General features: G+C 38.7%; 60 protein-coding genes (1 of these 60 running past the window's edge). 42 read left to right on the plus strand and 18 right to left on the minus strand.

From position 1 onward, the window contains the following. Nucleotides 1-210: 210 nt before the first annotated feature. The 4 genes from NST91_RS02415 to NST91_RS02430 are packed head-to-tail and all read left to right on the plus strand — an operon-like array spanning nt 211 to nt 4,320. The gene (locus NST91_RS02415; protein WP_341329855.1) at nt 211-1,221 is read left to right on the plus strand and encodes an ABC transporter ATP-binding protein; all 1,011 of its coding nucleotides are present in this window, start codon (nt 211-213) and stop codon (nt 1,219-1,221) included. Then, complete coding sequence (locus tag NST91_RS02420; protein WP_341329856.1) at nt 1,208-2,191, plus strand: ABC transporter ATP-binding protein; 984 nt, start codon at nt 1,208-1,210, stop codon at nt 2,189-2,191. Before NST91_RS02415 ends, NST91_RS02420 begins: the two co-directional genes overlap by 14 nt. 23 nt (nt 2,192-2,214) lie before the next feature. Further along, on the plus strand, nt 2,215-3,348 hold the full coding sequence (locus tag NST91_RS02425) for a M20 family metallopeptidase (RefSeq protein ID WP_341329857.1): 1,134 nt from the start codon (nt 2,215-2,217) through the stop codon (nt 3,346-3,348). Between the two features lie 33 nt (nt 3,349-3,381). After that, the gene (locus tag NST91_RS02430) at nt 3,382-4,320 is read left to right on the plus strand and encodes an ATP-grasp domain-containing protein (protein WP_341329858.1); all 939 of its coding nucleotides are present in this window, start codon (nt 3,382-3,384) and stop codon (nt 4,318-4,320) included. Nucleotides 4,321-4,348: 28 nt separating this feature from the next. Here the strand turns inward: NST91_RS02430 and NST91_RS02435 are convergent, their stop codons facing one another. The 3 genes from NST91_RS02435 to NST91_RS02445 form a co-directional block, all read right to left on the minus strand. Beyond that, nucleotides 4,349-5,530: an MFS transporter gene (locus tag NST91_RS02435; RefSeq protein ID WP_341329859.1), complete on the minus strand. Its 1,182-nt coding sequence runs from the start codon at nt 5,528-5,530 to the stop codon at nt 4,349-4,351. Between the two features lie 163 nt (nt 5,531-5,693). Continuing rightward, nucleotides 5,694-6,836, minus strand: coding sequence for a coiled-coil domain-containing protein (locus tag NST91_RS02440; RefSeq protein WP_341329860.1), 1,143 nt, complete (start codon nt 6,834-6,836; stop codon nt 5,694-5,696). A 412-nt stretch (nt 6,837-7,248) separates the two neighbouring features. Next, complete coding sequence (locus tag NST91_RS02445) at nt 7,249-7,668, minus strand: acyl-CoA thioesterase (protein ID WP_341329861.1); 420 nt, start codon at nt 7,666-7,668, stop codon at nt 7,249-7,251. A gap of 306 nt (nt 7,669-7,974) precedes the next feature. Between NST91_RS02445 and NST91_RS02450 the strand changes: the two genes are divergently transcribed. After that, nucleotides 7,975-9,030 (plus strand): AbrB family transcriptional regulator, encoded by a 1,056-nt coding sequence (locus NST91_RS02450; RefSeq protein WP_341329862.1) that lies wholly within the window; start codon nt 7,975-7,977, stop codon nt 9,028-9,030. Between the two features lie 751 nt (nt 9,031-9,781). On the opposite strand, the gene NST91_RS02455 is transcribed toward NST91_RS02450, so the two are convergent. After that, nucleotides 9,782-10,258, minus strand: coding sequence for a DinB family protein (locus NST91_RS02455; RefSeq protein ID WP_121446822.1), 477 nt, complete (start codon nt 10,256-10,258; stop codon nt 9,782-9,784). 162 nt (nt 10,259-10,420) lie between these two features. Here NST91_RS02455 and NST91_RS02460 point away from each other — a divergent pair, with 162 nt between their 5' ends. The 3 genes from NST91_RS02460 (at nt 10,421) to NST91_RS02470 (ending at nt 13,228) form a co-directional block, all read left to right on the plus strand. Next, on the plus strand, nt 10,421-11,065 hold the full coding sequence (locus NST91_RS02460) for a LytTR family DNA-binding domain-containing protein (protein WP_341329863.1): 645 nt from the start codon (nt 10,421-10,423) through the stop codon (nt 11,063-11,065). Nucleotides 11,066-11,292: 227 nt separating this feature from the next. Beyond that, nucleotides 11,293-12,804: a succinyl-CoA:acetate CoA-transferase ScpC gene (gene scpC / locus NST91_RS02465; RefSeq protein WP_341329864.1), complete on the plus strand. Its 1,512-nt coding sequence runs from the start codon at nt 11,293-11,295 to the stop codon at nt 12,802-12,804. 145 nt (nt 12,805-12,949) lie between these two features. Further along, the gene (locus tag NST91_RS02470) at nt 12,950-13,228 is read left to right on the plus strand and encodes a hypothetical protein (protein WP_341329865.1); all 279 of its coding nucleotides are present in this window, start codon (nt 12,950-12,952) and stop codon (nt 13,226-13,228) included. A 36-nt stretch (nt 13,229-13,264) separates the two neighbouring features. Here NST91_RS02470 and NST91_RS02475 read toward each other — a convergent pair whose 3' ends face one another. Continuing rightward, the gene (locus tag NST91_RS02475; RefSeq protein ID WP_341329866.1) at nt 13,265-13,720 is read right to left on the minus strand and encodes a DUF2269 family protein; all 456 of its coding nucleotides are present in this window, start codon (nt 13,718-13,720) and stop codon (nt 13,265-13,267) included. Nucleotides 13,721-13,900: 180 nt separating this feature from the next. On the opposite strand from NST91_RS02475, the gene NST91_RS02480 reads away from it, so the two are divergent. Then, on the plus strand, nt 13,901-14,329 hold the full coding sequence (locus NST91_RS02480) for a YbaN family protein (protein ID WP_341329867.1): 429 nt from the start codon (nt 13,901-13,903) through the stop codon (nt 14,327-14,329). A gap of 45 nt (nt 14,330-14,374) precedes the next feature. On the opposite strand, the gene NST91_RS02485 is transcribed toward NST91_RS02480, so the two are convergent. The 3 genes from NST91_RS02485 to NST91_RS02495 form a co-directional block, all read right to left on the minus strand. After that, complete coding sequence (locus tag NST91_RS02485; RefSeq protein ID WP_121446816.1) at nt 14,375-14,716, minus strand: ASCH domain-containing protein; 342 nt, start codon at nt 14,714-14,716, stop codon at nt 14,375-14,377. Nucleotides 14,717-14,979: 263 nt separating this feature from the next. Continuing rightward, complete coding sequence (locus NST91_RS02490; RefSeq protein ID WP_341329868.1) at nt 14,980-15,879, minus strand: ABC transporter permease; 900 nt, start codon at nt 15,877-15,879, stop codon at nt 14,980-14,982. Between the two features lie 9 nt (nt 15,880-15,888). Then, nucleotides 15,889-16,806 carry an ABC transporter permease subunit gene (locus NST91_RS02495; RefSeq protein ID WP_341329869.1) on the minus strand — a complete coding sequence of 306 codons (918 nt, stop codon included), beginning with the start codon at nt 16,804-16,806 and terminating at the stop codon, nt 15,889-15,891. 242 nt (nt 16,807-17,048) lie between these two features. On the opposite strand from NST91_RS02495, the gene NST91_RS02500 reads away from it, so the two are divergent. From NST91_RS02500 to NST91_RS02535, 8 genes are all read left to right on the plus strand, one after another. Beyond that, nucleotides 17,049-17,882 (plus strand): basic amino acid ABC transporter substrate-binding protein, encoded by an 834-nt coding sequence (locus tag NST91_RS02500; protein ID WP_341329870.1) that lies wholly within the window; start codon nt 17,049-17,051, stop codon nt 17,880-17,882. 70 nt (nt 17,883-17,952) lie between these two features. Beyond that, on the plus strand, nt 17,953-18,609 hold the full coding sequence (locus tag NST91_RS02505) for an amino acid ABC transporter permease (protein WP_341329871.1): 657 nt from the start codon (nt 17,953-17,955) through the stop codon (nt 18,607-18,609). Beyond that, entirely contained in the window at nt 18,606-19,328 is a 723-nt protein-coding gene (locus NST91_RS02510) for an amino acid ABC transporter ATP-binding protein (RefSeq protein ID WP_341329872.1), read from the plus strand. The genes NST91_RS02505 and NST91_RS02510 overlap by 4 nt, the downstream gene beginning before the upstream one ends. 171 nt (nt 19,329-19,499) lie before the next feature. Then, nucleotides 19,500-20,036, plus strand: coding sequence for an HD domain-containing protein (locus NST91_RS02515; protein ID WP_341329873.1), 537 nt, complete (start codon nt 19,500-19,502; stop codon nt 20,034-20,036). 115 nt (nt 20,037-20,151) lie between these two features. Then, nucleotides 20,152-20,775, plus strand: coding sequence for a TetR/AcrR family transcriptional regulator (locus NST91_RS02520; RefSeq protein ID WP_341329874.1), 624 nt, complete (start codon nt 20,152-20,154; stop codon nt 20,773-20,775). Nucleotides 20,776-20,794: 19 nt separating this feature from the next. Next, entirely contained in the window at nt 20,795-21,679 is an 885-nt protein-coding gene (locus NST91_RS02525; RefSeq protein WP_341329875.1) for an ABC transporter ATP-binding protein, read from the plus strand. A gap of 6 nt (nt 21,680-21,685) precedes the next feature. Beyond that, nucleotides 21,686-22,480 carry an ABC transporter permease subunit gene (locus tag NST91_RS02530; RefSeq protein ID WP_341329876.1) on the plus strand — a complete coding sequence of 265 codons (795 nt, stop codon included), beginning with the start codon at nt 21,686-21,688 and terminating at the stop codon, nt 22,478-22,480. A gap of 17 nt (nt 22,481-22,497) precedes the next feature. After that, nucleotides 22,498-23,283, plus strand: a complete 786-nt coding sequence (locus tag NST91_RS02535; protein WP_341329877.1) for a DUF2705 family protein — start codon at nt 22,498-22,500, stop codon at nt 23,281-23,283. Between the two features lie 29 nt (nt 23,284-23,312). Here NST91_RS02535 and NST91_RS02540 read toward each other — a convergent pair whose 3' ends face one another. Next, a complete protein-coding gene (locus NST91_RS02540; protein ID WP_341329878.1) occupies nt 23,313-24,479 on the minus strand; it encodes an ROK family protein in 1,167 nt (388 codons plus the stop codon). Nucleotides 24,480-24,805: 326 nt separating this feature from the next. Here NST91_RS02540 and tkt point away from each other — a divergent pair, with 326 nt between their 5' ends. Together tkt and fsa are read left to right on the plus strand one after the other, a co-directional pair. Continuing rightward, nucleotides 24,806-26,815, plus strand: coding sequence for a transketolase (gene tkt / locus NST91_RS02545; RefSeq protein WP_341329879.1), 2,010 nt, complete (start codon nt 24,806-24,808; stop codon nt 26,813-26,815). A 91-nt stretch (nt 26,816-26,906) separates the two neighbouring features. After that, complete coding sequence (gene fsa, locus NST91_RS02550) at nt 26,907-27,572, plus strand: fructose-6-phosphate aldolase (protein WP_121446803.1); 666 nt, start codon at nt 26,907-26,909, stop codon at nt 27,570-27,572. 773 nt (nt 27,573-28,345) lie between these two features. Here fsa and NST91_RS02555 read toward each other — a convergent pair. The 3 genes from NST91_RS02555 to NST91_RS02565 all read right to left on the minus strand — a co-directional run bounded on the left by NST91_RS02555 (nt 28,346) and on the right by NST91_RS02565 (nt 31,148). Then, nucleotides 28,346-29,251 carry a nuclease-related domain-containing protein gene (locus NST91_RS02555; protein ID WP_341329880.1) on the minus strand — a complete coding sequence of 302 codons (906 nt, stop codon included), beginning with the start codon at nt 29,249-29,251 and terminating at the stop codon, nt 28,346-28,348. A gap of 144 nt (nt 29,252-29,395) precedes the next feature. Beyond that, a complete protein-coding gene (locus tag NST91_RS02560; protein WP_341329881.1) occupies nt 29,396-30,502 on the minus strand; it encodes a PAS domain-containing sensor histidine kinase in 1,107 nt (368 codons plus the stop codon). Beyond that, nucleotides 30,495-31,148 (minus strand): response regulator, encoded by a 654-nt coding sequence (locus NST91_RS02565; protein ID WP_341329882.1) that lies wholly within the window; start codon nt 31,146-31,148, stop codon nt 30,495-30,497. Before NST91_RS02565 ends, NST91_RS02560 begins: the two co-directional genes overlap by 8 nt. A 210-nt stretch (nt 31,149-31,358) precedes the next feature. Between NST91_RS02565 and NST91_RS02570 the strand changes: the two genes are divergently transcribed. From NST91_RS02570 to NST91_RS02600, 7 genes are all read left to right on the plus strand, one after another. Next, nucleotides 31,359-32,444 carry a hypothetical protein gene (locus NST91_RS02570; RefSeq protein WP_341329883.1) on the plus strand — a complete coding sequence of 362 codons (1,086 nt, stop codon included), beginning with the start codon at nt 31,359-31,361 and terminating at the stop codon, nt 32,442-32,444. Then, nucleotides 32,431-34,599 (plus strand): molybdopterin oxidoreductase family protein, encoded by a 2,169-nt coding sequence (locus NST91_RS02575; RefSeq protein ID WP_341329884.1) that lies wholly within the window; start codon nt 32,431-32,433, stop codon nt 34,597-34,599. Before NST91_RS02570 ends, NST91_RS02575 begins: the two co-directional genes overlap by 14 nt. Further along, a complete protein-coding gene (locus tag NST91_RS02580) occupies nt 34,600-35,157 on the plus strand; it encodes a 4Fe-4S dicluster domain-containing protein (RefSeq protein ID WP_121446797.1) in 558 nt (185 codons plus the stop codon). 42 nt (nt 35,158-35,199) lie between these two features. Continuing rightward, complete coding sequence (locus NST91_RS02585) at nt 35,200-35,727, plus strand: Rieske (2Fe-2S) protein (RefSeq protein ID WP_341329885.1); 528 nt, start codon at nt 35,200-35,202, stop codon at nt 35,725-35,727. A gap of 180 nt (nt 35,728-35,907) precedes the next feature. Further along, the gene (locus NST91_RS02590; protein ID WP_121446794.1) at nt 35,908-36,219 is read left to right on the plus strand and encodes a hypothetical protein; all 312 of its coding nucleotides are present in this window, start codon (nt 35,908-35,910) and stop codon (nt 36,217-36,219) included. Continuing rightward, a complete protein-coding gene (locus NST91_RS02595) occupies nt 36,206-36,493 on the plus strand; it encodes a hypothetical protein (protein ID WP_341329886.1) in 288 nt (95 codons plus the stop codon). Before NST91_RS02590 ends, NST91_RS02595 begins: the two co-directional genes overlap by 14 nt. Then, nucleotides 36,486-37,991 (plus strand): nitrate/nitrite transporter, encoded by a 1,506-nt coding sequence (locus tag NST91_RS02600; RefSeq protein ID WP_341329887.1) that lies wholly within the window; start codon nt 36,486-36,488, stop codon nt 37,989-37,991. The genes NST91_RS02595 and NST91_RS02600 overlap by 8 nt, the downstream gene beginning before the upstream one ends. A 196-nt stretch (nt 37,992-38,187) precedes the next feature. Here the strand turns inward: NST91_RS02600 and NST91_RS02605 are convergent, their stop codons facing one another. Further along, complete coding sequence (locus NST91_RS02605; RefSeq protein WP_341329888.1) at nt 38,188-38,619, minus strand: GAF domain-containing protein; 432 nt, start codon at nt 38,617-38,619, stop codon at nt 38,188-38,190. 314 nt (nt 38,620-38,933) lie between these two features. Here NST91_RS02605 and NST91_RS02610 point away from each other — a divergent pair, with 314 nt between their 5' ends. The 4 genes from NST91_RS02610 to NST91_RS02625 all read left to right on the plus strand — a co-directional run bounded on the left by NST91_RS02610 (nt 38,934) and on the right by NST91_RS02625 (nt 43,395). Next, entirely contained in the window at nt 38,934-39,665 is a 732-nt protein-coding gene (locus NST91_RS02610) for a Crp/Fnr family transcriptional regulator (RefSeq protein WP_341329889.1), read from the plus strand. A 260-nt stretch (nt 39,666-39,925) separates the two neighbouring features. Then, entirely contained in the window at nt 39,926-40,060 is a 135-nt protein-coding gene (locus tag NST91_RS02615) for a hypothetical protein (protein WP_341329890.1), read from the plus strand. A gap of 17 nt (nt 40,061-40,077) precedes the next feature. After that, entirely contained in the window at nt 40,078-41,589 is a 1,512-nt protein-coding gene (locus NST91_RS02620) for a sodium:solute symporter family protein (RefSeq protein ID WP_341329891.1), read from the plus strand. 237 nt (nt 41,590-41,826) lie between these two features. Continuing rightward, nucleotides 41,827-43,395 carry an IS1182 family transposase gene (locus NST91_RS02625; RefSeq protein WP_341329892.1) on the plus strand — a complete coding sequence of 523 codons (1,569 nt, stop codon included), beginning with the start codon at nt 41,827-41,829 and terminating at the stop codon, nt 43,393-43,395. A gap of 172 nt (nt 43,396-43,567) precedes the next feature. Here NST91_RS02625 and NST91_RS02630 read toward each other — a convergent pair whose 3' ends face one another. Continuing rightward, nucleotides 43,568-43,891 (minus strand): DUF192 domain-containing protein, encoded by a 324-nt coding sequence (locus tag NST91_RS02630; protein WP_341329893.1) that lies wholly within the window; start codon nt 43,889-43,891, stop codon nt 43,568-43,570. Between the two features lie 241 nt (nt 43,892-44,132). On the opposite strand from NST91_RS02630, the gene NST91_RS02635 reads away from it, so the two are divergent. From NST91_RS02635 to NST91_RS02675, 9 genes are read left to right on the plus strand one after another with little or no spacing between them, the layout of a single operon-like run. Continuing rightward, entirely contained in the window at nt 44,133-44,318 is a 186-nt protein-coding gene (locus NST91_RS02635) for a Flp family type IVb pilin (protein ID WP_341329894.1), read from the plus strand. 55 nt (nt 44,319-44,373) lie between these two features. Then, nucleotides 44,374-44,883 (plus strand): A24 family peptidase, encoded by a 510-nt coding sequence (locus tag NST91_RS02640; RefSeq protein WP_341329895.1) that lies wholly within the window; start codon nt 44,374-44,376, stop codon nt 44,881-44,883. Continuing rightward, entirely contained in the window at nt 44,880-45,296 is a 417-nt protein-coding gene (locus NST91_RS02645; RefSeq protein WP_341329896.1) for a TadE/TadG family type IV pilus assembly protein, read from the plus strand. The genes NST91_RS02640 and NST91_RS02645 overlap by 4 nt, the downstream gene beginning before the upstream one ends. After that, a complete protein-coding gene (locus tag NST91_RS02650) occupies nt 45,297-46,283 on the plus strand; it encodes a TadE/TadG family type IV pilus assembly protein (protein WP_341329897.1) in 987 nt (328 codons plus the stop codon). A gap of 28 nt (nt 46,284-46,311) precedes the next feature. Then, entirely contained in the window at nt 46,312-46,905 is a 594-nt protein-coding gene (gene cpaB, locus NST91_RS02655) for a Flp pilus assembly protein CpaB (RefSeq protein WP_341329898.1), read from the plus strand. Further along, nucleotides 46,905-48,077 (plus strand): CpaE/TadZ family protein, encoded by a 1,173-nt coding sequence (locus NST91_RS02660; RefSeq protein ID WP_341329899.1) that lies wholly within the window; start codon nt 46,905-46,907, stop codon nt 48,075-48,077. Before cpaB ends, NST91_RS02660 begins: the two co-directional genes overlap by 1 nt. After that, complete coding sequence (locus NST91_RS02665; RefSeq protein ID WP_341329900.1) at nt 48,077-49,390, plus strand: TadA family conjugal transfer-associated ATPase; 1,314 nt, start codon at nt 48,077-48,079, stop codon at nt 49,388-49,390. The genes NST91_RS02660 and NST91_RS02665 overlap by 1 nt, the downstream gene beginning before the upstream one ends. Continuing rightward, the gene (locus NST91_RS02670) at nt 49,387-50,337 is read left to right on the plus strand and encodes a type II secretion system F family protein (protein WP_341329901.1); all 951 of its coding nucleotides are present in this window, start codon (nt 49,387-49,389) and stop codon (nt 50,335-50,337) included. Before NST91_RS02665 ends, NST91_RS02670 begins: the two co-directional genes overlap by 4 nt. A 6-nt stretch (nt 50,338-50,343) precedes the next feature. After that, nucleotides 50,344-51,255: a type II secretion system F family protein gene (locus tag NST91_RS02675; protein ID WP_341329902.1), complete on the plus strand. Its 912-nt coding sequence runs from the start codon at nt 50,344-50,346 to the stop codon at nt 51,253-51,255. Nucleotides 51,256-51,327: 72 nt separating this feature from the next. On the opposite strand, the gene NST91_RS02680 is transcribed toward NST91_RS02675, so the two are convergent. Continuing rightward, on the minus strand, nt 51,328-52,545 hold the full coding sequence (locus NST91_RS02680) for an MFS transporter (protein WP_494776423.1): 1,218 nt from the start codon (nt 52,543-52,545) through the stop codon (nt 51,328-51,330). A 184-nt stretch (nt 52,546-52,729) separates the two neighbouring features. On the opposite strand from NST91_RS02680, the gene NST91_RS02685 reads away from it, so the two are divergent. The 3 genes from NST91_RS02685 to NST91_RS02695 all read left to right on the plus strand — a co-directional run bounded on the left by NST91_RS02685 (nt 52,730) and on the right by NST91_RS02695 (nt 55,328). Beyond that, nucleotides 52,730-54,166 (plus strand): DEAD/DEAH box helicase, encoded by a 1,437-nt coding sequence (locus tag NST91_RS02685; protein WP_341329904.1) that lies wholly within the window; start codon nt 52,730-52,732, stop codon nt 54,164-54,166. Nucleotides 54,167-54,397: 231 nt separating this feature from the next. Further along, complete coding sequence (locus tag NST91_RS02690; RefSeq protein WP_341329905.1) at nt 54,398-54,739, plus strand: hypothetical protein; 342 nt, start codon at nt 54,398-54,400, stop codon at nt 54,737-54,739. A 139-nt stretch (nt 54,740-54,878) separates the two neighbouring features. Continuing rightward, on the plus strand, nt 54,879-55,328 hold the full coding sequence (locus NST91_RS02695; RefSeq protein ID WP_341329906.1) for a YueI family protein: 450 nt from the start codon (nt 54,879-54,881) through the stop codon (nt 55,326-55,328). Nucleotides 55,329-55,438: 110 nt separating this feature from the next. On the opposite strand, the gene NST91_RS02700 is transcribed toward NST91_RS02695, so the two are convergent. The 3 genes in view from NST91_RS02700 to NST91_RS02710 are tightly spaced (at most 5 nt apart) and all read right to left on the minus strand, a layout consistent with a single transcriptional unit that may run on beyond the window. Next, the gene (locus tag NST91_RS02700) at nt 55,439-56,041 is read right to left on the minus strand and encodes a response regulator transcription factor (protein WP_341329907.1); all 603 of its coding nucleotides are present in this window, start codon (nt 56,039-56,041) and stop codon (nt 55,439-55,441) included. Continuing rightward, nucleotides 56,038-57,174 (minus strand): sensor histidine kinase, encoded by a 1,137-nt coding sequence (locus tag NST91_RS02705; RefSeq protein WP_341329908.1) that lies wholly within the window; start codon nt 57,172-57,174, stop codon nt 56,038-56,040. The genes NST91_RS02700 and NST91_RS02705 overlap by 4 nt, the downstream gene beginning before the upstream one ends. A 5-nt stretch (nt 57,175-57,179) precedes the next feature. Further along, nucleotides 57,180-57,671, minus strand: the 3' portion of a protein-coding gene (locus NST91_RS02710) for an ABC transporter permease (RefSeq protein ID WP_341329909.1). Its footprint extends 249 nt past the window's final position; the window shows 492 of its 741 coding nt (coding positions 250-741); the start codon falls outside the window, past its right edge; its stop codon occupies nt 57,180-57,182.

Raw genomic sequence — 57,671 nt, forward strand, 5'->3', positions numbered from 1 at the left:
TGAGTACCGGAACGTATGCATTTAATACGTGAGGAACGCAAAAGCAAGCCAACGAGCTTCCACAGGATGTGGTGACTTCGACGTTCGACACAGGACGTGTCGGCACTTAGTCGAAGCTCCGATATAGCAGTGTCATCTTCACCGGACTTTTTAAACTTCTTCTTGTAAAAAAATAGAATTGTAGAATTTGTACCATTAGGAGGGGAGAGCATGAACAGCGACTATTTACTACAGATTGATAAATTAAGAGTTTCTTTCTGGACAGAGAAAGGGCGTTTAACGGCTGTTGAAGATGCTTCCTTTTATATAAAGCAGGGTGAAACACTAGGGGTTGTTGGTGAGTCAGGTTGCGGTAAGAGTGTTACTGCGGAGTCTATCCTGAAATTACACGATGACCAATTGACTGATTATGAAGGAACAATTTCCTATCATAATCAGAACCTTTTAACAGAATCTGAAAAATCCCTTAGAAAAATAAGAGGGAATGAAATTTCAATGATTTTTCAAGACCCAATGAGTTCACTAAACCCCGTCTATACAATTGGCGATCAAATTGTTGAATCGTTGAGATTACACAAAAAAATGTCAAAGAAGGACGCCTATCAAAAAGCGATTGAGGTCCTGCGATTAACAGGGATTCCTTCTCCTGAACAAAGAGTTCATGATTACCCTCATCAACTTTCAGGCGGAATGCGGCAAAGGGTTATGATAGCCCTTGCGATTTGTTGTGAGCCAACCCTGTTAATTGCGGATGAGCCAACGACTGCATTAGATGTAACGATTCAAGCGCAAATCTTGGATGTGATGAAAGATCTTCAAAAGAAAACAAGTATGGGGATTATGATGATTACCCATGATTTAGCGGTTGTTGCAGAGACATGTGATCGAGTTGTCGTTATGTATCTCGGTCAGGTTATCGAGGAAACAGATGTGAAGGATTTGTTCAATCAACCACTTCACCCATATACAATCGGCCTATTAAAATCAATGCCAAACATGGATAGTGATCGAACAAAAGAACTCCATGAAATCAATGGTTCTGTACCATCTCTTCATCAAATTCCACAAGGGTGTCGATTTGCGGGTAGATGTGAATTTGCAACAGAAAAATGTAGAAATGAAGCTCCAATACTTGAGGAAGTAACAGACTCACATAAGGTAAGATGCTGGCATTATCAAGAAATTTCCTTGAAGAGGGGGGCTTCAAATGGCGATTCCTAAAGAAAAAGAACCAATCATAAAAGTAAAAAATTTAAAGAAGTCCTTCACAGCGGCGTCTTCATCCTTTTTTAAGAAAAATGTAGTCAGGGCCGTAAATGATGTTTCCTTCGAGATCTATGAAGGTGAGACATTTGGAATTGTTGGAGAATCTGGTTGTGGTAAAAGTACGACGGGCCGAACAATCCTGAGACTGACTGAACCGTCAGGGGGAGAGGTTTTTTATCATAATCAAAATATCTTTGACATGAAAGAGAAGCAATTTCGGACAATTCGTCAGGATTTGCAGATGATATTTCAAGATCCCTATGCATCGCTAGATCCTAAAAAAAGAATAGGATATAGCCTTGAAGAATCGATGATTATTCAAAAAATCGGTACGAAAGCAGAGCGAAAGGAAAGAGTGCTAGACCTTCTTGAACAGGTTGGTTTCAGTAAAGAGCACTATGATAAGTTTCCACATGAATTCTCTGGTGGCCAAAGACAACGAATTGGAATTGCGCGTGCACTCGTGTTAAACCCTAAGTTTATCGTTTGTGATGAACCTGTTTCAGCACTTGATGTTTCGATTCAGTCACAAATTCTTAACTTGCTAAGAAAACTTCAAAACGACCTAAAGCTATCTTATTTATTTATCGGTCATGACTTGAGTGTGGTACGGTATATTGCGGACCGAATCGGAGTGATGTATCTCGGTGAAATGGTTGAAAAGGCACCAACTGATGAACTATTTAAAAATCCATTACACCCGTATACTCAATCTTTATTGTCAGCAGTTCCGATTCCTGACCCAGAAAGTAGAAGGGAACGGATTATTTTAAAAGGGGACGTTCCATCACCACTTTCCGTTCCGAGTGGGTGTGTGTTTCATACACGTTGTCCATATGCGACAGAACGATGCAGATTAGAAAAGCCAGTTAAAGTTCAAGTGGATGGTAATCATGAAGTACAATGCCATCTATATGATGAATAATTGATCTAAGGAAGTGTCTAAAAGTGAAGGATAACATTATTGGTAAAGAGGATAAGATGCTTGAGTTAATTGAAACTCTTGTCAATATTGACAGTGGTACATACGTCAAGCACGGTGTTGACAAGGTTGGAAAGGTTCTTCTTGAAGAATATAAATCTATCGGGTTTCAAGCGGAAATCGATGAACAAGAAATTGTCGGAAATAATCTTTTAATACGCCATCCAGAAGCTGTCAATCCTCAAATTGTGATTATTGCACATATGGATACTGTGTTTAAAGAAGGGACAGTTGCGGAAAGACCTTTCAGAAAGGAAGGAGAGTACGCCTATGGACCTGGTGTAATTGATATGAAGTCAAGCCAAGTTACGACCCTATTTGCTCTTAAGGCATTAATAGAAAGCGGAAGCAATGCCCATAAGAATGTAGAAATCATCCTAAATACGGATGAGGAAATTGGTTCTATCTACTCTAGAGAACTGATTGAAAGAATAGCTAAAGATAAAAAATATGCACTTATCCTTGAACCTGCGCAAAATGGAAATTTGGTAAGCGAGCGTAAAGGCGGGGGTAAGTACTTACTAAAAATTACAGGGAAGTCTTCACATGCAGGGGTTGCTCCTGAAAATGGAATTAGTGCAATTGAGGAACTAGGGAATAAAATCATAAAGTTGCACAAATTAACAAACCGAGATGAAGGAATCAATGTAAATGTCGGAATTGTAAAAGGTGGAACGTCCGTCAATACGATAGCACCTTATGCTGAAGCTTTTATAGATGTAAGAATCAATACTGCTGAACAAGGAGATGCCATTGACAAGGCGATCAAAGAAATTTGTAGCAAATCGGATGTGCCAGGTACAACACTTGAATTGACAGGAAAGATTACGAGACCGGCATGGGTGTTAACTGAGAAGTCGGAGAAGCTTATTGATATTATAGTAGATGAAGGGAAAAAGCTAGGTCTTGAACTTTCTCATGAAAAAAGTGGTGGAGGTTCAGACGGAAATTTAACTGGATATATGGGTATTCCATCGATAGATGGGCTTGGCCCCGAAGGTGGAAATGCCCATGAGGAATCAGAGTTTCTTTATATTCCTTCCCTTGCAGTAAGAACAAACCTGTTAGCAAATGTGATTCAGAGACTAAGTGATCAATAGGATCAATAGTTAATACGAAGGGAGACGTTCTATATGTCTAAAAAAATATATATTATCCATGAAAATGATGATTGGACTTCACATTTAACAAAACGATTGGATGAGTTAAATTTACCATATGAGGCATGGCATCTTGATAAAGGGGTCATTGATTTAACTGCAGAACCACCAGAAGGTGTTTTTTATAACCGTATGAGTGCTTCTTCACACACAAGGGATCACCGATTTGCTCCTGAATTAACAGGCGGGATTTTAGATTGGCTGGAATTCCATAACCGTACTGTTTTTAATGGTAGTAATGCCCTTCGCCTTGAATTAAGTAAAATCAAGCAATACACAGCACTTGAAAAAAATGGGGTACGCACTCCGAAAACAATTGGGGCCGTGGGCCGTGAGCAAATTATTGAAGCTGCGGAAAAACTAGGAACAGTACCTTTTATTACAAAACATAATCGAGCAGGTAAAGGGCTTGGTGTACAATTATTCCAAACCGTAGAGTCATTAAAGGCATACGTAAATAGCCCTGCATTTGAAGAGCCAGTTGACGGGATTACGCTCATTCAAGAGTATATCCAATCACCAGAATCCTATATTACAAGATCTGAATTTGTTGGCGGCAAGTATGTATATTCTGTACGGGTTGATACGTCAGAAGGATTTGAGCTTTGCCCTGCAGATGCATGTCAAATTGGCGATCTGTTTTGCCCAGTTGGGGAAGAGGTAGAAGTACGTCCTAAGTTCGAAATTATCGATGATGTAGACCCAGAACAGATTGCACGTTACGAAGCATTTCTGAAAGATGTTAACATTGATGTAGCAGGTATTGAGTTTGTGAAAAATGCAGATGGTGAAGTCTTCACCTATGACGTGAATACAAATACCAACTACAACTCCGATGCAGAAGCGAAAGCGGAAAAATACGGAATGCTTGAGCTTGCGAAATTTCTAGGCGAGGCACTAAATAGAATATAAGTTGAACAAACGAAGGGTAGCATGATTGCTACCCTTCGTTTGTTGTTGCCGTATGCATTTTCTTCGTTTTTGCTGTATACATTCTAAATAATATGAAAGCGACAGCGGATAGGAATATACCTGATATGTAGGGTAATCCCATTGAAATTGTATAAAGAAGACCACCTAAAATAGGTCCGAGAATTCGTCCAAGCGAATCGAAGGAGGACAATAATCCTGTGACGCTTCCATGTCCCGTCTTGGAACGCTTCGTAAGTAATGCCGAAACCGCAGGACGAATGATGCCATTTCCTACTCCAAAAATGGTTAAATAAATCGCAGCTGTAACGAAATCCTTTGTAAATAAAATAAGGAAAAAACCTACGGCTGACACGAAAATTCCGATTTGGATGACAAAACCTTCACCAAACTGTTTCGTAAGCCTTCCCACTAATCCACCTTGTACAATCGCTCCAGCGAGTCCCATAATCATAAAAATATAACCGAGCTCAGTAGTTCCCAATCCAGCTTTTTCAGCCGCAAAATAAGCAAACGTAGCTTCAAGCCCTGATAAGGATAATGTGATAAAAAGAGAAAGGAAAAACAGAACACTTTCAGGACCGTTAAGTGCTTTTAACAGACCCGTCCTTTTTCGGTCTTTCGGATGTCTTTGCTCTTTTGATAAAGATTCTTTAAGAACAATCATGACGAGGAAAAAAGTAAGTAAAGACAAAGTACCTGCAATGTAAAATGGCATGTGTAAGTTAGTTTTTGAGAAAATACCACCAATTGCTGGACCAAAGATAAATCCTAGACCAATCGATGCACCAATGACACCCATTCCTTTACCACGGTCTTCCTCAGAGGTAATATCGGCAGCATATGCCATTACGGTTGGCATATTTGCGGCTGAAAGAAAGCCACCAATGATTCTGGCTGCAAACAACATCCATAATTCTGTGGATAAAGCCATTAGAAAGAATGAAACCGCAAGTCCGAAAATACCAATCATAATAACAGGCTTACGTCCAATCCGATCGGAAATTCTTCCCCACATCGGTGCGAACAAGAATTGCATTAATGAATAAACAGCCATGAGTAGTCCTAATTCAGTGGGTGAAGCGCCAAGATCTTCTGCATAAAAGGGTATGACAGGAATAATGATCCCAAACCCAACATAAACCAAGAACATAACTGCAAATAATATAGGTAATGCTTTTTTTGTATTCAACGTATGTCACTCCAGTATGATAGCTTACTTTCCTATCATAAATTAAATGAAAACAATTTGAAAGTAATCAGAGAGAGAGTCACAAAAATATTTTTATAGGACGAATTTATCTCACAAAAAAGCATCTTCAAAGATGAAGATGCTTTAGTCTTGGGCTCGTCCATTACATAACTCGTCTTACGTGCCCCTTAAAATGGTTTTTCCAATAGCCGCTTGTCATATCAGCAATACCAACACCGGTAGAACTTTGTGAGCCGATAAATTTACCGCCACCTATATAAATTCCAACATGACCATCTTTTTTATAGGTGTCGAAGAATACCAAATCACCAGGTTTCATGTTACTAACTGATACTGCAGTACCTTGACCTCTTAAAACACTTGTACTAGAACCAACATTTACACCAGCTTGAGCGAATGCCCAATGTACAAATCCAGAGCAATCGAATCGACCGTTTGCAATATCATATGCACTTCTTCCGCCACCAAATACATAGACGGAGTTTCCTATGTATTTATATCCTGCATTAATTACAGTGTTAATTGAACCAGTAACCTTTGGAGTTGAGGTTGGAACTGATGCAGTAACTGTAGCTTTGGCTGTTTTTGTTGCAGGACTAGTTGAAGCAGTTGTGCTAACTGCAGGTGTTGCAGTAATCATACTAGCACGAAGGTCTTCAATGTCCGCTAATGTTTTTTGTTCTTTTGACTTTAGGGCAGCCTTTAAAGCGTCATTTTGTGCTTTTTGGTCTTCAATTTGACCTTGCATGGCTACCAATTCTTCTTTTTCGTCCGTTAATGCAGTAAGAGTCTCCTGAATCTTAGCTTGCTTTTCTTCAACCAGATTGATTGCTTTGGCTTGTTCATCAATTATTTCTTGGTCTGCTTGCATAATTGTAGAGACTGCACTCACACGATTAATAAAATCAGAGAAGCTTTGTGCACCAAAAATTACATCTAGGTAACTAATCGTTCCACCAGATTGTTGCATCATGCGGGCACGTTCTTTTAAAATCTCGTTACGAGCTTCAATTTCTTTTTCAAGCTTTTCAATCTCAGTTTCTAGAGTTTTTACTTCTTCTTCTGATTTCTTAATTTCCGCTTCTGTTTGAGCGATCATTTTACGGTTATCTTCAATCGCTTGGTCAACCTTTGCAATTTGAGCATTTAATTCTGCTAATGCTTTTTGTGTATCAGATAGCTCAGTTTGAAGTGAACTCATTGTTTCTGCACTAGTTGATATTACATATGGAGAAAAGGCACTTATCATTAAAGTGGCACTTAAGGTTACGAGTGTCTTTTTCAAGATAATTCCTACTTTCTTACTAATCTACTTAGTCTATATCCGAGTCTTTTACTCTATCATATTATCATAAGTTTCTATAAAATTCTCCATTTGTCGCGAAATTGTTACATATTATTAATATTGTAATGTTACAAAACCTAATAGAATCAAGGTTTCGTAAAATAGCGAATATGTCAATGTCGAAATATATTTGTAATATAAACGGAATATTATTCCTACTAAAGTAGGGTTTAGAGGTCATTGTGCCTTTGAGGAGATTGAAGGAAGTCGGTAACATGAACATGATAGGAGTATTTCGTTGATTTCTCAAATAGTTTGATTGAATGTGAAAACCCTTGGAAAAGAAGAGAAAAAGGCGCTAAACAAACATTTGTTTGAAAAATAGGATTCGACTAGCGCCTTCCTTTTTTGTCTATAAAGCTTCAAATTCCTGTATTCTATGTTTAATGTCATCAGGTATAGGTGTAGATGTTTTAGTAACATTGTTGTAATTTACTTGAATGGTTTCGGCTTCAACTAAGATTTCATCATCTCGTGTTATGATACTCTCAAGGGTGAGGCTGGAAGTACCCAATTTTTTTACCCGAACATAAATCGTGATGAGATCATCTAGTAATGCTGGTTTTTTGTACTCAACTGTACTTTTAACAAGAACGGGTTCAAATTGGGAAGAGTGTTGATTCGTAAGCCAATCCGGCCCAAGAATTTTACGCATGTATTCAGTGAAGCCGATATCGATATAGGTAAGATAATGTGCGTTAAAAACAATTTTTTGACCATCGATTTCAGAATACCTAACACGGATAGTATGTGAAAAATGAAAGTTTTCCAAGCTGTTCCCTCCTTTTTACAAAGTATATTCTGCAAAGAGGGGGTTTTTCCTGCATACTATAATAGAAGAACAATCAACTTTATTCAGTAGAAGTCTCTTTTTCTTTATGTGTTGAGATGGATGTAATCCCAGAAGAGAGGGTTCAATCCATTGCTGAATAGAGTGAATGCCTCCACTGAATGCCACTTTTTTCAAAGGGAAATTTTCGATCAGTAAGATCAAAGACTAAGAACGCCACGTCCTGTGGGCAAAAAAATCGGATGCAAATACGCCATGGCGCATTTGATTGAGAAAGGTCGAATATATATGAAATTTTCACAGAAGAAAGGCTTAATAGAGTCCTATATTGTAGCGGGTACGGGGGGAATGGTGTTTTATTTATTACATTTTCCGATCCCGTGGATACTCGGGCCGATGACCTTCATGATTCTATACAAAGCCATTACACATCGAACAATGGTTGTTTCAGTTCGCCTGTACAATGTTGGACTTGCGACACTAGGAATCTACTTCGGATTGTCGTTTACTAAAGAAACCTTTATTACGGTCTATCCATATATTATCCCGTTTTTAATAATGACGATATTGCTATTGACCGTCAGTGTGATAAACAGCATTTTTGTGACTCGATTTATTAAAATTGACCCAATGACAAGTGTATTTGGCTCGATTCCTGGGGGACTATCCGAAATGGTTGCCGCAAGTCATTCGTTAAAAGCAAATTCTGCAATGGTAACGATTTTTCAAACGGTTCGTTTGTTAACGGTCGTGTTCATGGTTCCATTTATTGTGACGCATTGGTTCATAGCAAGTGTTGGAAATCCATATGAAGTCACAAAAAATCTCAGCAGTGTACCTGTTTATGCATATTTATGGTTCAGCATAGCTTTAGTAGCAGGGTGGTTGCTTCGAAATAAGCTTCCAGCGGCGTTTGTTATTGGCCCACTTGCAGTAACGGTATTACTTGGTGTAGTGGGAGTAGGGTTACCACCCATTCCACCCTGGTTACTAATACTTGCTCAAATCACCGTTGGGATGAGAATGGGGAATAATATCAATCTAAGAGATTTAAAGATTGGTGGAAAGTATTGTGGAGTTTACTTCACTCTCACGCTTTTATTACTCGCATTCTCATTTGGATTTGGTTATCTATTTGCCATATTGTCAGATTTAGATATACCAACTGCTTTACTGAGCTTTTCACCTGGAGGATTAGTTGAAATGGTATTAACCGCAACCGCAATAGGTGCAGATCCAGCAGTGGTAAGCTCATTACAGCTTATTCGACTATTATTCATTATTTTAATCGTTCCGAGCTTTTTAAAATGGATGTTTAAAAGAAGGGAAAAAGTAGCTGCATGATAAAAGAGGCAATTCAAACAAACATTTGATTGAAGTTGGGAACCTTTGTGTACCAAGGGATGTAAGTTAAACGGGCGTTTGAAGAGGGAATTTGTAGTTTCTTGAAATTCTGTAAGCAAAAATTCAAACAAACGCTTGATTGAAAATTGAATCCTTTGTGCCCCAAGGAATAGACCGCTAAACAAACGTTTGATTGAAAAAGATTATGTCAACTAGAATGAGGTTTTACCACTGTAAGTGGAATATTGGAGAAGTGGTGCCTTTCAAAAAGGCATAGAACACTATGAATATCCTAGAAACTGGAAAGTGGTATCACTCGGAACGGCTTGGAGTATCATCACCGTCCTATAAACTGAAAATTGATATCACACCAAAAGACTTGGAGTACCACCAACGTCCTATTAACAGGAAAGTGATGTAACTCTGAAAGACTTGGAGCACCATCACCTTCCTAATAACTTGAAATTGGTATCGCTCCGAAATGCATGGAGCACCATCAACATCCCAAAACCCGAAATTTCATAGATTCAAAATTGCTTATGGTATCACCATTATCCAACTAACCGGAAACAGGTAGTCTCCAAAAGGGGTTAGAGTATCATCACCGTCGTAATTAATGGAAGGTGATGCCACTGTAAGAAGCAATAAAGTACCACAAGCATCCTGAAAATTGACCAACAACGGATCAGCCAAGTGCAGACCAAGACTAAAAAGCCACTAGGGTATCCTAGCGGCCAAACTTAATATTAGATTATGCGCCCCACTCTTCCTTAGATGGACCGTAAACACCAGGGACCCTTAATCCAGCTTGACGCATTAAAATGGTCATTTGTCCGCGGTGGTGAATTTGGTGGGTATTCGTCATTCCAAGTATTACGGCAACAGGCATTGTTTGACCAAACATTTCTTTCATTTCCTTCAATGTTTCATCGTTCCATTGTTCTTTAATCGCAGAAACTAGGTTTTCACTTGTTGTACGGTAGCTATCGGCCATTTCCTTTGCTGATGTTGGAACTGTCTCACCGGCTGCACCATCGAACTGAAGGCCAGTTTGTGAAATAATTTGATGGACGGAAGTCACAACATGCCAAGCAAGTTCACCTAAGGTACGGTGACCAGCTGCAACAGACTGTGATAATGACTCATCTGTTAAAGCATCAAGGATTTTTTGAGTGGCACTACCCTCATAATTCCAATCTTGTAAGAATTCTTCAAGTGTATGGTACATATGTATTCCTCCTATAATGTGATTACCAACATTATACTTGATTCACAAGTAAAAGCCATTTTAAACGCACATGATGATTTTTTTGAAGGATGATGTTTTATCTATGAATTACTTGTAAAATAGAAGAGGATACTAGATTTCTACTACAAAGGATGTTGACGTGTGAAGGATATAACAATTGGCTCACTCTTAGATGTGGTTGGGGAATTGTTCTCCGACGAGATATCAATTGCTGTCTCAAATACAAAAGAATATCTTTATTATCGACCAAGTAAACGCATTGATTTGAAAATTAAACCAGGTGATGAAGTAAAAGAGGGAACCATTGCGTATAAAGCCATTACGTCCAGACAAAAGGCTTCCGAATTTATAAATCGCGACGTATTTGGCATTCCTTATCATGGCATGGCCGTACCTTTTTTTCATGGGGATCAGTTGGAAGGTTGTGTAACGGCAATCTACCCAGCATTAACAGATGGAAAATCGGTCGTAACCGTAAAGTCTCCAGATGGCTGGAAACCCATTCCATTCTCAGAAGTGCTTTACCTTGAGGCAAAAGATAAAAAAACACATGTGTACACGGAAGATTTTTCGGGGACACATAAATATTCGCTTCAGGAATTTGAATATACGTTGCCAAAGGACTCTTTTATTCGCTGCCATCGCTCATTTATTGTGAATGTAAATCAAATCAAAGAAATCCATCCTGATACTCATTCTACATTTGTCTTAGAAATGAACAACGGCGCCAGGGTCCCTGTTAGTCAAAATTACTCAAGTTATTTTAGAAAGTTGCTGGGTTTCTAACTGTTATCCACCAAAAGATTGAATAGAAATTAGAGGCCTCTTAATTCTGGGAAAAAATATGCCAAAACATATTTGATAATCTAGAAAAAGAACAAATCTTCTGCTTTGGGGGTTTGTTCTTCTTTTTTATCGAAAATTTATGTTCTTTACTCCAGAAATTCCACCCTATGTGGAGATTATAGGTAAAATTATCTTAATATTCAATTTCATAAAGGGGATGGGAGAATATGACTAATAAACTAGATCGCATTAAGGACACCCGTCTACATGACCGTGTTGTAACTCCGGAAGAGGCAGCGGAGTGGATTCAGGATGGTATGACATTAGGCCTCAGTGGATTTACACGTGCGGGCGATGTGAAAGCGGTACCATTCGCGCTTGTAAAACGTGCTGAAACGGAAAGCTTAAAAGTAAACGTATATACAGGGGCGTCATTAGGCTCTGATGTTGATAAATTATTCGCTGAAGCGGGAATTCTAGGTAAGCGCTTACCATTCCAAGCTGATCCAACAATGAGAAAAGGTATTAACAATGGGGACTTTTTGTTTGTAGATCAGCATTTATCTCATACATCAGAATTAATTCGTTCAAATGTGATGGATGTCGATGTTGCAATTTTGGAAGCGATATCAATTGATGAAGATGGGTTAATCATTCCTACAACTTCAATCGGGAATTCTTTAACTTTTGCACAGCATGCTAAATCAATCATTGTTGAAATCAACCTTGCACAAACAACAGAGCTCAAAGGGGTTCATGATTTATATGCACCTGGTAAACAAGGCGAAAGAGAACCTATTCCGTTAACAAAGTCAGATGATCGAATTGGCTTACCTGGAATTAAAGTAGATATAGGAAAAATCAAGGGAATTGTGTTTACAGATCAAACAGATTCTCCGTCAACAATCGTACCACCAGATGAAGAAACAGAAATAATGGCACAGCATCTTTTAACCTTTTTACGAAAAGAAGTTGAAGCTGGCCGTTTAACAGAGAAGCTTGCACCACTACAGTCTGGAATTGGATCAGTGGCAAATGCGGTACTGCATGGTATGCTTGATTCTGATTTCACAGATTTAGAGGTTTATTCTGAAGTATTGCAGGATGCGGTATTTGACTTAATGGATGCCGGCAAAGTAAGCTTTGCTTCCTGCTGTTCCATAACCTTATCAGAAGAAAAAATGAAAAAAGTGTTTGGGAACTTTGATAAGTATCGTGAGCGTTTGATCATGCGACCACAGGAGATTTCAAATCATCCTGAAATTATCCGACGTCTCGGACTTATTTCAATAAACACAGCACTCGAACTGGATATTTACGGAAACGTCAATTCAACCCATGTGCTCGGTACCAAGATGATGAATGGAATCGGCGGTTCAGGTGACTTTGCTAGAAATGCACGCCTAGCGATTTTTGTTACAAAATCAATTGCAAAAGGTGGAGACATTTCAAGTATCGTTCCATTTGTCTCACATGTGGACCACACAGAGCATGATGTAGATGTCATCGTAACAGAACAAGGATATGCAGACTTACGAGGACTCGCACCAAGAGAACGTGTGGAGCTATTGATTGAAAACTGTGCACATCCAATGTATAAACAACAGCTTAGAGACTATTACCAAGAAGCACTTACACGAGGTGGCCAAACACCACATGTATTAGAAAAGGCATTCTCATGGCATACAAACTTTGCACAAAAAGGTACCATGCTAGAAAAAGAATTAGTAGAAGCGTAAACCATAGAGCCGTATAAAGAAGGAATTCTTTATGCGGCATTTTTTTGTGAGAAACCCAGTATCGAACATAGGTAAAAAGGATTATGTCCTACTGACTGTAATCATGGTACGATTAACCAAAAGTGTAACAGAGAAGAGGGGTAGAATGAATCATGTTAAGGCATTTGTGGGTTGCTTTTTCATCGCGGTGTCTGCTTTTTTGTATGCTACAAAACATGTTACGGCTGCGATCATATCTTCAAATATGAATCGTCCAGACGTGAATTATTATGAGGGGGCATTCAAGGTTGTTGGATTCGGCATTAACTTTTGGATAATCGTATCCTTAATTGTTGGGATTGTTATTTTAATAAGCCTCATTACACAAGGAGCTACCTTTCCATTCAAAAAGAAAAATGCACTCGAAGAAAATCCCCACCAATGAAGATGGGGATTTTTATAGAATAAACTGTTATATGATTTAAAAAGGTTTTAAAATCATTAATGCTATGATAATCAAAAAGAGTGTATTTTCGATATGCTCAACTCGAAAAAGCGCCTTTGCTAGAGGATAGTATTCGGCAGGAATATCTTCACCTTGATGTGATTCTAATAAAGCTTTTACTGGCTTTGATTTAGGTGTAAGGGCGAATGGTCCCATCGCTAGCGCAACAAGAAATAGCAATAAGCTTGTCACATACCAGCCCATAGTAAATAGATAAGGATTAATAGCCCCCATTAAAAGTCCAGAAACGAGCAGGAGTATGCCACCGACCATGACAAATATGTGTAATCTATGTCTAATTGCATACGAATGTCTAAGCTCTGTCATCGTATCTCCCGACTTCACAACCGTTGTTAAAATAAAGCCAGGTCCCATTCCGAGGATGGCTGAAAAAATATGTATGAAAACAAGTATTCGATAAACAACATCCATTTTATGGTCCCCCATTTACAACATATTCCACTAATAATGATAGCACTATAATAAAAAAGATAAGTGATGTAACTCACAATTCCATATTCATAATCTTACTATTTTGTGACAGTAGTTTGCCAGTAAAAGATACGTGGTATAATAGGAAAGAAGTCCTTAAATTCTTAGAAAGGGGACAATATGGTGAAAAGTATCACAAAATTTTTATATATTGTATTAGGTTTTATTTTCTTTGGCCTTGGGATAGTAGGAATCGTATTGCCCATCATCCCAACTACGCCCCTGTTACTACTAGCATCATTCTTTTTTGTAAAAGGATCGGAAAAATTTGATCGGTGGTTTAAAGGGACTAGTATCTATAAAAAGCATTTAGAAGGTTTTGTGAAGCGGCGGGAAATGACATTAAAACAAAAGTTAACCATTTTGTTAACCGCAGATGCGATGATCGCAATTCCGTTTATTATTTTGGACAATATTTGGTTGAAATTATTTTTGGTCGCAGTTGTTATTTATAAATACTATTATTTCATCACAAAAATAAAAACGGTAGCACCTGAAGATTATGCATTACACCAGCAAGCGTTTTTTGAAAAAACAGGTCATAAATAGAGAAAACCCTTGTCCACCTCATAATGACAAGGGTTTTTTATGTATTTAGTTCACTTTACTAAACTCATGGACCCAAACTTTCATGTGAGGGAGCCATGGCATGCCAGGATGATAGGAAAGAATTGATTCTTTGTATTCGTCAACAGTATCAAAGCCTTCTCTTTTCGCATCCGCGTCTGTCAACTCACCTAGGGATTGTTCATATACACGGTCAATTTTAAATTGCTGACCTTCGAGAGTCATGATTTCTCCAACATCTGCATATCTACCATTTCGGCGTGTAGCTGTCTTTTTACCTTCTAGTACTTTCTTTATGTCTGACTCCATTGTCACAAGACGATCAATGGTACATGTTTTAGCTGGTAATTCATTATTTGGTGTAGTCATTAACAAGCTCCTTTCAACTTACAGATCTTAATATTATTTACTATACACTTTAACAAGGAATACCATTCTTGACAACTTATGAGGTAGTTCAAAAAGTCGGCCGGAAATGACACATCGAATTTCAGCGTACCTTGCTGCGAAGATGTCAACTCAAGCAGTTGCCACGCTCCTGTACTCGGGAGCTCGCACAGCCTTAAATTACAATGCACAGGACGTGGCGTTTAGTCGACGCGGTCCTTTACACCCTCCGTTTTGAGCACGCATTAGTTTGTTTTTCGATCAAAATACCTTCTCAAGCCTTCCCCTAGAATGGTAAAAGTAAACATCGTAAAGGAAATAGCAACACAAGTCCAAAATGGAATCCAAATAGAGCTAATCATGTCTTTTCTAGCTTGTCCAAGTAACGTTGGCCAGTTAAGACTAGTGTTTATCATCTCACCAACACCATAACTGGTTTGAACAAACACTTGTGAAAGAAACACACCAAAAATACCTAATTGCGCTATTAATAGACAGGTTCTCCCGATATCAATAAAGAAATTGACCATAATTGCAGGATATGTATTGGGTAGAATGTTTCCTAATGCTAGTCGAAGTGGGGAAATGCCGACTGTAATTCCGGCCTCTATATACGGTTTTCTTACAATTCTTTGAGTTTCCTCACGAATAATGTGACTTACTTTTCCAACCTCAATTAATGCTAAAAGTAAAACCGACCACCATAAGCGATTTTCATTCATTACAAGGGCTGGAATAGCCAATAAGAGCAGTGCCGAAAAAATAATCGGAATACTAGAAAAGACATTGTTCCACGTCGTAACAATCCAAGAGAAAGGATTATTTTTACGTGTTGCTAGTAACCCAAGAGGGATGGCTAAACAATAGCGAATAATCACAATACCTAAGATGATTTTTAGTGTATCTTTCGCGCCGACGATGATCACACTTAATAAATCTCTACCTTCATGGTCAGAGCCAAAAGGAGGTTGTTGCCCTGGGGAAAAAGGTGCTTTAAGTAAACCTTTACCACCGTCTAAAAAACGAATTCTACCTTCTTCAATACCTTCTTTAACATACGGTATATGTGGCCCCACAAAAGTAACGAGAAGAAGAATACTTAACATAAATATGCCTGTGATTAAAAACCAATTTCGATTTAACATAAAACACCCCTATTTTGGATCTAATCTCATTTTGAGTACTTGGCTTATCATATGAGCCACCATCACAAGTATCAGAAAGCTTATACAAATCCCAATGATTAGACCACGTTCATCGGCACCGCCACCTGGAGGGATAAAGTTGGTATATCCAATTGCCGAAAACAATCGATAGGCAGCTCCTTGGTAACCTAGTAAATATTCAACAACCAATAGGTTTGATAGAACAAATACCATTATTGATTGCAAATGGCTGGAAACCGTGATTAAGCAGGATCTCATCATATGATTAAGCAACACTTTATTTTTTGTGAATCCCTTAGCAAATGCCACTTGAATGTACGGTTCGCGGTCCTGAGTAAGAAGTGAAACCGACGTGATTCTAGCTACATAAAGCATTGGCGCAATCGATACGAGAATACTAGGTGCGATAAACTTCCACCAGGCTTCCGTTCCCATGATGCTAAAGTCCGGTACATATAATAGTAGAAAATAGCTTAAACAAATGATAATAAAAAAGTCAGGAACTCCTGAGAAGAACCAGGTCGCACCACTTCCTAAAAAGCTCTTTTTTGTATTCGTCCATCGATAGTCAAGAATCCCTTTTATAATTCCGAACACGACACTAAGAATAAACCCAATCAAAATGATTTTAAGACTTCTCGGAAAAAACTTCGCAATTTCATCTTCTGCTGAGAGGGAGGCAAATTTCGTTCCTCCAAGACTTTTATTCTCATAAACATCTTTTAAAAATACACCTACATTCGTTGCATATTCTTTTAAATTAAAATGATAGGAATACTCAACAGTCATTGCCTTTCCGGAAAAATCAATACTAGGTTCGCGAGGGAAAAGTACAAATAATATCACACATAGAAATACACATAAATAAATCGCTAAAATCTTTCCGAACTCTTTCACAACCCCCACAAAAATGTCCTCCTTTTCGAAAATGGCTACTATTCTAAATATATTCGAAATTCCAGTCCGTGTCATCACCGATTTGTCGTTTAGTTAGTTCTATAGTTCTATATAAGGTTCATAAAATGTAACGATACACATTCATCAAAGGGGGAAAATCAATTCTATATTTCTTTTAGACTATCATTGTGATAATATAGTAAAAAAGTTAACTATTAAAAATTTTATAAAAAATGAAAGGGGTTACATATGTGAAGAAAATTACAGTTTTTTTAATCATGCTTGTATTTCTCTTCTTGGCAGCTTGTGGAACTAGTGATACAAGTGAGACCGGCGGAGAAAAAGAAGGAGAAGATACTGGCAAAAAGACACTTAAGGTTATGACAGATGCGGCATACGCACCATTCGAGTTTATGGAAGGTGACAAAATCGTTGGTTTCGAAATCGATGTTCTTAATGCTGTAGCTGAGGAGGCAGGCTACGAACTTGATATTAAACATACAGGTTGGGATCCAATTTTTGTTGAATTAAATAAAGGTTCTTATGATATGGCGATATCGTCAATTTCAATCACCGAAGACCGTAAGAAGGAGTATCTATTTACGATTCCGTTTTTCCTATCAACTAATAAAATTATGATCCCTGAAGATAGTAATATTCAGACAGCTGATGATTTGAAAGGGAAAAAGGTAGCGGTTCAAGCATCGACCACTGGACATTTTGCGGTTGAAAAGGTACTTGGTGAAAAACATCCTGATATTAAAGCATTTGAAAATAATAACTTAGCCATTCTTGAGCTTGAAAGCGGTGGAGCGGATGCAGTCGTAGCCGATAACGGTGTTATTGAATACTACGCTGCGCAAAATCCAGACAAAAAGCTAAAGGTAGTTGGAGACAAAGACACATTTGATGCTGAATTCTACGGCATGATGTTCCCTAAGGGCAGTGACAACTTAAAAGCTGATCTCGATAAAGCAATTGAAGCAATTATTGAAAGCGGAAAGTACACAGAAATTTATAAAGAATGGTTTGGGGCAGAGCCAGACTTAGAAGCATTGAAGGCAGAACAAGAAGCTTCGAAATAAACGAGTGAAAAATTGCGTAACGACTTCATTGTGTTACGCAATTTTTGGCTTATTAAGAGGGGGACACACCATGGATTTTAGGTTGGATATAATCATAGATTACCTTCCCTATTTTGGGAAAGGAGCATTATTAACCATCGGCTTATCAATTGCCGGAATTTTACTTGGGACAATCCTAGGGCTATTTATTGGCATTGGAAAAATGATTCGTAATAAATGGATTGCTCTTCCATTTATGTTTTACGTAACTTTCTTCCGCGGGACACCACTACTCGTCCAAATCTTTTTAGTTCACTTTGGGGTTGTTCCATTATTTTTAGGTGGAACAAACGGAATTGTCGCAGGTGTTATTGCACTTACATTAAACGCTTCAGCCTACATAGCGGAGATTTTTAGAGCAGGTATCCAATCCCTTGACCGTGGGCAAATGGAAGCCGCTCGCTCATTGGGAATGACACATCCTCAAGCGATGAGATATGTCATTATCCCTCAAGCATTTAAACGAATGATCCCTCCATTAGGAAACGAATTTGTTATTCTGATTAAAGATTCGTCCCTTCTTTCGGTAGTAGCGACTCCGGAATTAATGCACTGGGGCCACATGATGACTGGCCAATATGCGCGTGTGTGGGAACCATATTTAACTGCAGCCTTCATTTATTTGATATTAACTCTTACATTGACAATCCTATTAAACTATCTTGAAAAGAGGTTGAAAACAGAATGATCAAAGTGGACAATATAAAAAAATCTTTTGGAAAGAATGAAGTGTTAAAAGGGATTTCAGTTGATATTCAGCCTAAAGAGGTTGTGGTTGTCATTGGTCCGTCGGGATCCGGGAAGTCTACCTTTTTACGTTGCATAAATTTATTGGAGACCATAGACGAAGGGCATGTTTTTATAGAGGGTGTCGACATTACTGATAAGAAAACAAATATCAATTCAATTAGAACAGATGTCGGTATGGTGTTCCAGCAGTTTAATTTATTTCCTCACAAAACCGTTATGGAGAATATTATGCTTTCGCCATTGATAGTAAAGAAGGTTTCGAATGAAAAGGCGTATAATAAAGGGATGGAGCTACTGAAAAAAGTTGGTCTTGCAGAGAAAGCGGACGCTTATCCGGATTCATTGTCTGGTGGTCAAAAACAGCGTGTTGCGATTGCACGAGCACTTGCCATGGAACCTAGAATCATGCTTTTTGATGAACCAACCTCTGCTCTTGACCCTGAAATGGTTGGAGAAGTTTTAGAGGTTATGAAGCAACTGGCACGAGAAGGAATGACAATGGTGGTCGTGACCCATGAAATGGGCTTCGCTCGTGAAGTAGGTGACCGTGTTCTTTTCATGGATGGTGGATATATTGTTGAGGAGAATCGACCAAAGGAGTTATTTGAAAATCCACAACATGACCGGACAAAAGCATTCTTAAGTAAAGTACTGTAAATGGGGATACCTGGCATCATTTTGTGTCAGGTTATTTTTACTTTATTCCATTGAATAAAGTTAAGCCTCCGGCGGATGCCTCGATTTTTAAAAGGAGAATATTCGGGCTAGCTCGAAAAAAAATCGGGCGCGAATACGCCAAGGCGCATTTGATAGGAGGAGATCAACAACATGGACATGATTGAAAAAGCAATAATTGTTGCGAGTAAAGCACATGACGGGCAGTATCGCAAACTAACGAATATACCATATATTACCCATCCGCTTGGGGTTGGCCTAATTTTAATGAAGATAAATGCGCGGACTGAACTAGTAGCTGCCGGAATACTACACGATACAGTTGAGGATACTGAGTTAACACTTTCTGATATTAGAGATGGCTTTGGTGATGAGGTAGCAGAACTTGTGGACGGTTGTTCAGAGCCAGATAAATCTCTGCCGTGGGAAGCAAGGAAAGAACATACCATTTCATTTCTAAGGGCGGCGTCAGAAGATAACCGAACAGTCGTATGTGCGGATAAGCTGCATAATATCCGGTCGATCATCCGCGATTATGAGGAGCAGGGTGATCAAGTTTGGCGCAGATTTAGCCGAGGCAAGGATAAACAAGAGTGGTATTACCGAAATGTAGCCGAAAGCCTAGGTCATGCCTCGACTTTTCCATTATTAGAAGAACTTAAAAAGGAAATCGATATATTGTTTGGTTAGGAATAACAGCGTCTCAAAGATAATCTTTGAGGCCTTTTTTATTATTGACCAGAGTGGTCAATAAGGGATATAATGGAATTGACCGAACTGGTCAATGTTAATTGGAGGTTTTACCATGCTTTCAAAATTTTTCAACTTAGAGCAAGAAAAACAAGAACGAATCTTGAATGCAGCCACCAAAGAGTTTGCTGAAAAAAACTATGCGAATGCATCAACAAATGAAATTGTTAAGCAAGCGGGTATTTCAAAGGGGCTGTTGTTTCATTATTTTAAAAATAAAAAAGAACTATATCTCTTCTTATATGACTATTATTTAGAGTTACTGGTTAATGACTTATTTGCCAATATTGACCTTGATGAGCCTGATATTTTTAATAAATACCGCAGTATAACATTGATTAAATTTGAACTAATGAAAAAACACCCCGAGATGTTTACCTTTGTAAGACTTGCCTTTGAGGAAGATTCCCCCGAGATTAAGATTGAACTTGAAAAAAGAAACAAGGATATCCTTAAAAGTAGTTATTCGAAGTTGGCTAGTTCGATTGATGTATCAAAATTCAAGGAAGGAATCGATATTCCAAAAGCAATGAATATTATTTTTTGGTCACTTGAGGCCTTCGGTTACCAAAAGCAAGAACAAACAAAAGAGATCCCGTTAGACCAGTTAAATATTGAAGACCTGCTTGAAGAAATGGACGAATATATCGAAATGCTAAAATTAGCATTTTACAAATAATGTAGGGAGGTCTAGATAAATGAATGTCATTGAAATTCAAAACTTAACAAAGATGTATGGAAAGTCGCGGGGAATTGAAGATATTAGCTTCCATGTGGAGGAAGGAGAGATTTTCGGATTTATTGGGCCGAATGGTGCCGGAAAGTCCACAACTATTCGAACCATGTTGTCACTCATCTACCCGACAAGTGGAAGTGCAAAAATCTTTGGGAAAGACACAGTTCAATTCTCGTCTGAAATTAAAAAGGAAATTGGTTATCTTCCATCAGAAGTCTTTTACTATGACAATATGAAAGTGAAGGACCTGCTTAAGTATTCGGCAAGCTTTTATAAAAAGGATTGTTCCAAGAGAATCAAAGAACTGGCTGAGATTATGGAACTCGACCTTAATCGTAAAATTGATGATCTATCTCTTGGAAACAAGAAAAAGGTAGGGATTGTCCAAGGTCTTCTCCATGAACCAAAGCTTGTGATTCTTGATGAGCCAACGAGTGGGCTTGATCCATTAATGCAACAGCGCTTTTTTGATTTGCTAGAGGAAGAAAATAAAAAAGGTGTGACGATTCTTTTCTCTTCCCACATTTTAAGCGAGGTTCAAAGACTGTGTGACAGGGTTGCTATTATCAAAGAAGGTAAAATCGTAACCGTTGAAAAGATTAGTACTTTAAAAGATAACAATTTTAAAAGATTTGTGGTTGAACCATTAGCTCCGATTGAAAAAAGCTATTTTTCAATTCCAGGTGTAAGTGATTTAGAAGTTACTGATAAGAAAATTAGCTTTCTGTTTAAAGGTAATATCAATACAGTAATGGAAAAAGTCGCCGGTATAGAGATTACCAATCTGTCCGTAACAGAGCCAGACCTTGAGGAGATTTTCATGCATTATTACGAGAAGGAGGCCTAAAATGATATGAACGTCTTTTTTCATGAATGTAGGGCCTATCGAAAAACCACGCTCATTTGGACATTGTCGCTCGTTGGAATCATGGTCTTGTTTATGTCGATGTTTCCAACGATTGCAAAGGATATTGAAGATTATAAAAAGGTGTTGGATGGTTTTCCAGATGCAATGAAACAAGCATTAGGACTACAGGTTGATACCTTTGGTTCCGTTCTCGGATTTTACTCCTACGTGTTTGTGTATATTAGCCTTTGTGGGGCGATCCAGGCAATGAATTTTGGCACAGCCATTGTGTCAAAGGAAGTAAGAGAGAAGACAGCTGACTTCTTACTAACAAAACCAATCACAAGAAATACGATTTTAACGGCAAAAGTTTTGGCTGCATTTACTTCCATTCTGTTCACAAGCATTGTATATTTAGTTGCCTCGTGGCTTATGGTAGCTGCAGTTGCAACGGATGAATACAGTACAAAAGCCTTTTTACTTATTTCGATTTCGTTGTTTTTATTGCAAGTCATTTTTCTTGCGATAGGGATTTTCCTTTCCGTTTACTTACCAAAAATCAAATCGGTACTCTCCGTTTCTTTAGGAACTGTTTTTGCTTTTTTTATTATTGGAATGCTTAGTTCAAGTGGTGCTGAATTTAAACGGTATCTGTCTCCTTTTAAATACTTTGATTCGTACTATATGATTGAACACACAAGATATGAGGGAGCTTTTTTATTAGTTGGATTAGGGATTGTGGTTGTTGCAATTATCGCGAGCTATATCTACTATACGAAAAAAGATATCCATTCTGTATAAGAAAGGGGGGACTTTGCATGAATGTATTTTTAAGAGAAATGAAGGCATACCGTAAGTCTCTCATCATTTGGAGCATTGGACTTGTCCTTTTAATATTCATGGGAAACACTGAATACTCAAGCCTTTCTTCATCTGGGCAATCCTTGAATGAACTTGTTGAGTCGATGCCAAAAGCTCTTCAAGCATTAATGGGGACGGGTACGTTAGATTTATCGACCCCGATAGGGTATTTCGCGGTTCTGTATTTATATTTGCTTTTGATGGCGACAATACATGCCTCGATGATGGGGGCTTCAATCATTGCAAAGGAAGAGCGGGATAAGACCTTTGAATTTTTATTTGTAAAACCTATTACACGTACGAAGGTAATTACCATGAAGCTAGTAGCAGCTTTTATAAATCTTGTCGTTTTTAACGCTGTTACAACCATTGCAACGATTTTGATTTTTGAAATGGATCATGGGATTGAGGATCTACTTAAGTTAATGGGCGGAATGTTTATTTTACAAATCCTATTTTTAGTGCTTGGTTCTGCACTTGCAGCAACTATCCGGAAGCCGAAACGAGCAGCACCCATTGCTACAGGAATCCTGCTACTAACATTTATTTTATCGATTGTCATTGATTTAAGTGAAAAACTTGAAGTCCTTAAATATGTTGTTCCATTCAAATATTTTACAGCGGAAAATATGCTAACTGGGGATGGGTTTGAGGCTGTTTTCGTCATGATCTCCGTTTGTTTGACCGTCATTTTAACAGCACTAACCTATGTTTTTTATAAAAAAAGAGATCTGAACGTGTAATAAGGAGCAGACTACTGCTCCTTAGAAGGTTATTCATTTTTATAATTTAAATTTAAAATGGGTACGCGTAAAAAGCGTTTGATTGCAAAGGCACATGCACCCATTCGAACGGTTCTTTTGCCTAAAGTTGAAACCGATAATTCACGATAGTGACTGATAGAAGAGGATAAATTCTCTTCTATTTTTTTTATAGAATCAGGGTAAAGACGTAAGATTTCTCCATCAAGTATAATGGTATCCGGATTATACATGTTGATCATATTATTTAATCCAATGGATAGGTAGTAAATAAAGTGTTCGAGACGCTCAAGGATCTCCTTGTCATTTTCCTCAATTAGCTCTTTCAAGTCATCATATGTAAAAGAGGAAAGACCTTTTTCCACTCTTATATTTTCTAAAAAGACGGACTCTGAAGCATATTGTTCCCAGCACCCTTCATTACCACAAGAACATGAGCGTCCGTGTGGAACGACGATCATATGACCGATTTCACCTGCAAACCCGTCATTTCCGCGAAAGAAATGATTGTCCATAATGATCCCAAGCCCGATTCCAGAATAAATCGTGGTGCATAATAGGCTGTTTGTTTCATGGTGAAGAAATACCCTTTCAGCAAAAGCGGACATATTTGCATTGTTTTCGATATGTATCTCGAGCTCGCATGCTTTTTCAAGGTCTTCCTTCAAATTAACAGAACGCCACAAGAATCGAGGCACAAAATGAATCTTTTCATCTTTTCCAACAAGTCCGTGAATCGCAATGACGACACCGATAATACCATAACGATTATCACTGTATTCCTCATCAAGTAAATTGATTTGTTCAATTAATATCTGAAGAATGTCCTCATAGGCTCGGTTTTTACATTCGATCGTCTTTTCGAAAACAAGCCTCCCAAGCAAGTCCGATATTGTGAATGAGATATGGTTGTAGTCCACATCTATTCCCAGCGCATATCCGGCCCTAGCGTTTAATGAAAGCATAATTGGCTTTCGCCCAACATTATTATGCTCTAGCTGAGTTTCAATGATTAAGTCTTCATCTAATAAATCAGCAACCTGTGCAGAAACGGTGGCCCTTGTAAGTGCTGTTGCTTTGGAAATGTCAGCCCTTGAGATCATGCCTTCTTGAACTATTTTTTCTAAAATAAGCGAGCGATTTATTTTTTTTATATATGCTGCATCTCCAGTAATCATACAAATCCTCCATCTGGTAGTTGGTACAACAAAATTTTAAAAAGAAGATTTCATCATTAAGTTATACATAATGAATGGCAATATGTGAAGTTTTTTCTATGATGACGCTTTCAAAAAAACTAAATTTACATTTGACATAATTGTTTGTATTTAGATAATTGACGAATAAAGGCTAGGGTGGTACATTATAAATGGTTATAATTTGTTTAGTGAACGAATTAATTATACAACTTATTTTTAAGATTGAAAAGATTTGATTTTTTAGGTAGGGTATAAAAAGGAAACATAATAGTATTACTATTTTAATAGTTTAGGAGTGTGGTTACATGAAAACAGCTTTAAATAACAAAGAATTAGATTTGTTAGCAATTAATACGATTCGAACTCTATCAATTGATGGTGTAGAGAAAGCAAATTCTGGACACCCAGGAATGCCAATGGGTGCAGCTCCAATGGCTTACACTCTTTGGGCAAAAGAAATGAATCATAACCCTGCAAATCCAAACTGGTTCAACCGCGACCGCTTTGTATTATCAGCTGGACATGGTTCCATGCTTTTATATAGCTTACTACATTTATTCGGTTACGATGTAACTATGGATGATTTGAAAGCTTTCCGTCAATGGGGAAGTAGAACTCCAGGACATCCTGAGTTTGGTCATACTCCAGGTGTTGAAGCAACTACAGGTCCACTTGGCCAAGGTGTTGCAATGTCTGTTGGTATGGCAATGGCAGAAAGACATCTTGCTGAAACTTATAACAAAGACAATTATGAATTAGTTAACCACTTTACATATGCAATTTGTGGTGATGGAGACTTAATGGAAGGTGTTTCCGCAGAAGCAGCTTCACTAGCTGGTCACTTAAAATTAGGTCGTCTTATCGTGATGTACGATTCAAACGATATTTCATTAGATGGTGATTTAAACCTTTCTTTCTCTGAAAGTGTTGAAGATCGCTTTAAAGCATACGGCTGGCAAGTAATCCGCGTTGAAAATGGTAATGATACAGAAGAAATTCAAAAAGCATTACAAGAAGCAAAAGCTGATCTAAACCGTCCAACATTAATTGAAGTTAAAACAACAATCGGTTTCGGTTCCCCAAACAAAGGTGGAAAATCGGCTTCACACGGTGCTCCACTTGGTAAAGATGAAGTTACTTTAACAAAAGAATCATACGGCTGGACTTATGAAGAGCCATTCTTCGTACCAGAAGAAGTGAAAGAACACTACAGCCAATTCGTAGAAGCTGGCAAGCAAAAAGAAAGTGTTTGGAATGAATTATTTGCAGAATATAAAAAAGCATACCCTGAATTAGCAACTCAATTTGAAATGGCATTAAATGGCGAGCTGCCTGAGAACTGGGAAGCTTCATTACCAAGCTTTGAAGCTGGATCTTCAGTTGCAACTCGTGATGCTTCAGGTAAAGCATTAAATGCTGCTGCTACTGCAATTCCACAATTAATCGGTGGTTCAGCAGACTTAGCAGGATCAAACAAAACCCTTATCACTTCTGAAAAGAACTATGCAATCGACAGCTTTGCTGCTCGTAACATCTGGTTTGGTGTTAGAGAATTTGCAATGGGTGCGGCTATCAACGGTATGGCACTTCACGGTGGCGTAAAAGTATTCGGAGCAACTTTCTTCGTATTCTCTGATTACCTACGTCCAGCAATCCGTCTAGCAGCTTTAATGAAGCTACCTGTAACATATGTATTTACACATGATTCAATTGCAGTTGGTGAAGACGGCCCAACTCATGAGCCTGTTGAGCAATTAGCTGCATTACGTGCAATGCCAGGTCTTTCTATTCTACGTCCAGCTGACGCAAAAGAAACAGCTGCAGCATGGCGCTTAGCAGTTGAAAGTACTGACACACCAACAGCACTTGTATTAACTCGTCAAGGTTTACCTACTTTAGAGCTTGATCAAGAAGTTGTATATGAAGGTGTTAAAAAAGGTGCTTACGTTGTTTCTGAAGCAAAAGGAGAAGTTGCGGGTCTATTACTTGCAACAGGTTCTGAAGTTTCATTAGCAATTGAAGCTCAAAAAGAGCTTGAAAAAGAGGGCATTTTTGTATCAGTAGTAAGTATGCCAAGCTGGGATCGCTTCGAAAAGCAATCTGCAGAATACAAAGAATCAGTTCTTCCAAAAGCTGTTAAGGCTCGTCTTGGAATCGAAATGGCTTCTCCACTAGGATGGAAAGAATTCGTTGGCGACCAAGGTAAAGTTCTTGCAGTTAACACATTTGGAGCATCTGCACCAGCTGGTAAACTTCTACAAGAATACGGCTTTACTGTAGAGAATGTAGTAAAGAACTTTAAAGAAGTACTGTAATTTTTTACTAACTCATTTGACCCACCAATAAGTATAGGTGAGTCAAATGTTTCTAACAATATGGAAGATAAGATACTGGAGGGAAAAAGAAATGAAATTTTTTATCGATACAGCTAATCTAGATGACATTAAAAAAGCGTATAAAATGGGTGTACTATCTGGTGTTACAACGAACCCATCACTTGTTGTAAAAGAAGGCGTTAAATTCGAAGACCGCATTGCTGAAATCCTTCAAGCTGTGCCAGAAGTTGAAAGTGTATCTGCTGAAGTATCTCCAGATGCTGAAACTGCTGAACAAATGATCGCAGAAGCTGAAGAGCTTATCAAAATCAACGGTGGCGACAAAAACATCACTATCAAAGTTCCAATGACAGTGGCTGGATTAGAAGCAACTCGTTACCTTTCTCAAAAAGGTGTTAAAACGAACGTTACATTAATTTTCACGATGAACCAAGCTCTATTAGCAGCTCGTGCTGGTGCAACTTATGTATCTCCATTCTTAGGTCGTCTTGACGACATCTCTGAAGATGGCGTACAGCTTGTAGCAAAAATTGCAGAGCTATTCCGTGTTCACAACCTAGACTCTCAAATCATCGCTGCATCTGTAAGACACCCAGACCACGTTACTCGTGTAGCTCTAGCTGGTGCGCACATTGCAACGATTCCATACTCTGTAATTGAGCAACTTACTAAGCACCCACTTACAGACCAAGGCTTAGAAAAATTCGCAGCTGACTGGGTAAAAGCAGTAAAATAATTGTTTTTATATAGGGAACCCCGATTCGCTTTAAGAGTGGATTGGGGTTTTTTGGTTTGGGGATAATTAGTTAGAAGGGGGCAAGATCAAGTAGGGCTTTTTAGATTGGAGTGTTGCAGTAGCGGATATGGTCGAAGCTCGATCAGTATTTTTGTTGTTGAAGTCCCAGGCGGAGCTAGAGCACGCTCATAAAGTCCTTCATAGAGCAGATGAAGTCCCGCACGAAGCCAGAGCAGCCACGTAAAGTCCTTCATAGAGTGGATGAAGTCCCGTGCAGAGCTAGAGCAGCGGCGTAAAGTCCTTCATAGAGTGGATGAAGTCCCGTGCAGAGCTAGAGCAGCCGCGTAAAGTCCTTCATAGAGCGGATGAAGTCCCGCGCAGAGCTAGAGCAGCCACGTAAAGTCCTTCATAGAGCGGATGAAGTCCCGCGCAGAGCTAGAGTAGCCGCGTAAAGTCCTTCATAGAGTGGATGAAGTCCCGCGCAGAGCTAGAGTAGCCGCGTAAAGTCCTTCATAGAGTGGATGAGGTCCCGTGCAGAGCTAGAGCAGCGGCGTAAAGTCCTTCATAGAGTGGATGAAGTCCCGCGCAGAGCTAGAGCAGCCGCGTAAAGTCCTTCATAGAGTGGATGAGGTCCCGCGCAGAGCTAGAGCAGCCACGTAAAGTCCTTCATAGAGTGGATGAAGTCCCGTACGCAGCTTAAGCCCGCACGTAAAGTCCTTCATACAATTGGACGAAGGACTAATTAAGCACCCAACTTATTAGAAACGATTTTTTTATTCAAAATATGCCCACTGGTGAACGCCTACTAGTTTATAATTTTTCTTTAAAATTTGCCGAATCCACTTCTTTGTAGGAACTACCTGACACCAATCATAAACAAGATTGGTCGTTATTTTTTCCTCGGGGAACAGTATCTGATACTCTTTAACAGATCTTAATACAGCGTTTGTCACCGATTCTTTATGCTCGCACTCTTTACATTTGCATTTTTTACCTTCAACCACAACAGAAAATGAATCACATTTCTCACAAGTAATCCCTTTTTGAAGCTGCTCGTAATGGTAACTTGGAATCTTAGTAAATGGGGATTTGGTGATATGCAAAGACATTAATAAATCTGCTATTTTTTTCTGTTTTTCATTTATTTTTACAGGGTTTGTGTCCAATGTTTTCATGTGGTTCTTGATTTGAGTTGGAAAGATTACCGGTAAATTTAGGGGTGCTTGATAGAGAGTGAATGATGGATTGATAAAAATAACTGAAGCTTCAATAGGGAGGTGACATCCATGGCTGCGAAGTAACTGATTTAATAGAGTTTCGCTTCTACTTAATTGAAGTAGGGGGTTGCTCACTTCTTGTTTAGGTTTCTTGAATAATTTATTCGACTCATAATAGTAGTCGCCTTCATAATTTTTAACCTCATAAAAGTGAATTTTTCCATTGATCAGGTTAAGGTTGTCTATTTGGAAGATTGTGTTATTCACTTCCAATAACAAATCATTTAATAGTAGGCATTCGCTGTGAAGTTGTTCCGTCAAGATATCGAAGAGTAATTCTCCATCGTATCCTTTTTTTAGATTTGAAAAGTACTGCATATCCTTGCTAGATAATTCACTTCGCTTGTCTAATAACTCTAGTAGAATTAGTTCATCTGGTTTTGTTCGGTGTTTTAAAATCATAGCATACATCCTTTCTAGTAATTATCTTTATTATATTTGAAAATTTAGTAGATTTAAAGCCAGACTTAAGGGCTGATGGTCTCAAAATGAAAAAATGCCCGCCCCACAACAACTGGGGCAAGCATCACTCAACACTTCAAACATCTACTTCGGTACCACTAACACTAACGAAGTACCTTTATCAACCTCAGATTTCAAGGTAATGCTACCACTGACCCCTCGAGCACGTTCTTCCATGCTGAAGAGGCCCACACCGTTTCCTTTTTCATCAACTGTAAAGCCCTGGCCTTTGTCGATTACTTCTACGGTAACGTCCGATTCGCCTTCTTGAATCTTAACAACGGCTTCTGCTACATTGGCATATTTGGCGATATTGGTTAGCGCCTCTTGAACAACGCGATAAATGGTTGTTTCCTTATGAATATCAAGGCGTGTCTTTAATGTACATTCGAACTCCACGTCAATTCCGTAATGTTGGGAGTAGTGTTCAATATATTTTCGAAGTGCTGGAACGACACCGAGATCATCCAACACTGAAGGGCGAAGCTCCCAGGCAAGACTGCGGATGTCCTCCATCATAAAGGAAACATCCTGACGCAAACGGCCGAGGCGTTCATCTGGCTTTTCACTAAGCAATTGATCGAGTTGAATCAATAATGAAAACATACTCTGACCAATGCCATCATGAAGTTCGCGTGAAAAACGTTTGCGTTCTTCTTCTTGGATGCTAATGACTCGGGTCATCATGCTTTTTAGCTCTTCCTGTGTTTCTTTTAGTGCGGTAACCTCATGTCGTACGGCCAAATACTGATTGGGGCGTCCGTTTTCGGATAAAATGGGAACAATCGTTGTATCGACCCAATAAAATGATCCGTCCTTTGCTTTGTTCTTAATTTCACCTTTCCAGACATGGCCAGACCCAATCGTACGCCACATTTCTTTCCAGAATTCCTTGTCATGATGGCCGGAATTAATGATTCGGTGGTCCTGGCCCATTAACTCATCCCTCGAAAACTTTGAGATTTCGCAGAATTTATTATTGATATATTGAATTTTTCCTTGGCGATCTGTGATTGCAACAATCGAGGATTCATCTAATGCAAAGGTTAAATCGGCAAGATGACGTAATGACTTCTCAACATCTTCGCGAAAAGCAGGGTCTTCAATATGTTTTTCTAGATCGGCCAAAAGCTTCAAAGCATTTGGGCCGCCAATTTCAGATTGGTGTTTGAGTCGGTCAATTTTATTCAAAATGCAATAATCCTTTCTTCATTGCGTATTTCACAAGCTCTGGTCGAGATTTCAACCCGAGCTTCTCCATTAAATTGCTTTTATGTGATTCAACGGTTTTAACACTAATCACTAAACGCTCGGCAATTTCTTTATTTGAATAACCCTTTGCAATCCATTCGAGCACTTCTTTTTCCCGTTCTGAAAGCAATGCGAAGGTGTCAGCATTATCTCCCTTTTTGACGCGGTCCAAATATCCACTCATCAAAACCTTTGTTGCAGAGGGTGTTAAATAGGCATTCCCTGTGGAAACAGATTCAATTGCTCCCAACAGATCCTCGTGTGGAGCATTTTTTAAAATATAGCCTGATGCTCCAGATTGAATTGCCCTAAATAAGTATTCCTCATCATCGTGCATTGTTAAAATGAGGATGGCGATGTTTGGCATGAGTTCATGAAGCTCCTGTGTTGCTGTTAATCCATCTTTTCCATGAGGCATGCTTAAATCCATTAACACGACATCAGGGTTTAATTCTTTTGCTTTTTGAATTGCTTCGTCTCCTTCAGATGCTTCCCCAATTACTTCTATATTATTTTTCCCGTTTAATAGCATCATCAGTCCCGAACGGACAACGGCATGGTCGTCCACTATTAGTAATTTAACCATGATATTCCTCCCCCTAAAACGAATCCGACGTTTTCCATTCACAATAGTTCCATTATAGCACGTTCTGGCGGTTATTTTGAAAAATCAATCGTTCAAGGAATTGTTACAAATAAGGGGTTTTTCGTCCAAAGATAGGGGGGTTCCCTGATATGTTTTAAATCACACTTCTTCTACAATAGGTTTATGTTAATTGATTGAGGAGGAGTTCGTATGCAGGCAAAAGCTGCAGCAATCCAAAAAAAGCAAACACCAGCTTATAATAACGCGTTTGCATCAAAGTTTGCCAAGTCCATGTTTTTATCTGTGCTAGGGCTGGCGGTTTTATCATTTATTGGAACGAGAATGTTTACACATGTTGACTTAAATCTTTACGGCTATATGGTAGGAACCATTGTATTCATTGGGGGCTTCTTTTACCGCTTCATTGCTTGGGGAGAAAGACCGCCAACGAAAATCATTATTAAAAAAGGTATCAAACTTTTATTTCGAAAATCGACTCCAAAAACATCTGTGGAGCATTTAGCTACTTACAATTTCATTTGGAATAGGGGAATTTACCGATGGACCCAACATATTTTAATCGGTGGGGGTTGCATCCTTTCTTGTTTTGTTACATTTCCACTTGTCTTCGGTTGGATGTATTTTACGATGGACGAGAATGGCTTTTACAACATCATTGCGATGGGGATACAGGTCTTGACGGTACCAGCAGATGGTATCATCGCAAATCTATCTTATAATGCCTTAAATATCACCGCAGTAATGGTAATTGCAGGAGTTTGTATGGCATTGTACCGACGTATGAAAAATCTACAAGCAAGAGCTGAACAAAAATTCATGTATGACTTGCTGCCACTTTATATGCTGTTATTAGTCAGCGTTACCGGTTTACTTTTAACCTTTATGAATATTTTCTTACATGGTGCAGGTCAGCCAGTGATGTCACTCATCCACCAATGGTCAGTGATTATCACATTGATTTACCTGCCATTCGGAAAACTTGCACATATTCCATTCCGACCTATGAGTGTGTTTGCAAGAAACTATCGTGAGCATTATGCAGAAAAAGAAACGAAGAAATGTAAGGTTTGTGGTGAAGGTTTTGTATCAACTGAACAGTCACAAGATGTCATCAATGTACTTGATGTGAACGATATTCATTTTAAAACTAGAGAAGGCCATCATTTAGCAGAAATGTGTCTTCCATGTCGCAGAAAATACCGGATTGCACAATTTTCCGGCTTCCCAACCCACGAGGTTAAAGTCAAGGAGGCAAATCAGAATGCAAAGGGATAAGTTTTTTAAAGAAGTTAAAAATGTCAATCATCCGAACGAAAAATTAATAAAAACACATTGTAGCTATTGCGGAATGCAATGTGGAATGAATTTACGAGTCAATATAACCACCAACAAAATTGTAGGGGTTGAACCGCGCTATGATTGGCCAGTAACCGTTGGAAAAATGTGTCCGAAAGGGGTAACGGCATACCAGCAAACGAACCACAAAGACCGAATCTTAAAACCGCTTATCCGTGATGATGCTTCCTTAAAAGGAACAAAAGAAGGATTTCGGGAAGCAAGCTGGGATGAAGCCTATGATCTAATCGTAAAGAACTTCAAGAAGTTGCAAGCAGAACACGGCAAGGATTCATTATCCGTCTTCAGCGGAGTATCGATGACAAATGAAAAATGTTATTTAACAGGAAAGTTTGCTCGGGTTGCACTAGGGACTCGCTACATTGATTACAATGGACGTTTCTGTATGTCTAGTGCTGCCGGTGGATTCCTTCGCTCCTTTGGGGTTGACCGTGGATCGACATTACCATGGACGGATATCCATGAAACGGATTGTTTGTTTATAGCAGGAAGCAACACAGCAGAGTGTCATCCAACTTCCATGTTCCGTGTTTGGAATGTACAGGAACGAGGCGGCTACATCATTGTCGTGGATCCGCGCGAAACTCCGATAGCAAGAAGAGCAGATGTACACCTTGATCTAAAACCAGGTACGGATTTAGCTCTAGCAAACGGGATTTTACATTTACTAATTGAAAATGGCTACACAGATGAAGAATTTATTGCCAATCATACGAATGGCTTTGAAGAGACGAAGGAACTTGTGAAGGAATTCACACCAGAATACACAAGCGAGTTAACTGGAATCGCACCTGAAAAGATTATCCGCGCTGCTGAAATTTATGGTAAAGCACCGAATGCGGTTGTGATGTTTGCACGCGGTATTGAGCAACAACATAAAGGCGTTGATAATGTATCTGGATATACAAATATGGCTCTAATTACAGGAAAAATTGGCCGTCCAAAATCAGGCGTTGCCACTTTTACAGGTCAAGGAAATGGGCAAGGTGGAAGGGAACATGGTCAAAAATCAGACCTGCTACCAGGCTATCGCAAACTGACGAATCCAGAGCATGTTAAGGAAGTTTGCAGTGTTTGGGGGATTACTCCAGAAGAAATGCCAAAACCAGGTGTTTCTGCATATGAAATGTTTGAATTAATGGATCAAAAGACAATTCGTGGACTCTATCTCCTTTGCTCAAATCCAGCAGTATCAGCACCAAACTTAAACTTCGTCAGAAAGGCACTTAAATCACTAGACTTCATGGTATGTGCAGACTTTTACCTATCAGAGTCAGCAGAGTTTGCAGATGTCGTTCTTCCGTCTGTGACATGGTCTGAAGATGAAGGAACGGTTACAAATATAGAGGGTCGTATTATTAAGATCAATAAAGCACAAGAACCGATTGGTGAATCCAAGCCTGACTGGCAAATGCAGGTCGAACTTGCAGAGCGACTAGGTAGAGGGGAATATTTTTCACACTTAAAAACGGCTAGAGATGTAGCCGATGAATTCCGACTCGCGAGTAAAGGTGGGTATGCCGATTATTACGGTGCGACATGGGATAAAATCGAAAAGCAAGATGGCGTATTTTGGCCGTGCCGTGATGAGGAAGACAAGGGAACACCACATATGTTCCTTGATAAGAAATTCTATCACCCAGACGGAAAAGCGAAAATTTGTGCATTGCCATATCGTCCACCAGCAGAAGAACCGGATGAAAACTATCCACTTCGCTTAACAACAGGACGTGTCGTATACCACTACTTATCTGGAAACCAAACAAGACGAATTTCATTTCTGCATGATATGTGTCCAGAGCCATATGTAGAAGTTCATCCAGAATTGGCGGCAAAATATGATATTCAACATGAAGAACGTGTTCGCCTTTTTACAAGAAGGGGCGAAAGTATTTATAAAGTGAAAATCACGGAAGCGATCCGAAAAGATACAGTATTTGTTCCTTATCATTTTGGTCATGAGGAATCTATTAATCTATTGACAATAGCAGCGCTTGATCCGATGTCAAGAATGCCAGAGTTCAAGGCATGTGCTGCCCAGATTGAAAAATTAGTTGCAAAGAAGGTGCAGTAAATGCAAAAACGGCTTTACTTAGAACTTGAAAACTGTATCGGTTGCCGCTCTTGTCTTGCGGCGTGTACACAATGCGGTGGGCATGAACAACGAAACCGAAACTACGTATATGATGTGAATCCGCTCGTGAACAGACAGACCATGCCACTTATGTGCCTTCACTGTGTAAACCCAGCTTGTGCAAGAAGCTGTCCTGCACAGGCGATTCAAATTCATGAGTCAGGTGCTGTGTTATCTGCACTCGTGGAAAAATGCATTGGCTGTCAAAACTGCACGATTGCGTGCCCATATGGAATTCCGAAATTCGATGAAGAGCAAAACTTAATGTACAAATGTGACCTTTGTATCGATCGATCAAAGGATGGCATCCCACCAATGTGTGCGAGTGTTTGTCCGTCTAACACCATCCAGTGGTTAACTGATGAAGAGATCGAAAATAAGAAAAAGCACCATAATCTTGATAATGGAAAATGGGTTACAAGCATGCCTCTTGAAGGTGAAACGAACGTAAAGATAAGTTTACCTGGTATTTTACAAGGTATTGAGAAGTTATTTTAGAAATATGTTCAAAAAGGAAGCATCCGCTAAGGAGTGATGGGAATGCCGTCTGATAAAAATAATAAAATTCCTTTTAATGAGGATAATTACACGCATAATATTAACCGCAATAATGAAAGAAGCCTTGATCGCCGTGGCTTCATGAAGACTTTAGTAGGAGCAGCTGGAGTGTTTGCAATTTCATCCCTGCCATGGGGGGCTGTTGCTGCTAAGGAATTAATGGGACTTGGAGAAAAAGAATATTCCCATAAAAAAATTACCGATGTGAGTAAATTGGCTGTGGGTGATTCTATTGATTTTACTTTTCCAGGTGACCATGATGATGCCATTTTAATTAGGCTATCAGAAAACAAATATGTGGCGTATCAAAATGCATGTACTCATCTCCGTTGCCCTGTTTTTTGGGTGAAGGAGGAGGGACAAATGGTTTGTCCTTGCCACCATGGATTCTTTGATGTAGAAACGGGTGCACCAACTGCAGGTCCACCACGCCGTCCATTGCCAGAAATTCAAGTAAAGGTAGAAAATGGTGCAGTTTATGCGGTGAGGGTGAAACGATATGAAGCGTAGTTACCAAGGTGTACTCCTCCTTTCCGTCATCTTGTTATTGAATATTGTTTTTACACAAAAAATGGTGCATCAATTTTTTTATGAAAACTATGTAAATACGCTGATCTATTGTGGCTTAAACATTGTGTTATTTCCAGTCGCATGGGTTATATACAAAAAGTTAAAAAAGGCGTGACGTACATGAACAGTGAAACGTATCTTGATTTTTGTTTTATTAGAGAGGCAACCGGCAATTTTACAGAAGAAATTAATGAGCTCTTAACAAAGCTATTTAAGGGCATACGACTAAATTGGTACTTAGAGGAAAAGACGGAGGAAGGCATTGAAATTGTGATTGCCGAGGTTAAGGGAATGAGTAGATGGCAATCCGAGGATGAAACCATCGACTACATCGAAACACATGCGGACGATGCCTTTTGGTCCTACCTTCAAGGGTATAAAATGTTCATCTATCCTGCTAAGAGAGGGTGTGGCAGCTGTGGAGTTAACTGAAATTAGTAGCTTAGAATCTTTTATTTTGGGAAATGTGGAAGTTTCTATTTTGGATGAAGATGGGGATGATAAAGCCCCATTCGTAAAAAAAGAAATTATGAAAACAGAGCTTTGTCCGGATCGGACCCACCTTCGCATTTATTTTGACCGGTTGCAGTTCTTTGCTGTTCCTTTAACTGCAGAGGTAGCAATAAGTGATGAGATTTGGTCGGCTTTTGATGAGCAGGCTGGATTAACCTATGTCGTAAAAAAGGTGCGTGGTCATAATGGTTAGGAAAATTCAACTTCCCCTTCAAACATTAAACCTTGTTGTTGGTTTTATGGTCTGGGTGCTTATATCATCCCTCTTGCCATTTATGAAAGAGGATATCCATATTCCAGCAAATCAATTAGCATTGGTAACCGCAATACCCGTTGTACTTGGTTCCATTTTGCGAATTCCACTTGGATATTACGCTAATCAAATTGGTGCCCGAATCATCTTTTTACTAAGTTTTATTTTATTGTTATTCCCAGTTTACTATATTAGTATAGCTAACACAGTAACTGACCTATTGATTGGCGGGCTGTTTCTGGGAATTGGTGGAGCGGTTTTCTCAGTAGGGGTTACTTCATTGCCTAAATACTACCCAAAAGAGAAACACGGATTTGTGAACGGAATCTATGGTGCGGGGAATCTTGGAACTGCAATTTCAACCTTTGCAGCACCAGTGATTGCTACAAAAATCGGTTGGTCTTTAACCGTTCAATTATATTTAATCATTCTTACCATTTTTATCGTAGCAAACTTTTTATTGGGAGATAAAAAGGAAGTAAAGGTCCAAACTCCATTAATGGAGCAAATTAGAGGAGTCTATAAGAACGAAAAACTATGGCTTCTAAGCTTATTCTATTTTATTACCTTTGGTTCTTTCGTTGCGTTTACAGTCTATTTACCAAACTTCTTAGTGGAGAATTTCGGTTTAGATAAGATTGATGCAGGAATCAGAACGGCAGGATTTATTGTTCTAGCAACCTTGATGCGACCAGTAGGTGGGTGGCTTGCGGACCGTTTCCATTCTCTAAAACTATTAATGTTTGTATTTGGATGCTATACGGTATCTGCCATGATCCTATCATTTGCTCCATCAATTGGTTGGTATACAATCGGATGCTTAACAATTGCTTTCTGCGCAGGAATGGGAAATGGGGTTATTTTTAAATTAGTACCAATGTATTTCCAAAAGCAAGCGGGAATTGTGAATGGTATTGTATCAGCAATCGGCGGATTAGGAGGATTTTTCCCACCTATTCTCCTTGGAATCCTCTACCATGTCAACGGACATTACGCAATCGGATTTATGGCCTTATCAGAGGTGGCATTAGCAAGCTTAATTCTTGTGGTGTGGATGTACTACAATGGAAGAATGGAACTTTCGAAACAGGTCATTGATCATACTGCTGAAGGAATCATGGTTACAGATTTACATGGGAAAATCATTTCTGTGAATCCAGCATTTACGACTATTACAGGTTTTACAGAGGAAGAAATTATTGGGAAGACACCGAATGTTCTTAAATCTGGTAAGCAGCCAAAAGAATTTTATGAGGACCTCTGGAAAAAAATCGAAACAGAAGGCTTCTGGCAAGGACAGATCTGGAACAAACGTAAGGACGGATCGAACTACTTACAATGGCTAACAATCAGTGCGATTAAAAATGATTCTGGAGATATCGTACAATACGCCGGTATGCTAAGTGACATGACCGGAAAACAAGTTAAACAAAGTTAAAAAATCGGGCCCAAAATGTGCCCGATTTTTATGCCCACAGGAAGTGAGTTTCTAGTTTTTGATCTTATTGCTAGGAAAATTGAGGCATACGCACGAGGCTATACAAAATTTTGGTGGTTTACAGTCAAATTCACCCTCACTAATTGAGGTAAGAATTTTTATAGAGGAAATAAAAAATGAATCCTATCAATGGGATTCATTTTTTTATTTCTGCAAATTCACTTGTTGTCTTTTTTAATAACTCTATTTGTTCGGTTGTGTATTTTACTTCAGAGCGTGAGCCGATTAGAAGAACCCCAGCGACCTTACCATTCACATGAACTGGGACTGCAACAGCTGAAACGAGGTTTTCTGCTAGCATGATTGGATATTGGAGTCGTGTTTTCTGTCGGTTCGGTGTATCAATGTCTAGGACCATTGTTATACCAAAACGGACAACAGATCCGGATAATCCTTTGCCTGGGCGAATGACCATATTCTTGAAACGGTTATTGGTAAAACCGTAAGCATATTCCCAGCGGATTGTATGATTTTCTTGATCGACATTCGCATATGCAGAGAAATCACTTGAGGTATTTGTACACAAATCATGAAGTTTTTGTTCAAATTCCACTTGCATTGCTTCCATGAGTAATCTCTCCTCGATCCTGTTCGTGATTTCTTCTTTATATAAACGTAATTAGAATTTTACATCTTCCTATCTATTGTAAATCTTTTTTTCAAGATTGTATGTCAGGGAATTCCCTTAACTTTATGGTTATTAAGGATGAATTTTATATCCGTCATAGGGGAAGTTCCTAGAGAATGTGCTTGTCTAGGGGAAAGTCACGGGAAATTAAATAGGGGAATTCAGAGCAAAAGTTAAGGGGTTCCCCTGATACCGGTTTTTCACTATTGGCCGTATGATTATAGTATAAAGTCATGGCGGAGGGGGAACCAAAAATGGCAATGAGTCTACAGGAACTAAGTAGCGAGATTCCTCATATAGAGTCAATTAATGAAAGCATTGATCAATTTTTATCTGAAGAAAATTTAAATAAATTACAAAGTATTATGCGCACAAGAAAAGTAGGAGCGGGAACTCACCTCTTTTGGGATGGTGAGGAAGCGAAAGAAATGTATTATATTAAGTCTGGTAGAGTGAAACTCCGTGTATCCTCAGAAGGAGGAAAAGACTTCTTACTATCAATCAAAGAAAAAGGAAGCCTAATTGGAGAATTTGGGGGCTTCGCTGAAAGCCTATACTATAATTATCGTGCAGATGTTGAAGAAACTGCTGAGATCGGCATCATCCACATTAATGATTTGAAAAAATTATTATATCAATTTGGGAATTTTGCAGTTGAATTTATGAGTTGGATTGGCTGGACACAGCGAATCATGCAAAATAAATTATATGATTTCCTGTTTTTTGACAAACAAGGGGCACTGGCATCTACATTAATTAAACTAACCACAACACATGGTGTTAAGTGTAAGGACGGGATCCTACTTGCAATCGAACTAACGAACAAAGATTTAGGTGATTTCATCGGCACAACTCGTGAAAGTGTTAACCGTATTTTAAACAGTTGGAAAAGAGAAGGAATTGTTGAAATGTACGACCATAAAGTGGTCATCAATCGAATCAATTGTTTATATGATATTTGCGATTATTCGGGTGGAGTACATTAAATAGAAATAAGTGATTATTATTAGGCAAGGGACAGCGATATGAGCTGTCCCTTTTTCATTGAAAATTTTGTAAGAACTCTAAGTTGTTTTGTCAGATTATTACATTGACAAAATTTGTTTGAAAGAATAACCTACCATTATCTTTATATTCATAGAATACTATATATAGAAAATATAAAGTGTAGTGTGATAATTAATTCTGATGTCTGTAACTTCTATTTGGGATGGACTGAATGTAAATGCGAAAGGTGGGTGTCTGTATGTTTATAGCAATGATGTTCTGGGTTGGGGTTATGGTATTTAGCGTAGTGTTAAATACATTTCTTTGCTATAAGGTAGAAAAGTCCGGTGTAAAGCGTTGGGGAGCTACTGGAAGAATATTCAAATATAAATAGAAAAGTGAGGGGATTCGATGGTTTGGTACGTAGCTGTATTTGCTTTTTATATTGTTTTTCTTATCTGGGCAAACCTCAAAAGCCTTAAGGCTGCAGAATCTATCGATGATTTTGCAATCGGTGGGCATAGACTGGGTTTGCTGATGAGTATCGGTACTACAACCGCTACATGGGTAAGTGTGGCATCGGTTATTGGAATACCGGGTTATCTATATAGTACTGGAGTTGCTACAATTATCGGGTGGGTAGCCGGTTGGGCGTTTGGTGGAGCATTACTACCACTTGTCGCCTACAAAGTCAGAAGGCCAAAAGTACCTGCAAGGACATTCCCGGAATTTGTTCGATTTCGATTTGAACCTTTTAAGAAAAAGAGTTCCCTCCAAGCTTTGGTTGGGATACTAATGTTTATTGGTTACTTGCTCTTAGTAAATATTCAGGTAACGGGCTTCGGTATTGTGTTCTCCACGATAACAGGCATTAAATATGAATTTGCTATTTTTGGTTTCTTACTATTTATACTATTAACAAGCCTGGGTGGATTCTGGTCAGTTGCTGCAACTGACACATTAAATACATTACTGATAACAATTGGTGTTATTTTAGCAGCTGGTGTTGTCTTGGTATTAACTGGTGGAATGACCAATATCCTTGATACACTTGCTACCACTACAGCACCAACAATTGTAGGGGGACCTGAACTTGAAAAGGGAATCCTTCTTTCACCAGTTGGATCTTTCGGTCTTGGAGCATTATTTTCTATCTTTATTTCAAATTCACTTGGAACACCTTCTTCACCGCACTGGGTAGCAAGAATGGTAGCACCAAAAAATATTAAAATTGCAATCTTACAAATCATGGGTACTATATTTTTATTAATTTTTATCATGGGCCCACTTATCATCGTTGGCCTAGGTGCAAAAGTATTAATACCTAGCTTACCTGTTGGGAAAACAACAGACTATATTGTTCCATTGCTGATCCAAGAGTATATGCATCCATTTATTGGGGCAGTCATACTTATTGCCATTTGTGCGGCAGCAATATCTACTGCTAACTCGATGCTTTTACACTGTGCAACGTCACTTTATTATGATGTGTATTTAAACATCTCTTCGAAAAAGGTTTCAGACAAAGGATTTAGAAATTGGTTGCGTCTAAGTATTTTTGGAATTGCAATCGTTGCTGTTTTACTTGCGATTAAACCACCTTGGTTTATTGCGATGGGCTTCACGTATGTATACGGTGGTTTTGGTGCAGCCTTCTTCTTAGTTGTATTTTTTGGATTATACTGGAAGCGAATGAACAAGGCAGGAGCCTATACAGGAATATTAGTGGGTTCAGTGGTGTATATAATCGCAAAAGCGATGGAAGCTACCAATCCATTCGTTGTAGCCGTAACAGCTTCATTAATTGGAGTACTAATCGCTGTATTTACAACTAAAAAACCACCAATCGAAGCATACGAACCATACTTCAACGCAGAAGTCAGCAAATCCACCGAAGATCTATATGCGAAAATCAGAGATTAAATGGGACATAGGGACAGGTCCCGCGTCCCACCAAATTTTTCCTGGGACAGTGTACCTGTCCCTCTGACCCAAATTGAAAAGAGGCTGGGACAAAACCCTCCTCTGAACTGAAAAAGCCTGTGAATTTTTACTATGAGTAAAATTTCACAGGCTTTGATTATTTTTAAATAAAAAATAAGGACATTCTTTGTTAAAATTAAGTTACCACACAAAATCCAAACAGAAAGAAGTGTCCTTATGTTTAAAGATTATAACATGAATCAATTAATTTTGCCTTTAGATTTAGAAGTAAAATTACAAAATAATGATATTGCCTTCCATGTCCATCATTTAGTTGAAAGTATCCCGCAAGAAGCATTCGAACCATTTCTTCGAAATGAGGGTTGTCCTGCTTATCATCCACGCATGATGCTTAAAATTATCTTGTGTGCCTACTCGCAATCTGTCTTCTCTGGACGCAAAATTGAAGCCCTATTAAAAGATAGTATCCGTATGATGTGGTTAGCTCAAGGGTATGAACCAAGCTACCGCACAATCAACCGATTCCGTGTTCAATCAGAAGTGAAAGATTTAATTCGCAAATGTTTCGTCCAATTCCGTTGCCAATTAGTTGAAGAAAAACTTATTGATCAAGAAGCTATTTTTATTGATGGTACAAAGATTGAAGCGAATGCGAATAAATTTACGTTCGTTTGGAAGAAATCCATTGAGAAATATAGTGAAAGCTTAATTGAAAAGTCAAACCAGCTATACAACGAGCTACTTAAGAACGAAATCATACCTGAAATTGAACGCGAAAACACCGAACAGTTATCGTTGGAAGAGCTCACTCAATTGGTTCAAAAAGTAGACGAAGTCGTAACCGAGTATGATAAACAAATTGAAGTTACATCAGATGTTTCAGAACGAAAAGCTTTAAGAAGCGAACGCAAATATCCGAAACAAGTACGTAAGCAATTGATTGATTTTGTCTTACGTAAACAGAAATACCAAGAAGACTTAGAAATCTTTGGCACACGTAATAGCTATTCTAAAACGGATCCTGATGCGACATTTATGCGAATGAAAGAAGATTATATGAGAAATGGACAGTTGAAAGCTGGTTACAATGTACAAATCGCAACGGAAGGTCAATACACTCTTGCTTATAGTTTGTTTTCTAATCCAACAGATACACGTACGTTAATTCCATTTCTAGATGAAATCGAGCAGCATTATTTCGAGTTACCGAAACACATTGTCGCAGATGCAGGTTATGGTAGTGAACAAAACTATAATGATATCCTTTCCAATAGAAAACGAGAAGCGCTTATCACTTATAACCTGTATTTGAAGGAACAAAACAAAAAGTTTAAACAAAACATATTTAACCCTGACAATTGGCAGTATGATGAAGAAACAGATACATATACATGCCCTAATCATAAACGTCTTGAGTTTCAATATCATTCTATTCGCACTGACCGTACAGGCTTTGAACGGAAGTTCAAAATCTATGAGTGCGAAGACTGTTCGGGATGCCCATTCCGCTTATCATGTACAAAAGCCAAAGAAGGTAACAATCGAAAACTAATGGTGAATGAAAAGTGGGAACAGCAAAAAGAATACGTAAGAGCGAAGCTTTCAGAAGAGAAAACGAGTGCCCTCTATCGAAAACGCAAAATCGATGTGGAACCAGTTTTTGGATTCTTGAAAGCTAATTTGCGTTTCTCCCGATTTTCTGTTCGAGGAAAATCGAAGGTGGAAAACGAAATGGGTCTAGCTTTAATGGCAGTGAATTTAAGAAAATTCACTGCCAACAACTAAGGTAATAGGAGAGTTTACACGAAAATAGAAAAAGGTGAGTTTGAGCGTGCTCAAACTCACCTTTTTCATTATTCGAAGCTAGTTAATGTCCCAGCCTCTTTTTGTGTTTTGTATAAAGAACATCACGGCGGCTGGCTCAAAGAACAATTTAGCGATCGATTAAGTGAACTTTTTAGAGAACAAGTTTGTCACCGATTTGTAGATTGTACTTTTCTATAGTCCCTGTTGGGAGTTCTAAAGTAGAAAAAGCTTTTCTATTAGGGATCGCAATTTTCCAGGGCTGGAGGTTATAGCGTACATCTACTATTCTATTTTCCTTATCTAAGAAAACAATATCCAGCGGAAATCTCATAAAGAACATATGTATAGATTCACATGGAGTTAAATGAAGGCCTTTATTTACGTATGGTTTCCTTTCAAACATCAAGCCCTTGAATCGCTTCATAAATGTATCAGCCTTACTAATTGGTAGATCTAGGTCTAAAGAATGTTGCATAATCCATTCCTCCTATCGAGTTAGTTGTTAATGTTCATTATATAGGATATTTTGTTCTAAATAAAAAACAAAAAAGTAAGAAAAAAAGAGAAAAAAGGAGATTAATAGAGAAAGATGGTCATTATATAGAACGAATGGCCTATTTTGGCTGTTTCCAATATAGAACGTTCGATATATACTAAAGTCAAGTTCAATATAAAGAACAAAACAAACCAAAAACAAATTTTAGGAGGAAACAAAAATGATGAAAAACGTAGTAGGAAGATTAGTTAAGGAAGAAGAAGGACAAGCATTAACAGAGTATGGGTTATTGGTTGGGTTGATTGCAATGGGGGTTGTTGCTGCAATCGTAGCACTTGGAGCCGATATTGCAGGTGTATTTACTTCTATTTCGACAAAATTAAAGTCTATCGTAATACCGTCATAATTAGAAAGCCCTGCCCCGGCAGGGCTACAATTTTATCAAGTGGAGGAAAACAAAAATGGAAAACTTAATAATTTGCCTCATCCTAATCATCTCCGTAATAACAGATCTTCGCAACCGAAAAATCCTTAATATTGTAACCTTTCCAGCCATAATAGGCGGCCTCATTTATTTTTCTATTTTCTCTGGATTTGATGGCTTTGTATTTAGCGGAAAAGGATTTTTAGTGGGACTCGGAATACTTTTCATTCCATTTGCAATGGGTGGTATAGGAGCTGGAGACGTTAAACTTTTAGCCGCAATTGGAGCCTGGAAGGGAGCAATGTTCGTTTTTTACACGGGTATTTATGCAGCGATTATCGGAGGAATCATTGCTATTTTCATGCTTATTAAACAAAGGAAACTAGGATTCACATTTAAAAGTATGCTATTTTCACTTATGTTTTTCAGAGGAACTCAAGGCTCACTAGAAATCAACTCAGGTAACCAAGGAACGGTATCCATTCCATATGCAGTACCAATAGCGATTGGTGCCCTATTATCCTTTATGTGGGAGTTATTACGATGAAGTCACAAAAAGGTCAATCATTAGTTGAGACAGCACTTATTCTACCAATCATATTAATGATTTTATTTGGGATTACAGATTTTGGTCGTATCTTTCATGCGTATTTAACACTCGATCATGCGGGAAGAGAAGCGGCTAGAGTTGCAACAGTCGGCTCGGATTTAGGGACGATACAAACAACTATTTCAAATGCAACTGATACATTAGAGAGCGATGACCCATCTAATCCAAAAATAGTAGGCAAAACGGTTTATTTTGGTTCAACGGTAGTAACCGATGCATCAGCAACTCCAACAAGCGGTGAAGAAGTAAAGATTGAGCTAACCTATGAAGTTGACTTTCTAACCCCAATCATTGGTCAAATAATAGGAGGGTTCGACTTGAAGGATACCACGGTTATGAGGGTGGAATAAATGGAAAGAGTCTATAAGTTGATTAAACGTTTATATAAGGACCAGAGTGGTGTATCGATGGTTCTTGTCGCAATTCTCATGGTTGTAATACTTGGATTTTCAGCGATTGTCGTGGATGCTGGAGCCTTATACTTTAAGAAAGGCCAGCTTCAAAAGGCATTAGATGCAGCGGTACTTGCTGGTACTCAGGAACTAAGAGGGAAACCATTTAATGAAACTGTGAAAAACTCCGCAATATATACAGCTAAAGAAATCGCTCAAAAGAATGGAATCTCAATTGTAGATGATGGAACAGAGAGTAACAAAATTGAGGTTACTCAGAATTCTGTAGCAATCACACAAACTGTTAATGAAAATTTATATTTTGCAAGAGTACTATCCCCAGATTTTACAGATGCAGATGTAAAAGCATATGCAAAAGCAGAATATCAGTCCCTTCTAAATAGTAGTGAAGCGATTCCAATGATGCTTAAGTACAATGCTTTCAAAAATGTGTATTTTGGACAAGAATTCGAATTAAAGGAAGAACATTCCGAAACGGGTAATTTTGGATTTATCGCGATAGATGGTTCTAATGGGGCAGATGACCTAAGAATAGCAATTGAGAATGGTGTCGAGGTGAAGATAGGTGATTCTCATTATCCTGAACCAGGTAGAATTTCCAGCGCAACTTCTACATTAAATGCACGAATTGTTGCCGATAACAATGATCCGAACAGACGTGATAAATGTAATGATCCAACAAAGGCAGATAGCTCATGTAAAAGACTCGTTACGATTCCAATCGTTGATGTTACTTCTTTTCCGAATGGAAGAAGTCAGAAAGTAGAGATTATGGGGTTAGCAGCATTTTTATTAACAGAAGCAAGTGGTACTGGCAGTAATGAAAAAATAACGGGCAAATTCATTGAGTTTACACTGGACAGTAGTTACACGCCAAATCAGGGATACCCTGAAAGATTACCTAAAGTCAAACTCATAAACTAGTAAAAAATATCAAAAAAGCAGGTGACGTATGAACACGAAAAAAATCTGGATAGCTGCAATGGTTTTCGGACTTGTTGCATCTGGGCTATTATACATACTTTTAAATTCAGAACAGCCAACGAAAGCACAAACTGCTAGCAAAGAAGTTGTACAGGAAGATAAGGCTGAAGAAAAAGAGGAAATTGTACAGCCGGAAGAAACAGAAGTGGCTTCTGCAGAATCGTCAGGAATAAAGATTGCAAAAGGAAACCGCGCCATGACAATTGCTGTGACAGATGTTCAAGGGGTAGCTGGACATATTAAACCGGGTTCATTTGTCGATGTTGTGGCAGTAATGACGGTACCGGAAGAATATAAAGAGAAAGGACAACATGATTCAGCGACACTCCTTTTGCAAAATGTAAGGGTAATAGAAATTGGTCATGCAGCGGATAATCCAGAAACAGAGAAGAAACGCTACCAAATGGTAACTGTTGAAGTAACGCCGAAGCAAGGTTTGGCATTAGGATTTGCTTCAAGATATGAATTGTATTTAATGCTTAGAGATGAAGGGGACCACGATGTGGAACCAAAACATACGCATGTTCATGAGGACCAACTTCACGAAGGAGTGTTTAAGTGATGATTAAGCTAATTTCTATTTTTGAAAATGAAGAAACAAAGTCAATGCTTGATGCTATAGCGAAAAAAGTAGATAGAAAAATCGAGTGGACTACTCATGAGGAACTTTTTGAGAAATTGCTTCCAACTGAGCTGTCACTTGTATTACTCCCACAATCTACTTCATATGACATCTACCATCTATGTTCAAAGATTAAGAATGAGTACCGTAATACAAAGGTATCGTTAGTTTTCGAATATGAAACAGAGCTAGATTCCAAGCAGGCCATTCGTGCAGGGGCGACAGACGTTATTTTTCTATCGTCAAGCCCTTCAAAAATTCGTGATGATCTTCAAAATGCGATTCAAGAAACTAAAAATCAGATTAGCTATCAATTCGACCAACCTAAAAAGAACGGAAAAGTCATTACGATTGGAAGTACAAAAGGTGGAGTTGGCAAGACCAGTATCTCTGTTAACCTAGCGGCCTCTTATGGAAAGAGATTAGCAAAGGTTGCGATTCTTGATTTAGACCTTCAGTTTGGTGATGTCTCAATGTTCTATGATGTGAAACCGAAAAGAACAATATATGACTGGGTAAAAGAAGATCGTAATGGGTCGCAAATTGAAAACTTTATGACGCCTTACAAAAATGGAATTTCCATTTTAGCAGCTCCGCAGCGCCCTGAATTTGCAGAGGTGATTACAGGTGACGATGTGAAAAGGGCCATAAAAACGTTAAAAGAAAACTACGATATTGTCGTCATCGACACAGCACCGCATTTAGATGAGAATTCAATTGTTGCATTGGAAAAATCGGATGAAATTCTTCTCGTCACACATCAGGACCTACCAACTTTAAAAAATACAAGATTATTAATTGATACATTAGAAACCTTACAACTTCTTGAAAAGGTAAAAATGGTTCTAAACCGCCAGGCTAAGGTAAAAGGGCTAACAATCGAAACGGTCGAAAAGATCATTGGGCAAAAGGTGGCCTTCACATTACCAGCAATGGAAAAAGTCATGATTACTTCAGTCAATGAAGGTAAGCCACTCGTCTATTCCTATCCTAGGTCACAGGTGGCGAAGAAAATTTTCCAAATGGCCGATACCATTTTTGCGCCTGTTGGTACATCCGGCCGCAAAAAACTTAAGTCAAAACGAGTGATCCATGCAGGGGGTATGGTCTGATGTCGTTATTAGCGAGGCTCGGAGGTGAGACTCCGGTTAAGGAGCTAAAGAAGGACACTCCAAAAATAAAGACAGCAAGCGTTAAATCAAGTGAACTGGGAGTTCGCCTACACAATTATCTAGTTGAGGAATTGAAAAAGCCCATATATCAAGACCGAAACCTAGAGGAAATAATTGAAAAGCTTTCGGAAAGTTTTCTTGAAGCAGAGGGTGAACAGCTCGCTTACGAAGAAAAGAAGCAGCTAAAATATGATATGTCCTACGAGCTAACAGGTTTTGGACCAATTTCTCCTCTGCTAGCTGACCCAGAAGTTTCTGAAGTCATGGTAAATGGTCCAAAGGATATTTACATTGAGTCGAGGGGAAAAATCGAAAAAACAGATATACAATTTCGCGATGATTTGCATGTTTTACGGATAATCGAAAAAATTGTTGCTCCATTAGGACGCAGAATTGATGAGAGTTCCCCATTAGTAGATGCAAGACTACCGGACGGCTCACGTGTAAATGCAATTATCCCGCCACTAGCATTAAATGGACCAACAATTACAATTCGAAAATTTTCGGCAACTCCTTTTACAATCTATGATTTGTTGCGGATGGGAACTTTAAGTGAACAAATGGCCGACTTTTTAAAGGCTGCCGTAGAGTCAAAGTTGAATATTTTTATTAGTGGGGGAACAGGATCTGGGAAAACGAGCACATTGAATGTGTTGTCATCGTTCATTCCGAGAAATGAACGTATCGTTACAATTGAGGATGCTGCCGAGCTTAGGTTATCACAAGACCATGTGGTGTCACTGGAGTCACGGCCACGAAATATCGAGGGACAAGGTGAAATAACCATTCGTGATCTTGTTCGAAATTCACTACGGATGCGCCCAGATCGAATTATTGTCGGAGAAGTCCGTGGTGCGGAGGCACTTGATATGCTTCAAGCGATGAATACTGGACATGATGGCAGTTTAGGAACGGGACATGCGAACACCCCTCGAGACCTTTTAGCAAGGCTAGAGACAATGGTGTTAATGGCAGGATTCGATCTTCCTGTTAGAGCTATTCGAGAACAAATTGCGGGTGCCCTTCATTTAATTGTCCAACAATCTCGAATGAAAGACGGTACAAGAAAAATCACGAAAATTACCGAAGTCTTAGGACTTGAAGGAGATACGATTGTCCTGCAGGATCTTTTCGTTTATCAGGAGGGGAAAAAGCAAGAGTTTGCCGCTACTGGAATTCTTCCGGATTGTGCCGAAAAGCTTGAGTATGCTGGCTTTGATGTACGATCGATGATTAGGGAGGAGTGGGTATGAGCACTTCTCTTTTAATTGCTATATCTGCGTTTTTGGTTGTTACCCTTTTTACCGGAATTGTAATTACAATGATTTCGGAAAAAGGAAAGTATGAAAAACGAGTTAGCAAGTACCTGCCTATAAAGAAAGAGGAAGAAAAGAAAAAGAAGAACCGCGAAAGTGTATTTGTAAAAAAAGTCAGCGAAAGTATGGAGCGGACCATTCATTTTTCAAAATACGAAACGATTCTTACGCAATCAGGGCTAAAAATGACTCAAGGTGAATTGTTTATTTGGAGAGTGATTGGTGCATGTGCAGTCGTGGGTATCGGATATTTATATGAGCTCCATTTCCTATTATTGATTTTTTGCGGGATTATTGGATTCTATCTTCCAATTTTATATATCAAACGGAAACGAAAACATAGACTGAAAAAATGTTCTGAACAGCTAGGAAACGCATTAGGGACAATGGCGAATGCATTACGGGCTGGTTTTAGTTTCATGCAGGCGATGAAAATGGTAGCTGAAGAAATCGAAGATCCGTTAGGACCAGAATTTTTGAATACACTGAAGGAAATCAATTATGGGGTTAAGATTGAGGATGCCTTTGATAATCTCCTAAAAAGATTACCAGATCGGGAGCTCGAAATGGTTTTAACTACGTTGCTAATCCAACGCTCAAGTGGAGGAAATCTAGCATATTTACTTGAAACAATGCAGGAAACAATTATTGACCGCTCGAGGGTGCAAGATGAGGTAAAGACATTGACCGCACAAGGTAAAATGTCCTCGGTTATTATTACATTATTACCGCCAGCGCTGGCATTGTATTTAACTTTTGTAAACCCAGAATATTTTAATATGCTTTTTTCACATCCATTAGGTTGGGGGATGCTTATCGTGGGTGGAATTAATATGATTTTAGGCTGGGTATTTATTAATAAAATTGTACACATTGAGGTGTAGGTTCCAATGATACAAATCTTTTTTATTATCGCTAGTTCCCTTTGTTTTATGTTGCTCATTGGTGGATTGCTAAGTCTAATATATAAAAAGGACATTGTGATTGAAGCGCGGACCAAGCATTATTTTGGCCCAGACATCGAAAGAGAAATACCGGTGAAGAAACAGAGATTACAGTTGCATGTAATGAAAAATTATAGTGACAGGCTGAAGTTGGTTGTCGATAAAAAAATGGCGAGTTCGAAAAAAAGAGAACTCGAAACAAGGCTACGTGAAGCGGGATACCCGTTGAAGTTGTCAGCCATCGACTTTCGTTTTTTACAGCTGTTAATTGGGGGTGTCCTGTTTCTATCGGTTTTTTTGATATTAGGTAGTACAGCCATTTTTTCAAGGATTTTACTATCGAGTGTGGTTGCGGCTTTAGGGATTTATTATCCTTCATTTTATTTAAGTACAATCATAAAAAAACGGAGACATCAGATTCAAAAGAGTATGTCTGATTTTTTTGATATGGTCAATTTATCAATTGAGGCAGGGATGGGGCTGGATGCCTCGATTCAAAAGGTATGTAAGCAAATGAAAGGGCCATTGTCAGAGGAATTTATACAAACAATGGAGGACATGAAGTTAGGAAAGTCAAGGAGAGAAGCATTTGCAGATCTTCGCTCTAGGGTTCCAATCCCTCAGTTCCAAAGTATCATTACTTCACTCATCCAAGCAGACATGTTAGGTGTGGGTATGGCAAAGGTTCTCCACCAACTGACTCAACGAATTCGGGAGCAGCGGACTCAATTTGCACGTGAACAGGCCATGAAGGCACCAGTCAAAATGATTTTTCCAATGATGCTATTTATCTTCCCGTCCATCTTTATCGTATTAATGGGACCGTTAATTATTTATCTAATCGAAAATGTAATGTAGGACAGTTGACCTGTCCAAACATAGAAAAAGGTGACCGAATTTGGTCACCTTTTTTGAACAGTCACTGTTCCATCAAATCATCGCTTTGACTTGCGGTTTTGACTTTGAATTTCTTTGCCACATGATCGTGATGAATAATGTGACAATGAGAAGGATTAGGCCTAAGATGAATGGATAGATAATATTAACATCATATAATAATCCGCCAAGTGTTGGGCCTAATATGTTTCCAATACTCATATATGCGTTATTCATTCCCATCGCAAATCCTTGTTCATTGCCTGCAAGCTTAGAAATTAATGTGTTAAGCACAGGTCGCAGGATGGAAGTAGCAAGGAAAACGAGTAGTGAAATAGCAAAAAACATCGCAAAACTAGTAGCAACTAATGAAAGAAGGAAGCCTAAAGCAGCGACAGAAATAAAAATATTTAAGATTTTACCTTCTCCAAATCGTGTTACCATGCGATCTACAACGAATAATTGAACGATAACACTGACAAGTCCAGTTGACGTTACCATGACCGCAATATCTTGTGGTGTGGCTTGATATTGGTTATCAACGAAAAGTCCGATAACTGATTCAAATGCCATTAATCCGAAGCTCATCACAAGTGTTATTACCAATGGAATGAAAAATGGCATTCGGACAGATCGTACTAATTTTTTTGCCATTGTTTCATCATCAACAGGCATGAATCCCTCTTCTTTTTGTTGGCTTTCCTTTAGTACCGCAAACGAAAAAATGACCGATACAAGTGAAACCAATGCGGAAATTAAAAAGGGAAATTTTAATCCAAAGTCAGCTAAAAATCCGCCGATACCTGGTCCCACTACAATTCCAAGAGACATAGCCGCGGAAACATAACTATTTCCTTTTGCACGTTGTTCCATCGTTGTTATATCCGCAACATATGCAAAAATAGCTGGAATAAGAAGTGCTGCTCCGATTCCACCAACAACACGTGATGCATATAGTAGCCAAATTGAATCTACAAAATAAAAAATAAACATGGACAATGTTAACCCGGATAGTCCATAGATAATCATCTTTCTACGGCCATATTGGTCCGTCCATTTACCTGCGATTGGTGAGAAAATAAACTGCGCACCAGCAAAAATAGCAATCATAAGGCCAGCTGCTTTTCCACCCTCATTGATTGATTCAAGATAAGCAGGCAAAATGGGAATAATAATCCCAAAACTTCCTATTGCAATAAACATATTGATCATCAAAATGATCATTTTTTTACGTTGGTCTGCTGACATCAATACACCTCTTTTTTCATGAATATTTATATAAAAACTTTAATTCCATTTCACATTAGCTATACTAAGTTAATACATCCCAAACCAGTTGTCAACGAGAAAAAATTGGGGACTGGGTCACAGGGACAGGTCCCGCGTCCTACCATTTTTTTCCTGGGACAATGTACCTGTCCCTCTGTCCCATAATAAATATAGATGAGGTAATGATATGAATGGTTTTGATAGATTTAATTTAAGTGATGAAATTGTGAAGGCACTTTCGGGTTTGCGTTATCAGGTTCCTACTGAAATTCAAGCGAAGGTGATACCTGTTGCAATGCAGAAAAATGACATTGTTGGAAAATCGCAAACCGGTAGTGGTAAGACTGCTGCATTTGCGATTCCAATTTGTGAAATGGTTGATTGGGTTGAAAATAAGCCACAAGTCTTGATTTTAACGCCAACGAGAGAGCTTGCCGCACAGGTGAAGGAAGATGTTATACATATTGGTCGATTTAAGCGGATCAAAGCAACTGCTATATTTGGAAAGCAATCCTATGAACGACAAAAGTTAGAGCTAAAGCAAAAAACACATGTAGTTGTGGGGACACCTGGTAGGGTACTAGACCATATCCAAAAGGGAACGCTTTTTGTGGATCATATAAAATTTCTAGTAATTGACGAGGCTGACGAGATGTTGAATATGGGCTTCATTGAACAAGTGGAGTCGATTATCCAAGCCCTTCCGACTGAGCGGGTTACGATGTTATTTTCAGCGACATTACCTGAAGATGTTGAAGCTCTGTCGGCCAAGTATATGAAAAGGCCAAAATTTATTGTGGTTAACAATCCAAATGTTGCAAAAGGAAAGATTGAACATTATTTAATGAGGATTAATGAAGATGAGAAGTTTTCACTTTTAAAGGACATTACGATTTTTGAAAATCCAGACAGCTGCATTATTTTTTGCGGAACACAGCAGGGTGTGGACGATTTGTATCGAAAACTGACAAGAGCTAATTATTCTTGTGGGAAAATTCACGGTGGTATGGTTCAAGAAGAGCGTTTCAAGGTGATGGATGATTTTAAGAAGGGTAAGTTTCGGTACTTAGTAGCGACAGATGTTGCGGCAAGAGGGATAGATGTTGAGGATATTTCGCTTGTGATCAGTTACGATGTGCCCCAGGATAAAGAACGGTATGTTCATCGAATTGGAAGAACGGGTCGCGCAGGCAAAGTCGGAAAAGCGATTACTCTCGTAACACCCCAAGAAGAAAATCTAGTAAAAGAAATTGAAGAATACATCGGTGAGGTACTTCGTAACATCGAATCTCCAAGTAAGGAAGAAGTTGCTCGTGCAAAAGCAGCCTTTGTAGAAAAAATGAACACCAAGCCACGACTTAAACAAGATAAGGCAAAGCAAGTTAATAAAGATATAATAAAGCTTTATTTTAATGGCGGAAAGAAAAAGAAGCTTCGGGTGGTCGATTTTGTCGGTACGATTGCTAAAATCCCCGGAGTGTCTGCAGATGATATTGGAATCATCACTATCCAGGAAAATGCAACCTATGTGGATATTTTAAACGGGAAAGGCCAGCGTGTTCTAACAGCAATGAAGCAAACAACCATCAAAGGAAAACAACTAAAAGTACATATTGCAAAATAGAGATATCTGTTTCGATCTACTTGGGTCAGAGGGACAGGTCATTTGTCCCACCATTTTTTTCCTGGGACACTGTACCTGTCCCTGTGATCCGCCAAGCTCTACGTCAAGGCCACCCGTTACCCACATCTATGAATCAGGGAAAAGGAATTATGCGGAAGTTGAGAGAATAGATTAATATATAATCTTTAACATTGTGGGGAGAGATAGTCGAACCAATAGAAGGGAGTTCCTATGGATTTTGTTGAGATTGCAATATTAGTCTTAATCTGGGGAATATTTGGGTTCAATATTATCAAAGTATACAATAAAGCAAAAAAAGAGAAACGGCATCGATTTTTAGATATTAAAAATTTCGAGTTCTGGGAAGAAAGCTTGCGTATCATAGGGATACTCCTATTTATTTCAGGACTAATTGCTGATATTGCCTTAGTAAAACATATCGGTGCCTATTTATTAGCAAGCGGTTGGTTTTTATCAGGTATCTTATTATTGGGGGAAAATAAGAAAAGAGGCGTCCTCATAATGATGGTGGCGGTCCTTTTTGGGATAATCTATTATCTAATATGGTTTTAAGTAATGGGGCATCGGTGGATGCTCCATTTTACATTGGATATTCTGATGAACATAGACGTGCTGAACAGAATACTCATAAAAGGAGCAAGATATTGTTATAATTGGAAATAATAATGGCGAGCGAAAAGGGGAGGACGGTATGGTGAAGCAGAATGTAGATGACTATCTTCAGCAGGGGATACATGGGGCAAAGGAAATAAAACCAGAAGAACGGAAACAATTTCTTGGAACCATTAGGGAACGTGTATTATTAGCCTTAACCCAATCACAAGTTAGGGAAAATAAGGTAATTCAAGAAATCCAGGATGCATGTAAAAAAAACACCGGGGTACATATGTACTTAAATGGTCATATGAATTATCGTTTTTTATCCAAATATGTGAAGCTAGCGAGTACAAACAACATGGAGTACACACTTGTCACGAACAAGGATTACAATTCGGACCTCGGGCTAGTACTTGCATTCGATCATGCCATCGATAAAGAGGATATTTATATAACTGAAAAAAGAAAACCCATACTACCACAAGAGAATAAATCCGAAAAAAAAGGACTCCTCTCACTTTTTAAAAAGACGTTTAAAAAGTAGGGAAGAGTCCCTTTTTTGTAGCTTGCGACTATGGGACGCAGGGACAGGTCCCGCGTCCCACCATTATTTTCCTGGGACAGGGGACCTGTCCCTCTGACCCAAACTAAGATTTAGATCCATCTTTTTTCTTTTGCAACGGTGCAGGCTTCGGTGCGGTTTTTTACGCCAAGTTTATTAATGATTTCGGACATATAATTCCGGACAGTTCCAGCTGATAAAAATAATTGTGATGAAATTTCTTTTGATGTTTTTCCCTCTGAGGCTAATCGAAGTACGTCCTGTTCACGTTCAGTTAATGGATTGTCATCTTTGATGCTACCAAAAATTAGTTCAGGAGCAAATTCACGTTTTCCTTTCATAACGCTGCGAATGGATTCCGCAAGCTCATCAACGGATCCGTCTTTTAGCATATACCCGTGTACGCCAATTTTTACTGCTTGCTCAAAATAACCTGGACGGGCAAAAGTGGTTAATATCATGATTTTACATGTGGAAAAATGTTTTTTTGCTTCCTGGGCTACTTCGAGTCCGCTCATATAAGGCATTTCAATATCCATTAAACAAACATCGGGCTTTAGAGATAGAATCAGCTTCAATGCTTCTTTTCCATTGGATGCTTCCCCAACAATTTCAATATCATCCTCAAAATCTAGTAAAGATCCTAAAGCCCCTCTAAGCATGCCCTGATCCTCGGCAATCATTACTCTAATCAAGAACCAACACCAGCCTTTTTCTCCCTTGCAATTATTGGAACAGTAATCATTAATTTTGTTCCATTATGCGAAATAGCTTCTCCGAAACCGTCGATTAATTGTAAACGCTCCTTTATTCCTGTTAAACCATTACCGTCAGCAGCCTTTTCATCTAATCCTTTACCATTATCAGAGATGGAAAGTTCGATTTCGCCCGGTTTTTTCAATAAATGTACAGTACAGTTATTTGCTTCACTATGTTTGACGACGTTGGTAATACCTTCTTTCAGACACAAACTAAGGATATTTTGAGTAAGCAATGGAACATCTTCTAGTTTTGAATCTCCATCAAATTCAAAAGAAATCCCTGCAGCTTTTAAGATGTTCTCGGTTTCAATTAGTTCTTCTGCAATGGTGACTGCCCTCATATCAGATACTAATTCTCTTACTTGTGTCAAAGCAGTGCGAGAGGTTCTTTCAATCTCTTTTGTCTCAAGCTTAGCTTTTTCAATATCCTTACTTATCAATTTGTGAACGAGCTGACTTTTTAGAGTGATCATTGATAGAGTATGTCCTAACGTATCATGAAGGTCTCTTGCAATCCTTAACCGTTCTTCTCGTTTCACTAACTCTTCAATTTGTTCATTAGCTTCCTCGAGTTTTTTTTCGAGCTCCATACGGCTATTCATTGAGCGAATACCGAATGGTGAAACAATCATAATGATAATAAAAATTCCATAGAAGTACATCGACTCTAAAATCAACGAATCCCAATGAATCAGAAGTGGAATGATAATTGAAAGTGTAAAGAACCCTAATGCGCGAAAGAAGTAAACTTTTTTTTGATACCAGCCAATAAAATGAGCCGGAAAAAACCCTAAGAATAAATTATAAAGATTATAAGAGATTGCAAGGATCATAACCAAAATAATTTGAATAACTAACCAATATGCGTAGGTTTTTTTATCGGAAGTGTTATATAGTTGTCGATAGGTTACGAGAAACAATAGCAGCAGGCCAATCCCAGCAACTTGTTTCCAACCGTTCTCCAATGAAACATAGTAGGCAGGCATGACAAGATAAATTAAAAAGATATAGGGAAAGAATCCGTACCTAGCAGGAAAGATCCGAAACTTTTTTATGTTTTGCAGCATTCAGCTTACACCGCCACTTCTTGTTTTCTCCTTGTATAACCTGATATTACCATGAACAGAAGGAGATACCCAACCAAAAGTGTAAAATTAATCCATTCTGGTTGACCACCACGAACAATTTCCCAAGCACCACTGCCAAAGTGATAGGAAGGGAGCCATTTTCCGATTGATTGAACGAAATTAGGCATGATCTCCATCGGCATCCACATTCCACCACATAGAGCAAGAACCATATAAATCATATTCGAGACGCCAGAGGCTGTATCTACCCTTTTCATCGTTCCGACGAGTGTCCCTATAGCAAGAAAAGGCAACGAGCCAAATAGTAACCACATTCCGCACATTAACCACTCAAAAAGGGTGAGTGAGATACCGTTAATAATTGCGCCTGAAGTAAAGATAATAAGAATCGAAAAAATATGAATGACCGTTTGACCGACCATCTTTGCAGCGAAATAGGCTTGGTCAGATAATGGAGTAATTCTCATAAACATCGA

Origin of the sequence: Ferdinandcohnia sp. FSL W7-1320, assembly GCF_038050315.1 — a bacterium.
Classification (GTDB): Bacteria; Bacillota; Bacilli; order Bacillales; family Bacillaceae_L; genus Ferdinandcohnia; species Ferdinandcohnia aciditolerans.

Bases quoted from the DNA above. Each gene is read 5' to 3' on its own strand.
- NST91_RS02505 (WP_341329871.1), top strand. From the start codon at position 17,953: ATGGATTTTAGGTTGGATATAATCATAGATTACCTTCCCTATTTTGGG.
- NST91_RS02590 (WP_121446794.1), top strand. From the start codon at position 35,908: ATGAACAGTGAAACGTATCTTGATTTTTGTTTTATTAGAGAGGCAACC.
- NST91_RS02470 (WP_341329865.1), top strand. From the start codon at position 12,950: ATGAATCATGTTAAGGCATTTGTGGGTTGCTTTTTCATCGCGGTGTCT.
- NST91_RS02585 (WP_341329885.1), top strand. From the start codon at position 35,200: ATGCCGTCTGATAAAAATAATAAAATTCCTTTTAATGAGGATAATTAC.
- NST91_RS02600 (WP_341329887.1), top strand. From the start codon at position 36,486: ATGGTTAGGAAAATTCAACTTCCCCTTCAAACATTAAACCTTGTTGTT.
- NST91_RS02555 (WP_341329880.1), bottom strand. From the start codon at position 29,251: ATGATTTTAAAACACCGAACAAAACCAGATGAACTAATTCTACTAGAG.
- NST91_RS02515 (WP_341329873.1), top strand. From the start codon at position 19,500: ATGGACATGATTGAAAAAGCAATAATTGTTGCGAGTAAAGCACATGAC.
- NST91_RS02610 (WP_341329889.1), top strand. From the start codon at position 38,934: ATGGCAATGAGTCTACAGGAACTAAGTAGCGAGATTCCTCATATAGAG.
- NST91_RS02675 (WP_341329902.1), top strand. From the start codon at position 50,344: ATGATACAAATCTTTTTTATTATCGCTAGTTCCCTTTGTTTTATGTTG.
- NST91_RS02575 (WP_341329884.1), top strand. From the start codon at position 32,431: ATGCAAAGGGATAAGTTTTTTAAAGAAGTTAAAAATGTCAATCATCCG.
- scpC (WP_341329864.1), top strand. From the start codon at position 11,293: ATGACTAATAAACTAGATCGCATTAAGGACACCCGTCTACATGACCGT.
- NST91_RS02625 (WP_341329892.1), top strand. From the start codon at position 41,827: ATGTTTAAAGATTATAACATGAATCAATTAATTTTGCCTTTAGATTTA.
- NST91_RS02605 (WP_341329888.1), bottom strand. From the start codon at position 38,619: ATGGAAGCAATGCAAGTGGAATTTGAACAAAAACTTCATGATTTGTGT.
- NST91_RS02570 (WP_341329883.1), top strand. From the start codon at position 31,359: ATGCAGGCAAAAGCTGCAGCAATCCAAAAAAAGCAAACACCAGCTTAT.
- NST91_RS02475 (WP_341329866.1), bottom strand. From the start codon at position 13,720: ATGGATGTTGTTTATCGAATACTTGTTTTCATACATATTTTTTCAGCC.
- NST91_RS02535 (WP_341329877.1), top strand. From the start codon at position 22,498: ATGAATGTATTTTTAAGAGAAATGAAGGCATACCGTAAGTCTCTCATC.
- NST91_RS02580 (WP_121446797.1), top strand. From the start codon at position 34,600: ATGCAAAAACGGCTTTACTTAGAACTTGAAAACTGTATCGGTTGCCGC.
- NST91_RS02420 (WP_341329856.1), top strand. From the start codon at position 1,208: ATGGCGATTCCTAAAGAAAAAGAACCAATCATAAAAGTAAAAAATTTA.
- NST91_RS02520 (WP_341329874.1), top strand. From the start codon at position 20,152: ATGCTTTCAAAATTTTTCAACTTAGAGCAAGAAAAACAAGAACGAATC.
- NST91_RS02690 (WP_341329905.1), top strand. From the start codon at position 54,398: ATGGATTTTGTTGAGATTGCAATATTAGTCTTAATCTGGGGAATATTT.
- NST91_RS02540 (WP_341329878.1), bottom strand. From the start codon at position 24,479: ATGATTACTGGAGATGCAGCATATATAAAAAAAATAAATCGCTCGCTT.
- NST91_RS02455 (WP_121446822.1), bottom strand. From the start codon at position 10,258: ATGTACCATACACTTGAAGAATTCTTACAAGATTGGAATTATGAGGGT.
- NST91_RS02615 (WP_341329890.1), top strand. From the start codon at position 39,926: ATGTTTATAGCAATGATGTTCTGGGTTGGGGTTATGGTATTTAGCGTA.
- NST91_RS02660 (WP_341329899.1), top strand. From the start codon at position 46,905: ATGATTAAGCTAATTTCTATTTTTGAAAATGAAGAAACAAAGTCAATG.
- NST91_RS02490 (WP_341329868.1), bottom strand. From the start codon at position 15,879: ATGTTAAATCGAAATTGGTTTTTAATCACAGGCATATTTATGTTAAGT.
- NST91_RS02620 (WP_341329891.1), top strand. From the start codon at position 40,078: ATGGTTTGGTACGTAGCTGTATTTGCTTTTTATATTGTTTTTCTTATC.
- NST91_RS02630 (WP_341329893.1), bottom strand. From the start codon at position 43,891: ATGCAACATTCTTTAGACCTAGATCTACCAATTAGTAAGGCTGATACA.
- NST91_RS02695 (WP_341329906.1), top strand. From the start codon at position 54,879: ATGGTGAAGCAGAATGTAGATGACTATCTTCAGCAGGGGATACATGGG.
- NST91_RS02645 (WP_341329896.1), top strand. From the start codon at position 44,880: ATGAAGTCACAAAAAGGTCAATCATTAGTTGAGACAGCACTTATTCTA.
- NST91_RS02530 (WP_341329876.1), top strand. From the start codon at position 21,686: ATGAACGTCTTTTTTCATGAATGTAGGGCCTATCGAAAAACCACGCTC.
- NST91_RS02665 (WP_341329900.1), top strand. From the start codon at position 48,077: ATGTCGTTATTAGCGAGGCTCGGAGGTGAGACTCCGGTTAAGGAGCTA.
- fsa (WP_121446803.1), top strand. From the start codon at position 26,907: ATGAAATTTTTTATCGATACAGCTAATCTAGATGACATTAAAAAAGCG.
- NST91_RS02525 (WP_341329875.1), top strand. From the start codon at position 20,795: ATGAATGTCATTGAAATTCAAAACTTAACAAAGATGTATGGAAAGTCG.
- NST91_RS02510 (WP_341329872.1), top strand. From the start codon at position 18,606: ATGATCAAAGTGGACAATATAAAAAAATCTTTTGGAAAGAATGAAGTG.
- NST91_RS02430 (WP_341329858.1), top strand. From the start codon at position 3,382: ATGTCTAAAAAAATATATATTATCCATGAAAATGATGATTGGACTTCA.
- cpaB (WP_341329898.1), top strand. From the start codon at position 46,312: ATGAACACGAAAAAAATCTGGATAGCTGCAATGGTTTTCGGACTTGTT.
- NST91_RS02450 (WP_341329862.1), top strand. From the start codon at position 7,975: ATGAAATTTTCACAGAAGAAAGGCTTAATAGAGTCCTATATTGTAGCG.
- NST91_RS02650 (WP_341329897.1), top strand. From the start codon at position 45,297: ATGGAAAGAGTCTATAAGTTGATTAAACGTTTATATAAGGACCAGAGT.
- tkt (WP_341329879.1), top strand. From the start codon at position 24,806: ATGAAAACAGCTTTAAATAACAAAGAATTAGATTTGTTAGCAATTAAT.
- NST91_RS02485 (WP_121446816.1), bottom strand. From the start codon at position 14,716: ATGACTACACCAAATAATGAATTACCAGCTAAAACATGTACCATTGAT.
- NST91_RS02480 (WP_341329867.1), top strand. From the start codon at position 13,901: ATGGTGAAAAGTATCACAAAATTTTTATATATTGTATTAGGTTTTATT.
- NST91_RS02415 (WP_341329855.1), top strand. From the start codon at position 211: ATGAACAGCGACTATTTACTACAGATTGATAAATTAAGAGTTTCTTTC.
- NST91_RS02635 (WP_341329894.1), top strand. From the start codon at position 44,133: ATGATGAAAAACGTAGTAGGAAGATTAGTTAAGGAAGAAGAAGGACAA.
- NST91_RS02705 (WP_341329908.1), bottom strand. From the start codon at position 57,174: ATGCTGCAAAACATAAAAAAGTTTCGGATCTTTCCTGCTAGGTACGGA.
- NST91_RS02565 (WP_341329882.1), bottom strand. From the start codon at position 31,148: ATGGTTAAATTACTAATAGTGGACGACCATGCCGTTGTCCGTTCGGGA.
- NST91_RS02670 (WP_341329901.1), top strand. From the start codon at position 49,387: ATGAGCACTTCTCTTTTAATTGCTATATCTGCGTTTTTGGTTGTTACC.
- NST91_RS02685 (WP_341329904.1), top strand. From the start codon at position 52,730: ATGAATGGTTTTGATAGATTTAATTTAAGTGATGAAATTGTGAAGGCA.
- NST91_RS02640 (WP_341329895.1), top strand. From the start codon at position 44,374: ATGGAAAACTTAATAATTTGCCTCATCCTAATCATCTCCGTAATAACA.